General features: G+C 71.1%; 53 protein-coding genes (1 of these 53 running past the window's edge). 26 read left to right on the forward strand and 27 right to left on the reverse strand.

Annotation, left to right across the window (positions count from 1 at the left end; genetic code table 11):
* From ACFQVC_RS24020 to ACFQVC_RS24035, 4 genes are all read left to right on the forward strand, one after another.
* Nucleotides 1-770: biotin/lipoyl-containing protein (locus ACFQVC_RS24020; RefSeq protein WP_381833966.1), on the forward strand; the 770-nt coding region annotated here is incomplete at its 5' end.
* Between the two features lie 128 nt (nt 771-898).
* Nucleotides 899-1,270: a hypothetical protein gene (locus ACFQVC_RS24025; protein WP_381833969.1), complete on the forward strand. Its 372-nt coding sequence runs from the start codon at nt 899-901 to the stop codon at nt 1,268-1,270.
* A gap of 6 nt (nt 1,271-1,276) precedes the next feature.
* Nucleotides 1,277-2,284 (forward strand): hypothetical protein, encoded by a 1,008-nt coding sequence (locus ACFQVC_RS24030; protein WP_381833972.1) that lies wholly within the window; start codon nt 1,277-1,279, stop codon nt 2,282-2,284.
* Nucleotides 2,285-2,349: 65 nt separating this feature from the next.
* Nucleotides 2,350-2,928 carry a TetR/AcrR family transcriptional regulator gene (locus tag ACFQVC_RS24035; RefSeq protein ID WP_381833975.1) on the forward strand — a complete coding sequence of 193 codons (579 nt, stop codon included), beginning with the start codon at nt 2,350-2,352 and terminating at the stop codon, nt 2,926-2,928.
* 117 nt (nt 2,929-3,045) lie between these two features.
* On the opposite strand, the gene ACFQVC_RS24040 is transcribed toward ACFQVC_RS24035, so the two are convergent.
* Nucleotides 3,046-4,023, reverse strand: coding sequence for a DeoR/GlpR family DNA-binding transcription regulator (locus ACFQVC_RS24040; RefSeq protein WP_381833978.1), 978 nt, complete (start codon nt 4,021-4,023; stop codon nt 3,046-3,048).
* A gap of 198 nt (nt 4,024-4,221) precedes the next feature.
* Nucleotides 4,222-5,670: an NAD(P)H-quinone dehydrogenase gene (locus ACFQVC_RS24045; RefSeq protein WP_381833981.1), complete on the reverse strand. Its 1,449-nt coding sequence runs from the start codon at nt 5,668-5,670 to the stop codon at nt 4,222-4,224.
* Nucleotides 5,671-5,786: 116 nt separating this feature from the next.
* Between ACFQVC_RS24045 and ACFQVC_RS24050 the strand changes: the two genes are divergently transcribed.
* The 8 genes from ACFQVC_RS24050 (at nt 5,787) to ACFQVC_RS24085 (ending at nt 14,888) form a co-directional block, all read left to right on the forward strand.
* On the forward strand, nt 5,787-6,224 hold the full coding sequence (locus tag ACFQVC_RS24050) for a gamma-glutamylcyclotransferase family protein (RefSeq protein WP_381833984.1): 438 nt from the start codon (nt 5,787-5,789) through the stop codon (nt 6,222-6,224).
* A gap of 339 nt (nt 6,225-6,563) precedes the next feature.
* Nucleotides 6,564-7,376 (forward strand): purine-nucleoside phosphorylase, encoded by an 813-nt coding sequence (locus tag ACFQVC_RS24055; RefSeq protein ID WP_381833987.1) that lies wholly within the window; start codon nt 6,564-6,566, stop codon nt 7,374-7,376.
* A gap of 88 nt (nt 7,377-7,464) precedes the next feature.
* Nucleotides 7,465-9,111, forward strand: coding sequence for a phospho-sugar mutase (locus ACFQVC_RS24060; protein ID WP_381833990.1), 1,647 nt, complete (start codon nt 7,465-7,467; stop codon nt 9,109-9,111).
* A 198-nt stretch (nt 9,112-9,309) separates the two neighbouring features.
* Nucleotides 9,310-10,548 carry a hypothetical protein gene (locus tag ACFQVC_RS24065; protein WP_381834718.1) on the forward strand — a complete coding sequence of 413 codons (1,239 nt, stop codon included), beginning with the start codon at nt 9,310-9,312 and terminating at the stop codon, nt 10,546-10,548.
* Between the two features lie 173 nt (nt 10,549-10,721).
* Nucleotides 10,722-11,390: a PH domain-containing protein gene (locus tag ACFQVC_RS24070; RefSeq protein WP_381833993.1), complete on the forward strand. Its 669-nt coding sequence runs from the start codon at nt 10,722-10,724 to the stop codon at nt 11,388-11,390.
* Nucleotides 11,391-11,591: 201 nt separating this feature from the next.
* Nucleotides 11,592-12,542: a deoxyribose-phosphate aldolase gene (gene deoC / locus ACFQVC_RS24075; protein WP_381833996.1), complete on the forward strand. Its 951-nt coding sequence runs from the start codon at nt 11,592-11,594 to the stop codon at nt 12,540-12,542.
* A gap of 5 nt (nt 12,543-12,547) precedes the next feature.
* Entirely contained in the window at nt 12,548-13,993 is a 1,446-nt protein-coding gene (locus ACFQVC_RS24080) for an aldehyde dehydrogenase family protein (protein ID WP_381833999.1), read from the forward strand.
* Entirely contained in the window at nt 13,986-14,888 is a 903-nt protein-coding gene (locus ACFQVC_RS24085; protein WP_381834002.1) for an aldehyde dehydrogenase family protein, read from the forward strand. Before ACFQVC_RS24080 ends, ACFQVC_RS24085 begins: the two co-directional genes overlap by 8 nt.
* A gap of 127 nt (nt 14,889-15,015) precedes the next feature.
* On the opposite strand, the gene ACFQVC_RS24090 is transcribed toward ACFQVC_RS24085, so the two are convergent.
* Nucleotides 15,016-15,441, reverse strand: a complete 426-nt coding sequence (locus tag ACFQVC_RS24090; RefSeq protein WP_381834005.1) for a hypothetical protein — start codon at nt 15,439-15,441, stop codon at nt 15,016-15,018.
* Nucleotides 15,442-15,605: 164 nt separating this feature from the next.
* On the opposite strand from ACFQVC_RS24090, the gene ACFQVC_RS24095 reads away from it, so the two are divergent.
* Complete coding sequence (locus ACFQVC_RS24095) at nt 15,606-16,289, forward strand: uridine kinase family protein (RefSeq protein WP_381834008.1); 684 nt, start codon at nt 15,606-15,608, stop codon at nt 16,287-16,289.
* 257 nt (nt 16,290-16,546) lie between these two features.
* Here ACFQVC_RS24095 and ACFQVC_RS24100 read toward each other — a convergent pair whose 3' ends face one another.
* Nucleotides 16,547-17,296, reverse strand: a complete 750-nt coding sequence (locus tag ACFQVC_RS24100; protein ID WP_381834011.1) for a SigE family RNA polymerase sigma factor — start codon at nt 17,294-17,296, stop codon at nt 16,547-16,549.
* A 227-nt stretch (nt 17,297-17,523) separates the two neighbouring features.
* Between ACFQVC_RS24100 and afsQ1 the strand changes: the two genes are divergently transcribed.
* The 5 genes from afsQ1 (at nt 17,524) to ACFQVC_RS24125 (ending at nt 21,529) form a co-directional block, all read left to right on the forward strand.
* Nucleotides 17,524-18,201: a two-component system response regulator AfsQ1 gene (gene afsQ1, locus ACFQVC_RS24105; protein WP_381834720.1), complete on the forward strand. Its 678-nt coding sequence runs from the start codon at nt 17,524-17,526 to the stop codon at nt 18,199-18,201.
* Between the two features lie 5 nt (nt 18,202-18,206).
* The gene (locus tag ACFQVC_RS24110; RefSeq protein WP_381834014.1) at nt 18,207-19,832 is read left to right on the forward strand and encodes an ATP-binding protein; all 1,626 of its coding nucleotides are present in this window, start codon (nt 18,207-18,209) and stop codon (nt 19,830-19,832) included.
* Nucleotides 19,829-20,596, forward strand: coding sequence for a hypothetical protein (locus ACFQVC_RS24115; RefSeq protein WP_381834018.1), 768 nt, complete (start codon nt 19,829-19,831; stop codon nt 20,594-20,596). Before ACFQVC_RS24110 ends, ACFQVC_RS24115 begins: the two co-directional genes overlap by 4 nt.
* 84 nt (nt 20,597-20,680) lie before the next feature.
* Nucleotides 20,681-21,232, forward strand: a complete 552-nt coding sequence (locus ACFQVC_RS24120; protein WP_381834019.1) for a VanZ family protein — start codon at nt 20,681-20,683, stop codon at nt 21,230-21,232.
* Between the two features lie 90 nt (nt 21,233-21,322).
* Nucleotides 21,323-21,529, forward strand: coding sequence for a PspC domain-containing protein (locus ACFQVC_RS24125; RefSeq protein WP_381834022.1), 207 nt, complete (start codon nt 21,323-21,325; stop codon nt 21,527-21,529).
* 154 nt (nt 21,530-21,683) lie between these two features.
* On the opposite strand, the gene ACFQVC_RS24130 is transcribed toward ACFQVC_RS24125, so the two are convergent.
* Together ACFQVC_RS24130 and ACFQVC_RS24135 are read right to left on the reverse strand one after the other, a co-directional pair.
* Nucleotides 21,684-22,064, reverse strand: a complete 381-nt coding sequence (locus ACFQVC_RS24130) for an ATP-binding protein (RefSeq protein WP_381834024.1) — start codon at nt 22,062-22,064, stop codon at nt 21,684-21,686.
* Nucleotides 22,065-22,208: 144 nt separating this feature from the next.
* On the reverse strand, nt 22,209-23,354 hold the full coding sequence (locus ACFQVC_RS24135) for an adenosine deaminase (protein ID WP_381834027.1): 1,146 nt from the start codon (nt 23,352-23,354) through the stop codon (nt 22,209-22,211).
* 137 nt (nt 23,355-23,491) lie between these two features.
* Between ACFQVC_RS24135 and ACFQVC_RS24140 the strand changes: the two genes are divergently transcribed.
* Complete coding sequence (locus ACFQVC_RS24140; RefSeq protein ID WP_381834030.1) at nt 23,492-24,250, forward strand: alpha/beta hydrolase; 759 nt, start codon at nt 23,492-23,494, stop codon at nt 24,248-24,250.
* Between the two features lie 99 nt (nt 24,251-24,349).
* On the opposite strand, the gene ACFQVC_RS24145 is transcribed toward ACFQVC_RS24140, so the two are convergent.
* The gene (locus ACFQVC_RS24145) at nt 24,350-25,444 is read right to left on the reverse strand and encodes a LysR family transcriptional regulator (RefSeq protein WP_381834033.1); all 1,095 of its coding nucleotides are present in this window, start codon (nt 25,442-25,444) and stop codon (nt 24,350-24,352) included.
* A 62-nt stretch (nt 25,445-25,506) separates the two neighbouring features.
* On the opposite strand from ACFQVC_RS24145, the gene ACFQVC_RS24150 reads away from it, so the two are divergent.
* The 3 genes from ACFQVC_RS24150 (at nt 25,507) to ACFQVC_RS24160 (ending at nt 28,779) form a co-directional block, all read left to right on the forward strand.
* Nucleotides 25,507-26,808, forward strand: a complete 1,302-nt coding sequence (locus ACFQVC_RS24150) for an MFS transporter (RefSeq protein ID WP_381834036.1) — start codon at nt 25,507-25,509, stop codon at nt 26,806-26,808.
* Between the two features lie 120 nt (nt 26,809-26,928).
* Nucleotides 26,929-27,624, forward strand: a complete 696-nt coding sequence (locus ACFQVC_RS24155; protein WP_381834039.1) for a L,D-transpeptidase family protein — start codon at nt 26,929-26,931, stop codon at nt 27,622-27,624.
* Nucleotides 27,625-27,780: 156 nt separating this feature from the next.
* Nucleotides 27,781-28,779, forward strand: a complete 999-nt coding sequence (locus ACFQVC_RS24160) for a sigma-70 family RNA polymerase sigma factor (RefSeq protein ID WP_381834042.1) — start codon at nt 27,781-27,783, stop codon at nt 28,777-28,779.
* Here the strand turns inward: ACFQVC_RS24160 and ACFQVC_RS24165 are convergent.
* From ACFQVC_RS24165 to ACFQVC_RS24225, 13 genes are all read right to left on the reverse strand, one after another.
* On the reverse strand, nt 28,681-29,031 hold the full coding sequence (locus ACFQVC_RS24165) for an STAS domain-containing protein (RefSeq protein WP_381834045.1): 351 nt from the start codon (nt 29,029-29,031) through the stop codon (nt 28,681-28,683). The genes ACFQVC_RS24160 and ACFQVC_RS24165 overlap by 99 nt on opposite strands.
* Nucleotides 29,032-29,171: 140 nt before the next feature.
* On the reverse strand, nt 29,172-30,449 hold the full coding sequence (locus tag ACFQVC_RS24170; protein ID WP_381834048.1) for a thymidine phosphorylase: 1,278 nt from the start codon (nt 30,447-30,449) through the stop codon (nt 29,172-29,174).
* 204 nt (nt 30,450-30,653) lie between these two features.
* Nucleotides 30,654-31,055: a cytidine deaminase gene (locus ACFQVC_RS24175; protein ID WP_381834051.1), complete on the reverse strand. Its 402-nt coding sequence runs from the start codon at nt 31,053-31,055 to the stop codon at nt 30,654-30,656.
* Complete coding sequence (locus tag ACFQVC_RS24180; RefSeq protein WP_381834054.1) at nt 31,052-32,335, reverse strand: ABC transporter permease; 1,284 nt, start codon at nt 32,333-32,335, stop codon at nt 31,052-31,054. Before ACFQVC_RS24180 ends, ACFQVC_RS24175 begins: the two co-directional genes overlap by 4 nt.
* Nucleotides 32,332-33,465, reverse strand: a complete 1,134-nt coding sequence (locus ACFQVC_RS24185; protein WP_381834057.1) for an ABC transporter permease — start codon at nt 33,463-33,465, stop codon at nt 32,332-32,334. Before ACFQVC_RS24185 ends, ACFQVC_RS24180 begins: the two co-directional genes overlap by 4 nt.
* The gene (locus ACFQVC_RS24190; RefSeq protein ID WP_381834722.1) at nt 33,462-35,099 is read right to left on the reverse strand and encodes an ABC transporter ATP-binding protein; all 1,638 of its coding nucleotides are present in this window, start codon (nt 35,097-35,099) and stop codon (nt 33,462-33,464) included. The genes ACFQVC_RS24185 and ACFQVC_RS24190 overlap by 4 nt, the downstream gene beginning before the upstream one ends.
* Before the next feature lie 255 nt (nt 35,100-35,354).
* The gene (locus ACFQVC_RS24195) at nt 35,355-36,401 is read right to left on the reverse strand and encodes a BMP family lipoprotein (protein WP_381834060.1); all 1,047 of its coding nucleotides are present in this window, start codon (nt 36,399-36,401) and stop codon (nt 35,355-35,357) included.
* A 257-nt stretch (nt 36,402-36,658) separates the two neighbouring features.
* On the reverse strand, nt 36,659-37,681 hold the full coding sequence (locus ACFQVC_RS24200; protein WP_381834724.1) for a BMP family lipoprotein: 1,023 nt from the start codon (nt 37,679-37,681) through the stop codon (nt 36,659-36,661).
* Between the two features lie 275 nt (nt 37,682-37,956).
* Nucleotides 37,957-39,204 carry an amidohydrolase gene (locus tag ACFQVC_RS24205; RefSeq protein WP_381834726.1) on the reverse strand — a complete coding sequence of 416 codons (1,248 nt, stop codon included), beginning with the start codon at nt 39,202-39,204 and terminating at the stop codon, nt 37,957-37,959.
* A 329-nt stretch (nt 39,205-39,533) separates the two neighbouring features.
* Nucleotides 39,534-40,769: a hypothetical protein gene (locus ACFQVC_RS24210; RefSeq protein WP_381834062.1), complete on the reverse strand. Its 1,236-nt coding sequence runs from the start codon at nt 40,767-40,769 to the stop codon at nt 39,534-39,536.
* 17 nt (nt 40,770-40,786) lie between these two features.
* Nucleotides 40,787-41,710 (reverse strand): N-acetylneuraminate synthase family protein, encoded by a 924-nt coding sequence (locus tag ACFQVC_RS24215; RefSeq protein WP_381834065.1) that lies wholly within the window; start codon nt 41,708-41,710, stop codon nt 40,787-40,789.
* 13 nt (nt 41,711-41,723) lie between these two features.
* On the reverse strand, nt 41,724-43,079 hold the full coding sequence (locus ACFQVC_RS24220) for a cytidylyltransferase domain-containing protein (protein WP_381834068.1): 1,356 nt from the start codon (nt 43,077-43,079) through the stop codon (nt 41,724-41,726).
* A gap of 80 nt (nt 43,080-43,159) precedes the next feature.
* On the reverse strand, nt 43,160-44,518 hold the full coding sequence (locus tag ACFQVC_RS24225) for a DUF6716 putative glycosyltransferase (RefSeq protein WP_381834071.1): 1,359 nt from the start codon (nt 44,516-44,518) through the stop codon (nt 43,160-43,162).
* A gap of 187 nt (nt 44,519-44,705) precedes the next feature.
* Between ACFQVC_RS24225 and ACFQVC_RS24230 the strand changes: the two genes are divergently transcribed.
* Genes ACFQVC_RS24230 through ACFQVC_RS24240 form a run of 3 tightly spaced genes read left to right on the forward strand, consistent with a single transcriptional unit; the run spans nt 44,706 to nt 48,294 of the window.
* Complete coding sequence (locus ACFQVC_RS24230; RefSeq protein ID WP_381834074.1) at nt 44,706-45,692, forward strand: glycosyltransferase family 2 protein; 987 nt, start codon at nt 44,706-44,708, stop codon at nt 45,690-45,692.
* Entirely contained in the window at nt 45,692-47,092 is a 1,401-nt protein-coding gene (locus ACFQVC_RS24235; RefSeq protein WP_381834077.1) for an alpha-2,8-polysialyltransferase family protein, read from the forward strand. The genes ACFQVC_RS24230 and ACFQVC_RS24235 overlap by 1 nt, the downstream gene beginning before the upstream one ends.
* On the forward strand, nt 47,089-48,294 hold the full coding sequence (locus ACFQVC_RS24240) for an acyltransferase family protein (protein ID WP_381834080.1): 1,206 nt from the start codon (nt 47,089-47,091) through the stop codon (nt 48,292-48,294). Before ACFQVC_RS24235 ends, ACFQVC_RS24240 begins: the two co-directional genes overlap by 4 nt.
* Nucleotides 48,295-48,576: 282 nt before the next feature.
* Here ACFQVC_RS24240 and ACFQVC_RS24245 read toward each other — a convergent pair whose 3' ends face one another.
* Nucleotides 48,577-49,056 (reverse strand): Uma2 family endonuclease, encoded by a 480-nt coding sequence (locus ACFQVC_RS24245; protein ID WP_381834083.1) that lies wholly within the window; start codon nt 49,054-49,056, stop codon nt 48,577-48,579.
* Between the two features lie 226 nt (nt 49,057-49,282).
* Complete coding sequence (locus tag ACFQVC_RS24250; RefSeq protein WP_381834086.1) at nt 49,283-50,863, reverse strand: acyl-CoA mutase large subunit family protein; 1,581 nt, start codon at nt 50,861-50,863, stop codon at nt 49,283-49,285.
* A 96-nt stretch (nt 50,864-50,959) separates the two neighbouring features.
* Between ACFQVC_RS24250 and ACFQVC_RS24255 the strand changes: the two genes are divergently transcribed.
* Nucleotides 50,960-51,868, forward strand: coding sequence for a L,D-transpeptidase family protein (locus tag ACFQVC_RS24255; RefSeq protein ID WP_381834089.1), 909 nt, complete (start codon nt 50,960-50,962; stop codon nt 51,866-51,868).
* A 188-nt stretch (nt 51,869-52,056) separates the two neighbouring features.
* Here the strand turns inward: ACFQVC_RS24255 and ACFQVC_RS24260 are convergent, their stop codons facing one another.
* The 5 genes from ACFQVC_RS24260 to ACFQVC_RS24280 all read right to left on the reverse strand — a co-directional run.
* Nucleotides 52,057-53,205 carry a hypothetical protein gene (locus tag ACFQVC_RS24260; RefSeq protein WP_381834092.1) on the reverse strand — a complete coding sequence of 383 codons (1,149 nt, stop codon included), beginning with the start codon at nt 53,203-53,205 and terminating at the stop codon, nt 52,057-52,059.
* Nucleotides 53,205-53,870, reverse strand: a complete 666-nt coding sequence (locus tag ACFQVC_RS24265) for an RNA polymerase sigma factor (RefSeq protein ID WP_381834728.1) — start codon at nt 53,868-53,870, stop codon at nt 53,205-53,207. The genes ACFQVC_RS24260 and ACFQVC_RS24265 overlap by 1 nt, the downstream gene beginning before the upstream one ends.
* A gap of 302 nt (nt 53,871-54,172) precedes the next feature.
* A complete protein-coding gene (locus ACFQVC_RS24270; RefSeq protein WP_381834095.1) occupies nt 54,173-54,976 on the reverse strand; it encodes a hypothetical protein in 804 nt (267 codons plus the stop codon).
* Nucleotides 54,973-55,602, reverse strand: a complete 630-nt coding sequence (locus ACFQVC_RS24275; RefSeq protein WP_381834098.1) for an RNA polymerase sigma factor — start codon at nt 55,600-55,602, stop codon at nt 54,973-54,975. The genes ACFQVC_RS24270 and ACFQVC_RS24275 overlap by 4 nt, the downstream gene beginning before the upstream one ends.
* A gap of 108 nt (nt 55,603-55,710) precedes the next feature.
* Nucleotides 55,711-56,219: the 3' portion of a hypothetical protein gene (locus tag ACFQVC_RS24280; protein WP_381834101.1), read on the reverse strand. Its footprint extends 343 nt past the window's final position; only the last 509 of its 852 coding nucleotides appear in the window; its start codon lies beyond the right edge, outside the window; the stop codon is at nt 55,711-55,713.

The following is a 56,219-nucleotide window of genomic DNA, read 5'->3' on the forward strand; positions in this document are numbered from 1 at the left end:
GGATCAACGGTGAGGACCCGGGCCGTGGCTTCCTGCCCGCGCCGGGCACCGTCACCCTCTTCGACCCGCCCTCGGGCCCCGGCGTCCGCCTGGACGCGGGCGTCGAGTCGGGCTCGGTCATCGGCCCGGCCTGGGACTCGCTGCTCGCCAAGCTGATCGTGACCGGCGCCACCCGTCAGCAGGCCCTGCAGCGCGCCGCCCGCGCGCTCGCCGAGTTCAAGGTCGAGGGCATGGCCACCGCCATCCCCTTCCACCAGGCCGTCGTCGTCGATGAGGCGTTCGGGCCCGAACTGACCGGCTCCGCAGACCCGTTCAAGGTCCACACCCGCTGGATCGAGACCGAGTTCGTCAACGACATCAAGCCGTTCGCGGCCACCCCCTCGGAGACGGAAGAGGACGAGGCGGGGCGCGAGACGGTCGTCGTCGAGGTCGGCGGCAAGCGCCTTGAGGTCTCCCTGCCGTCCTCGCTCGGCATGTCCCTGGCGCGTACCGGCCTTGCGGCGGGCGCCAAGCCCAAGCGCCGGGCCGCGAAGAAGTCGGGCCCCGCCGCCTCCGGCGACACCCTGGCTTCTCCCATGCAGGGCACGATCGTCAAGGTCGCCGTCGAAGAGGGCCAGGAAGTCGCGGAAGGCGACCTGGTCGTCGTGCTCGAAGCGATGAAGATGGAGCAGCCGCTCAACGCCCACAAGGCCGGCACCATCAAGGGACTCACCGCCGAAGTCGGTGCCTCCCTGACCGCCGGCGCCGGCATCTGCGACATCAAGGACTGACGTTTCGTACGTCTTCCGTCTGTACGGCCCTACGACGAGGGGCTCCCGGCATACACCGGGAGCCCCTCGTCGTATGAGCGCCCTATGCTGGCCCCGAATCGGCGGTGGGCACGGGGAGTTGGGGCGTCGTGGAGATCCGGGTCAGGGTGGTCGGCGACGACGCGTCCCCCGAAGCGCTGAGCTCGCTGCGCGCATGGCTGGAGGACGCGCGGCGGTGGCGGATCACGCCGGGTGACGATGCCTTCGAGCTGGTGGTCGAGCTGGCGGGCGGGCCCGGCGGGGGCCGTGAACTGACCGAGCTCGGTGCGCTCGTGGACTCCTGGCGGCGGACCCGGGCCGACGCGGTGGCGGCAGCGTTGAGCGGCCCCGAACCCGATGCGTACGGTGGCATCGCCCCCTTGGACAGCCACTCCTCCTCGGAGCCGGACGACGCCCACGCGACCGGCAACACCCCGCCGGGCCCCGTCATCGACCCCGGTGACGACTGGCCGAGGGAGTAGCCGTCCGTGGGAGATATCGCCAAGGGAGTACTGGGCGGCGGCTGGTCGCTGCTCGTCGGGTGGGTGCTGCCGTCCGCGATCAATCTGGCCGTGCTCTTCTTCGCCGTGGCGCCGAGTCTGCGCGGCCACTTCGATCTGGTCGACCAGGCCTGGCCCGCGTCGAAGGGCGACACGGGGCTGCTGCTCCTGATCGGCGCCGTCCTGCTCGGCCTGGTACTCAACGCCCTGCAGACGCTGCTCTACCGCTTCCTTGAGGGGTACGTGCTGTGGCCCGCGCGTGCCTACGAGCGTGGCTGCCGGGTGCAGCGCGCCCGCAGGCAGCGCATCGCGGACCGGCTCGCGCACCCGGGACCGCGGCTCTCGCCGATCCAACTGGGCGTACTCCAGGAGCGGTTGGACCGCTATCCGCACAGCCCCGACCAGATCGGCCCGACCCGCCTGGCCAACGCGATCCGCCGGTTCGAGGAGTACGGCCACGACCGCTACCGCCTGGACACCCAGGTGTTGTGGAACGAGTTGAACGGCTCGGCGCCCGCGCAGACGAGCCGGCAGGCGGAGACCTCCCGGACGAATGTCGACTTCTTCGTGGCGCTGCTCTACGGCCATGCCCCGGTGGCAGCGGCCGCCCTTGCCGCGCTGCCACTCGACCCGACCCGGGCCGGGCTCCTCGTCGTCACGGCCGTTCTGCTGGCCGCCCTGATCCCGCTGTGGTACCGCTCGGCGGTGGTGGCGACCGATGAATGGGCGGCTGCGGTAAGGGCGTTGGTGAATCTGGGCCGTAAGCCGCTGGCGGAGGCGCTCGGCCTCGAACTGCCGCAGGACCTGGGCCGTGAGCGGGAGATGTGGCAGCTGGTGACGCGGATGTCACGGCGGCCGTATCACCCGGCGGCCGATGAACTCCTCGGCCCGTTCCGGGTGTCCCCCGCCGAGCCGCGCTGCCCGCTGTCCGGCTCTCCCGCCGCACCTGTCACCCCGGCCGCACCGCCCGCACCGCGCCCCGGGGACGTACCGTGACCGGCTGATCCCGCACGGTGCGGATGGCATCCTGGAGGGAGACGAACTCAGGGAGGTCGGGAGCCATGACGACAAGCACCGGGCGGACACCGGCGCGTCCGATGCGTGCCGACGCCCGGCGTAACTACGACCGTCTGCTCACCGAGGCCCGTGCCGCGTTCGCCGCGCAGGGCACGGATGCGTCCCTGGAGGAGATCTCGCGCCGCGCGGGGGTGGGGATCGGCACGTTGTACCGCCATTTCCCCAATCGGCACGCGCTGTTGAGCGCGGTCTTCGAGGACGCGGTGAGGGCGCTGCTCGGGCGCTCCCGTGAACTGCTGGACGATCCGCAGCCCTGTGCGGCTCTTGTGGCGTGGCTGCGGGCGATCGTCACGCACGCGTGTGAGTACAGAGGCCTCTCCCGCGCCCTGCTCTCCTGCTCCCGTGACGAGAGTTCGGCCCTCGCGCGGTGCAGTACGCCACTGACCGAGGCGGGCCGCGCCCTTCTCGTACGGGCCCAAGAGGCTGGATCCGTACGCCCGGAGATTACGATCGGTGACCTCCTCCAGCTCACCAACGCGATCGCGCTCGCGGCAGAAGAGACCCCCGACGACCCCGAACTGGCCGACCGCCTCCTCACGCTGACGCTGAGAGGCCTGAGCTAGTCCGAAGGTGCGTGCGGGGGTGCGAGGTTCCGTGCGTTCCGGGCTTTCCTTGCGTTCCGGACATTCCATACACACCGGTTGTGCCGTGTGTTCCTCCGGGTGCGAGGTGCTGTGGGCTCACCTGCGCCGGAGGTCTGCCACCCGGGCCTGGGCCCGCTCGGCGCTGCCGGCGGACGACTCGGCCAGGGCACCCGCGCTTCTCAGCTGGGGCGCTCCCGGGCCGCCGTTCCTGCGCTGACCCGGGAGCGGTACGTCCCTGCGGCGGCCACGCCCCGAGGGGACGGAGGACTCTCCCCCGCCGCCGCCCGGCTCGGAGTTGCCCGCGACGGCGACCTGGACGCCCTGGTCGGCGAGGGCCTGGAGTTCCGTGGCGGCGCGGTCGTCCCCCGCGGGGGGCTGGTCCGTCACGAGTCTCGTGATGACGTCCGTGGGCACGGTCTGGAACATGGTGTCCGAACCGAGCTTCGTGTGATCGGCGAGGACCACGACTTCGGCGGCGGCCTGGACGAGGGCGCGGTCCACGGAGGCCGAGAGCATATTGGACGTGGAGAGCCCGCGCTCGGCGGTGAGACCGCTCCCGGAGAGAAAGGCACGGGAGACCCGCAGCCCCTGGAGGGACTGCTCCGCACCGCTTCCGACCAGGGCGTAGTTCGTGCCACGGAGGGTTCCGCCGGTCATCACGACTTCCACACGATTGGCATGGGCCAGCGCCTGGGCGACCAGGAGGGAGTTCGTGACGACGGTGAGGCCGGGTACCCGGGCGAGCCGGCGGGCCAGCTCCTGGGTCGTCGTACCCGCGCCGACCACGATGGCCTCGCCCTCTTCGACGAGGCTCGCGGCGAGATCGGCGATGGCCGTCTTCTCGGCGGTCGCGAGATGGGATTTCTGCGGAAAGCCGGACTCCCGCGTGAACCCGCCCGGCAGTACCGCACCGCCATGCCGGCGGTCTAGGAGTCCTTCCGCCTCCAGTGCCCGCACATCCCGCCGTACGGTCACTTCGGAGGTCTGGACTACGCGGGCGAGCTCACGGAGGGAAACCGCTCCGTTGGCGCGCACCATTTCGAGGATCAATTGGCGACGTTCTGCAGCGAACACGAAACTGACAGTAACCCCAACGACCGTCTGGTTTCAGCAGTTTGCGCCGAATAACAGAAGTTGTTCGCACGGTGGCATCGTTAGTGGTATACGCAGGCCCAGTCCCCCGGCATAGTCCGGGCGACTGGGCCTGATGTGCTGCGTGAGGTCTCAACTGCCCCTTGATCAGGGAGTTTTACCGTCCGGCGAGGTGGTGGTTCAGGCCTCTCCGGCCATCTTCCGCGTGTGCAGCTGCCGCGCCACTTCGGCGATCGAGCCGGACAGGGAGGGGTACACGGTGAACGCGTTCGCGATCTGTTCCACCGTCAGATTGTTGTCGACCGCGATCGAGATGGGATGGATCAGTTCCGAAGCGCGCGGCGCCACGACCACTCCGCCGACCACGATGCCGGTGCCGGGGCGGCAGAAGATCTTCACGAAGCCGTCCCTGATGCCCTGCATCTTGGCGCGCGGGTTGCGCAGGAGCGGCAGCTTCACGACCCGGGCGTCGATCTTGCCCGTGTCGACATCGGCCTGGCTGTAGCCGACGGTGGCGATCTCGGGGTCGGTGAAGACATTCGACGAGACCGTCTTCAGGTTCAGCGGCTGCACGGCGTCGCCGAGGAAGTGGTACATCGCGATCCGGCCCTGCATGGCGGCGACCGAGGCGAGCGCGAAGATGCCGGTGACGTCACCGGCCGCGTAGACGCCGGGGGCGCTGGTCCGCGAGACCTTGTCGGTCCAGATGTGGCCGGACTCCTTGACCTTGACCCCGGCCTCCTCCAGGCCCATGCCCTCGGAGTTCGGAATGGCGCCGACCGCCATCAGACAGTGCGAGCCGGTGATCACCCGGCCGTCCGCGAGGGTCACCTCGACCCGGTCGCCCACGCGCTTGGCGGAGGCGGCACGGGAGCGGGCCATCACGTTCATGCCGCGGCGCCGGAAGACGTCCTCGAGCACGGCGGCGGCGTCCGGATCCTCGCCGGGCAGGACCCGGTCGCGGGACGAGACGAGCGTGACCTTGGAGCCGAGGGCCTGGTAGGCACCGGCGAACTCGGCGCCGGTGACACCGGAGCCGACCACGATGAGTTCCTCGGGGAGCTCCTCCAGGTCGTACACCTGCGTCCAGTTGAGGATCCGCTCCCCGTCCGGAAGGGCGTCCGGGATCTCGCGCGGGTGACCGCCGGTGGCGATCAGGACGGCGTCCGCCGTGAGGGTCTCCTCGGTGCCGTCGGCGGCCCGGACGACGACCTTCCGCGAACCGTCCATGGCCTGCTGGCCCTCGAGGCGGCCGCGGCCGCGCAGGACCCGGGCCCCCGCACGTGTCACGGAGGCGGTGATGTCATGCGACTGGGCGAGTGCGAGCCGCTTCACCCGGCGGTTGACCTTGCCGAGGTCCACGCCGACGACGCGGGCCGCCTGGTCGATGTGCGGGGTGTCGTCCTCGACGATGATGCCGAGCTCTTCGTACGACGAGTCGAAGGTGGTCATCACCTCGGCCGTCGCGATCAGGGTCTTGGACGGTACGCAGTCGGTGAGCACCGACGCCCCGCCCAGACCGTCGCAATCGACGACGGTCACCTCCGCGCCGAGTTGAGCGGCCACCAGGGCCGCTTCATATCCGCCTGGTCCGCCACCGATGATCACGATCCGAGTCACGTACTCCATTGTCCCGCACGCTTCAAGAGGCTTCGCCCCGGGGGCTCCAGTCGGGGGGCCGGGGCCCTCCGGGCGGCTCCGGCGACCGCACGACCCCCGGCGGCCACTGCCGTACCCTCGATCCCATGTCGCTCTACGCCGCGTACGCCGGCAATCTCGACGCGCGGCTCATGTCCCGCCGCGCACCGCACTCGCCGCTGCGCGCCACCGGCTGGCTGAACGGCTGGCGGCTGACGTTCGGCGGGGAGCACATGGGCTGGGAGGGTGCGCTGGCCACGGTCGTGGAGGCCCCGCGCTCGCAGGTCTTCGTCGCGCTGTACGACATCGCGCCCATGGACGAGGAGTCCATGGACCGCTGGGAGGGCGTCGGCCTGGACATATACCGGCGCATGCGGATCCGGGTGGAGACCCTTGAGGGCGAGATGCCCGCATGGGTGTACGTCCTGAACGGATACGAGGGCGGCCTGCCCTCGGCCCGCTACCTGGGCGAACTGGCGGACGCCGCGGAGTCGGCGGGCGCACCGCACGACTACGTGATGAGCCTGCGCAAGCGTCCCTGCTGAGCGGCTGGGGGAAGTTGGTGCGGTTCGTCGTGCCCCGAAGGGGCGCGGGGCTGTATCGATATGCGGCTCCGCCGCGATGGGGGTCCCCCCTGATCGATATGCGGCTCCGCCGCGATGGGGGTCCCCCCTGCTCGAGCGGAGCCGAGAGCTTGGGGGAGCGACCAGCCACGACGCACCCGCAGGTGTCATACCGGACTTCCCGCGGAGCGCCTAGCAGGCGCTTGACGGCGCGGTGGCCGACAGCAAGGTCACTCTTGGCGGAACCTACAACGCAACGATCCCGACACTGTTGGCGGCAGCGTCTACGCGCGTAGGACTTCAACGGCTACCCTCATCCGCGTGAACGCATCTGTTACCCCCGCCGACCCGTACGCCGCCGCCGACGAAGCCGCCGCGCGGCTGCGCGAGATCACCGGCGCCGAGTCCCATGACGTCGCCCTGGTGATGGGCTCGGGCTGGGCCCCCGCCGTCGACGCGCTCGGCGAGCCCGAGGCCGAGTTCCCGGTCACCGATCTGCCCGGCTTCCCGCCCCCGGCCGTCGAGGGCCACGGCGGCAAGATCCGCTCGTACAAGATCGGTGACAAGCGCACCCTTGTCTTCCTCGGCCGCACCCACTTCTACGAGGGCCGCGGGGTCGCCGCCGTCGCACACGGTGTGCGCACGGCCGTGGCCGCGGGCTGCAAGACCATCGTCCTGACCAACGGCTGCGGCGGTCTGCGCGAGGGCATGCGCCCCGGCCAGCCGGTCCTGATCAGCGACCACATCAACATGACGGCCACGTCGCCGATCGTCGGCGCCAACTTCGTCGACCTCACCGACCTCTACTCGCCGCGGCTCCGCGCCCTGTGCAAGGAGATCGACGCCAGCCTCGAAGAGGGCGTCTACACGCAGTTCCCCGGCCCGCACTACGAGACCCCGGCCGAAATCCGTATGGCCCGCACCATCGGTGCCGACCTGGTGGGTATGTCCACCGTGCTCGAGGCCATCGCGGCCCGCGAGGCCGGTGCCGAGGTGCTCGGCATCTCCCTGGTCACCAACCTGGCCGCGGGTATGACCGGTGAGCCCCTCAACCACGAGGAGGTCCTCCAGGCCGGCCGCGACTCCGCCGCGCGGATGGGCGCCCTGCTCACGCAGGTGCTCGGCCGGATCTGAGCAGTCTGCCGCCGGCCTGCCGCAGCGAGCGCGCCGGCGGCGGGGGCGGCAGCGGTGACATACGCAGAGACGAAAGGCTGAGGCAGACGTGACAGACGCACAGGGCGCCGGACTGATCGACCGGGCCAGGGCCTGGCTGGCCGAGGACCCCGACCCGGAGACCCGCGAGGAACTGGCCAAGCTCATCGACGCGGAGGCGCTCGACGAACTGGCCGACCGCTTCGGCGGCACCCTGCAGTTCGGCACCGCGGGACTGCGCGGCGAGCTCGGCGCGGGCCCGATGCGCATGAACCGCTCCGTCGTCATCAGGGCGGCGGCGGGCCTGGCCGCGTATCTGAAGAAGAACGGCCAGGACGGCGGGCTCGTCGTCATCGGATACGACGCCCGGTACAAGTCCGCCGACTTCGCGCGCGACACCGCGGCCGTCATGACCGGCGCGGGACTGCGCGCCGCCGTGCTGCCCCGGCCGCTGCCCACGCCCGTACTGGCCTTCGCCATACGGCACTTGGGCGCCGTCGCGGGCGTCGAGGTCACCGCGAGCCACAACCCGCCCCGGGACAACGGCTACAAGGTCTACCTCGGCGACGGCTCGCAGATCGTGCCCCCGGCGGACACGGAGATCGCCGCCGAGATCGCGGCGGTGGCCGCACTCGCCGACGTACCGCGCCCCGAGGACGCCGGGGAGGTGCTCGGCGACGAGGTCCTGAACGCCTATCTGGCCCGCACGGACGCCGTGCTCGCAGCCGGCTCCCCGCGCACCGCCCGCACCGTCTACACACCGATGCACGGCGTCGGCAAGGACACCCTGCTCGCCGCCTTCGCCCGCGCGGGCTTCCCGGCGCCGGTGGTCGTGCCCGAACAGGCCGAGCCCGACCCGGACTTCCCGACGGTCGCCTTCCCCAACCCGGAGGAGCCGGGCGCGATGGACCTGTCCTTCGCGGCCGCCCGCGAGGCACGGCCCGACCTGGTCATCGCCAACGACCCGGACGCCGACCGCTGCGCCGTCGCCGTACCCGACGGCGGCGACTGGCGGATGCTGCGCGGCGACGAGGTGGGCGCGCTGCTCGCCGCCCATCTGGTGCGCCGTGGCGTCGGCGGGGTCTTCGCCGAGTCGATCGTGTCGTCCTCGCTGCTCGGCCGGATCGCCGAAGCCGCCGGGCTCGGCTACGAGGAGACGCTCACCGGCTTCAAGTGGATCGCCCGCGTGGACGGACTGCGGTACGGCTACGAGGAGGCGCTCGGCTACTGCGTCGACCCCGAGGGCGTACGCGACAAGGACGGCATCACCGCCGCGCTGCTCATCACCGAGCTGGCGTCGGAGCTGAAGGAGCAGGGCCGCACGCTCCTCGACCTCCTGGACGACCTGGCCGTCGAGCACGGTCTGCACGCCACCGACCAGCTGTCGGTGCGCGTGGACGACCTGTCCCTGATCGCCGCCGCGATGCGCAGGCTGCGCGAGCACCCGCCGACCGTGCTCGCGGGCCTGCCGGTGGTGCGGGCCGAGGACCTCACCCAGGGCACCGAGACGCTGCCGCCCACGGACGGCCTGCGCTACACGCTCGACGGGGCCCGCGTCATCGTCAGGCCCAGCGGCACCGAGCCCAAGCTGAAGTGCTACCTGGAGGTCGTCGTGCCCGTCGAAGGCGGCCCCGGCGGCCTGGGCGCGGCCCGCTCCCGGGCGACGGAACGCCTGACGGCCCTGAAGCGGGACTTCGCGGAGGCCGCGGGGATCTGAGGGTCCGTACCGCACTCGGACATGTGAAGGCCCGTACGGCACGCGTATACGTGAGGGGCGGCGGTCACCGTGAGGTGGCCGCCGCCCCTTGCGTGCCCCCGGACGAGTGATTCCCGCATGGCACTCGACGCAGCGGTGCGCGGCGCCGCCGGTCGCCCGAGGAAGGTTGACCGGTAGCGCACGACCGAGTCCCAGGAGCTGCCGCCCGTGTCCGCGACCACCGAGGCCCCCGAGCACGACCGGAGCCTCCCCGCTGCCCGACCGTCCCGTCGCTCCCGCCTCCGTCCCCGCCCCCAGGACGCGTTCCGCACAAGCCCGTCGGTGCCGCAACGCGTGCGCCGCTCGCTGCGCCGCGCCGCCCCGGCGATCGCCGCATACGTGGGCGTCCGCGTCATCGGCCTCGCCGTGCTCACCGTATGGGCGCACGCACAGGGCCACGGCGTCTGGCCGATCCTCGCCCACGCCTGGGACTCCAACTGGTACCTGGGCATCGCCGACCACGGCTACGCGCGCGAGCTCGGCACCACGTACGACTCCAACAACCTGGCCTTCTTCCCGCTCTACCCGGTCCTGGTGAAGGCCTTCGCCGCCGTCACGCCCGGCTCGCGCGCCACCGTCGGCCTGGTCATCGCCGTCGTCTGCTCCCTGTTCGCGGCCTGGGGCGTGTTCGCGGTCGGCGACCGGCTGCACGGCCGCAGGGCGGGCATCCTGCTCGCCGTGCTCTGGGGCGCGCTGCCCGTCGGCCTGGTCCAGTGGATGGGGTACACGGAGTCGCTGTTCACGGCCTGCGCCGCCTGGTCCCTGTACGCGGTGCTCACCGGCCGCTGGCTGTGGGCCGGTTCGCTCGCCGCGCTCAGCGGCCTCACCCGGCCCACGGGCATCGCCCTCGCCGCCGCGGTGTCGCTCGCGGCGCTGCTCGCCCTGCGCGGCCGCTTCTCCTGGCGGATGCTCGCCGGCGCGGCCCTCGCCCCGCTCGGCTGGCTCCTGTACGTCGGCTGGGTGGGCCATCGCGTCGGGCGCTGGGACGGGTACTTCGCCGTCCAGCAGCTGTGGCACAACGAACTCGACGGCGGCATCGAGACCCTGCGCATGCTGCGCAGCCTGTTCTTCTACGACTCGACGCCCGAACTGTTCCTGGTGATGGTCTCGTCGGTCCTGATCGGCTCGGTGCTGCTCTTCCTGCTGAGCGTCCGCGGCGGCCAGCCCCTGCCGCTCCTGGTCTTCACCGGGCTGCTGCTCCTGATCGTGCTCGGCAGCGGCGGCGTGTACTTCCCCCGGGCCCGCTTCCTCGTACCCGGCTTCCCGCTGCTGCTCCCCCTGGCCCTCCTGATCGCCCGCGCCCCACGCCGCTGGGCGCGGACCGCCGTGACGGCGGCGGTACTCGGGTCGGCGTACTGCGGCGCGTACATGGTGCTTGTGTGGCCGAGCGCGCCCTGAGGGCCCCGGTCACGGAACGGCGCGCCCCGCACGCCCGGTCACGGGCGCAGCTCGGGATCCTCGATCACCTGCGGCGACACGAGGAGCGCGGGGGCGCCCCGGGCCCACCAGGAGCACCCGCCTCCGAGTCCCCGGGTTACGGCCCGCCGCCGCCCTGGGGAACAATCGACCGCATGACAAGCCCCGACCCGCAGTCGCAGCCCGAACGGCGTCCCGACGAGGCCGAGGACGCGCCGAAGTACGCCGACCGCGTCTTCCGTTCGGCCTCCGGTATCGCCGGTGGTGTGCTGCTGCTCGCCCTCGCCGCCTGGCTCGGCGGCGACGCACTGGTGCGCGGCACCGGGCGCACCCCCTGGCTCGCGCTGGCCGGGCTGCTGTGCGCGGTGCCTCTGGTGATCGCCTACACCGTGCGGCCCGCCGTCTTCGCCAATGACGAGCGGCTGCGGGTCCGCAACCCCTTCCGCACGATCACGCTGCCCTGGGCCAGCGTCGAGGGCCTCAGGTCGGGGTACTCGAGCGAGGTCTTCGCGGGCGGCGGCGCGAAGTTCCAGCTGTGGGCGATCCCCGTCTCCCTGCGGGCCCGCAAGCGGGCGTCGCGGCGCCAGGCGCAGGCCGCTCTCGACGACCCGCACGGCCGCACCTCGGCCCTGCTGCCCAGCCGTAACCCCGCCCCCACCCGCGCCCCGGCCGACCAGGCGCTCGACGATCTGCGGGAACTCGCCGAGCTGCACGCGGACCATCCCCGTGCGCAGGGCGAGCCGACGGTGCGCTGGGCCTACGAGATCATCGCCCCGTGCGCGGCCGGCGCGGTCCTCCTGGTGATCCTGCTCGCCGTGATGTGACCGGGGCGGCCGGCGGCTCCGCACCGGCGGGCATCGATCACCGTCGTATCCCCGCCGGAGCCCCGCCGAATTCCCCCGTCGGATCCCCGTCGGATCACTGCCGCTTCCACCGGGCCCCGGCACCGTCAGATTCCGGCCCATCCGTCCCCGTACACCCCCTATACAAGCCGCTACGCGCGTAGATATGCTCGCCTGGTGACCATGCCCACCACTGCACCTGCATTCGCCGACGCCACCGCGTCCGACAGTGCGCTGCGCCGCTTCCTCCATGGGCTGCCCGGCGTGGACGCGGTCGGACTCGAGGCGCGCGCCGCCTCCCTCGGGACGCGCTCCATCAAGACGACGGCCAAGGCGTACGCCATCGATCTCGCCATCTCGATGATCGACCTGACGACCCTCGAAGGCGCCGACACCCCCGGCAAGGTCCGGGCGCTCGGCGCGAAGGCCGTGAACCCCGACCCGACCGACCGCACGACCCCGAGGACCGCCGCCGTCTGCGTCTATCCGGACATGGTGGCGGCCGCGAAGGAGGCCGTCGCCGGTTCGGGCGTCAAGGTCGCCTCCGTCGCCACCGCCTTCCCGGCCGGCCGGGCCGCGCTCGACGTGAAGCTGGCCGACGTCCGTGACGCCGTCGCCGCGGGCGCCGACGAGATCGACATGGTCATCGACCGCGGCGCCTTCCTCGCCGGCAAGTACCTGAAGGTGTACGAGGAGATCCGGGCCGTGAAGGAGGCCTGCGGTGCGCGGGCCAGGCTCAAAGTGATCTTCGAGACCGGCGAGTTGTCCACGTACGACAACATCCGCCGCGCGAGCTGGCTCGGCATGATCGCCGGGGCCGACTTCATCAAGACGTCGACCGGCAAGGTGGGGGTCAACGCCACCCCCGCCAACACGCTCCTGATGCTGGAGGCCGTGCGCGACTTCCGGCTGCAGACCGGGGTACAGATCGGGGTGAAGCCCGCCGGCGGCATCCGTACGTCGAAGGACGCCGTGAAGTTCCTCGTCCTCGTGAACGAGACCGCGGGCTCCGACTGGCTGGACAACCACTGGTTCCGCTTCGGCGCCTCCAGCCTGCTCAACGATCTGCTGATGCAGCGTCAGAAGCTCAGCACCGGCCGCTACTCCGGTCCCGACTACGTGACGGTGGACTGAGATCCATGACCATGAAGAACCAGACTTTCGAGTACGCACCGGCGCCCGAGTCGCGCTCGGTCGTCGATATCGCCCCGTCCTACGGCCTGTTCATCGACGGCGAGTTCACCGAGGCCGCGGACGGCAAGGTCTTCAAGACCGTCTCGCCCGCGACCGAAGAGGTGCTCTCCGAGGTCGCCCAGGCGGGCGCCGATGACGTGGACCGGGCGGTGCGGGCCGCGCGCAAGGCCTTCACGAAGTGGTCCGCGCTGCCGGGCGCCGAGCGCGCCAAGTATCTGTTCCGGATCGCCCGGATCATCCAGGAGCGCTCCCGCGAGCTCGCCGTGCTCGAAACCCTCGACAACGGCAAGCCGATCAAGGAGACCCGCGACGCCGACCTCCCCCTGGTCGCCGCGCACTTCTTCTACTACGCGGGCTGGGCCGACAAGCTCGACCACGCCGGATACGGCGCGAACCCGCGCCCCCTTGGCGTGGCCGGACAGGTCATCCCCTGGAACTTCCCGCTCCTGATGCTGGCCTGGAAGATCGCCCCGGCGCTCGCCACCGGCAACACCGTCGTCCTGAAGCCCGCCGAGACGACCCCGCTGTCCGCGCTGTTCTTCGCGGACATCTGCCGCCAGGCGGGACTGCCCAAGGGCGTCGTCAACATCCTTCCCGGATACGGCGACACGGGCGCCGCGATCGTCGCGCACGAGGACGTGAACAAGGTCGCGTTCACCGGTTCCACGGCCGTGGGCAAGGAGATCGCCCGCACCGTCGCCGGCACCGACAAGAAGCTCACCCTCGAACTCGGCGGCAAGGGCGCCAACATCGTCTTCGACGACGCGCCCCTCGACCAGGCCGTGGAGGGGATCGTCACCGGCATCTTCTTCAACCAGGGCCAGGTCTGCTGCGCGGGCTCCCGCCTCCTCGTCCAGGAGTCGGTCCAGGACGAGCTGCTCGACGCCCTCAAGCGGCGCCTTTCCACGCTGCGCCTGGGCGACCCGCTCGACAAGAACACCGACATCGGCGCCATCAACTCCGCCGAGCAGCTGGCCCGTATCACCGCACTCGCCGAGACCGGTGAGGCGGAGGGCGCCGAGCGCTGGTCCGCGCCCTGTGAACTCCCCTCGTCCGGCTACTGGTTCGCGCCGACGCTGTTCACCGGCGTCACCCAGGCACACACCGTGGCCCGTGACGAGATCTTCGGCCCGGTGCTCTCGGTGCTCACCTTCCGTACGCCCGAAGAGGCCGTCGCCAAGGCCAACAACACGCAGTACGGCCTGTCGGCGGGCATCTGGACCGAGAAGGGCTCGCGCATCCTCGCGGTCGCGGACCGGCTGCGCGCGGGCGTCGTCTGGGCCAATACGTTCAACAAGTTCGACCCGGCCTCGCCCTTCGGCGGCTACAAGGAGTCGGGCTTCGGCCGCGAGGGCGGCCGGCACGGTCTGGAGGCGTACCTCGATGTCTGAGCGCACTGAACAGCGACTGTCCGTCTTCAAGACCTACAAGCTGTACGTGGGCGGGAAGTTCCCGCGTTCCGAGAGCGGCCGGGTGTACGAGGTGACCGACTCAAAGGGCAACTGGCTGGCCAACGCCCCGCTTTCGTCGCGCAAGGACGCCCGTGACGCGGTCGTCGCCGCGCGCAAGGCCTTCGGCGGCTGGGCCGGCAAGACCGCCTATCTGCGCGGCCAGATCCTCTACCGCGTCGCGGAGATGCTGGAGGGCCGCCGCGAGCAGTTCGTCCGCGAAGTGGCCGAAGCGGAGGGCCTGTCCAAGGCGAAGGCCGCGGCGCAGGTGGACGCCGCGATCGACCGCTGGGTCTGGTACGCGGGCTGGACCGACAAGATCGCGCAGATCGCGGGCGGCGGGAATCCGGTCGCGGGCCCGTTCTTCAACCTCTCCTCGCCCGAGCCGACGGGTGTGGTGGCGGTGCTCGCCCCGCAGGAGTCGTCGTTCCTCGGCCTGGTGTCCGTGATCGCTCCGGTGATCGCCACCGGGAACACGGCGGTCGTCGTGGCGAGCGAGCGGGCACCGCTGCCCGCGCTCTCCCTCGGCGAGGTGCTCGCCACATCCGACCTGCCGGGCGGCGTGGTGAACGTCCTGTCCGGGCGTACGGCGGAGCTCGCGGCGCCCCTTGCCGCGCACCAGGACGTCAACGCGCTGGATCTGTGCGGGGCGGACGAGGTGCTCGCGAAGGAGCTGGAGGTCGCCGCGGCGGACAACCTGAAGCGGGTGCTCCGTCCACAGGCTGTGGACGCCGACTGGTCCGCAGACCCGGGGACTTCGCGTCTGACGCCGTTCCTGGAGACGAAGACGGTGTGGCATCCGACGGGGTCGCTCGGAGCTTCGGGGTCGTCCTACTGACCCCGCGCTGAGCCGGCGCTGAGCACGCGCCGAGCGGGCGCCAGCGAGGTCGCGGAGGACACCGGAAGGGGCGGGGCGGGGATTTCTTCCCCGCCCCGCCCCTTCCCGTAAGGCGTGCTGCCGGCCTTCAGCCCGGCAGCAGGCCCGTCGCCGTGCCTGCCACCGGCAGGTCCTTGAGGGAGCCTCCCTGGGCCAGCGGGCCCGTCACCGCGGAGGTGGAGACCGGCTTGAAGTCCGCGACCTGCGTGCCCACCGCGTTGTCGAGCGGGTCCACGCCCGTGCCCGCCAGCGGGTCGAGCTGCAGATGCTTCGCCGGCGCGAGGCCGCCCGCCGCCGAGCGGTGGATCGCCTGCTGCACGGCCTCGCCGGGCGTCGCCGCGTCGAAGTCGCCGATCGGCGTGGAGAGCCCGACCGACTGGGTCGCGGAGAGCGGCTGCGCGCTCGCCGTCGCCGCGCCGCCCGCGCCGAGGGCCGCGCCCGCCGCGGTGAGGGTGAGCCCGGCCCGCATCAGCGTGCGGTGCGCGGGCTGTCTGGGTGCTGCGTGTCGTGCCATGGGTAGCCACCTGTCAGGCCAGGTCGGGGACCTCGGATCCGTACTGCCGAAGGTTCCAAGATCCGTAATTGCGTGCACACGAAGCGTAGTTGAGATGTGACGCGGCTTCCAAAGGCCACCCCGTGGGGTCGCCTGCGCGGCGGAATGCCTCACACTGGTGTCCCGTGAGCGCCCATCCCCCGATACCGACGCGCGTCGTCCTGCTGACCGGCCCCTCGGGCGCCGGCAAGACGCGTCTCGCCGCCCTCTCGGGCCTTCCCGTGCTGCGTCTCGACGACTTCTACAAGGAGGGCGACGACCCGTCGCTCCCGGTCGTCGCGGGCGGCACCGACATCGACTGGGATTCCCCCGCCTCCTGGGACGCGGACATCGCCGTCGCCGCCATCGAGGAGCTGTGCCGTACGGGACGTACCCGCGTACCCGTCTACGACATCGCCAGCAGCGCCCGCGCCGGACAGGAGGGACTCGACATCGCGCGCACCCCGCTGTTCATCGCCGAGGGGATCTTCGCCGCCGACATCGTGGACCGGTGCCGTGACCTCGGCGTCCTGGCCGACGCGCTGTGTCTGCGCGGACGTCCGTCCACGACCTTCCGGCGGCGGCTGCTCCGCGATCTGAAGCAGGGACGCAAGTCGGTGCCGTTCCTGCTGCGCCGCGGCTGGCGCCTGATGCGTTCGGAGCGGGCGATCGTGGCCCGGCAGACCGCCCTCGGCGCGCACCCGTGCGGCAAGGAGGAAGCGCTCGGACGGCTCGCGGCGGCGGCCGCGGGACGGTGCGTGAAGGCGCGTGGCGCCTGGGGGAGTTCACCGGCCGGCGCGGCGCCCGGCTCCACGCCCGGGACGGCATAGGCGCCCGCCCAGTACTCGGCACAGGCACCCGCCCCGTATCCGGCACAGGCATCACCCCCGTACACACACGCACAGAAACAGGCGCCCGCCCCGTACCCGGACATGGCGACGGGACCGGTAAGACCCCCCGGCCTCCCGGTCCCGCTGCCTCTTTCCCCCGTGGGATCCCCCGTGATCCCCCGTTGTGACCCCCCTGGGCCTGCCCGCCGCCTCCCCCGAAGCGACGGCCCCCCTCAGCCTCCGGCCGGTCTGGGTGGCTATGCCACCAGCTCGCCGAAGGACTCCTCCTGGTCACGGCCGAAGCTGAGGACCTCGTCCTCGCGCAGCCGGCGCAGGGAGCGCCAGATGCTGGACTTCACCGTGCCGACACTGATGTCGAGAATGTCCGCGATCTCCGGGTCCGTACGGCCCTCGTAGTAGCGGAGCACGAGCATCGTCCGCTGCAGTTCGGGAAGGCGGGCCAGGGCCTGCCAGAGAACCGCGCGCAGCTCCGTGCCGCGCATCGCGTCCGTGTCGCCCGCCGTCTCCGGCAGCTCCTCGGTCGGGTACTCGTTCAGCTTGCGGCGCCGCCAGGCGCTGATGTGCAGATTGGTCATGGTGCGGCGGAGGTAGCCGCCCACCGCGGCCTTGTCGCTGATCCTGTCCCAGGCGCGGTACGTCGAGAAGAGGGCGCTCTGCAGCAGATCCTCGGCCTCGAAGCGGTCGCCGGTCAGGTGGTAGGCGGTGGCGTACAGGGAGGCGCGGCGCTCCTGGACGTAGGCGGTGAACTCCGCCTCCGAAACGGAGGTCCGCTCCCCCGTGGCCTCCCCGTACGCGGCTCCCCCGTTGTTGCCCCCGTGTGCGTCAACCACCGTCATGTACGCGGTGTGCTGACGCCCGGTGCCGCGAGCGCACCCCCGCCCGCTCACGGCACCGGACTTCTCGTGCTGGCCGGTGCTCCGCGCGGCGGTGAGGTCGTGCAGACGCGTGACAACTGCGCTTGAGCTGGTGCTGTGCAGCGTGTTCATCTCGCGCCCCCCGTCGTGGAAGTCCTGATCCAGCAGCCCCGTTCGGTGTGTCCCCGCTCGGTGCGTTCCGTGTGAGCAAAATCCTGCCCCGGGACTTTCATCGCGGTGTCCGCCGACTGTCACAGGGCTGTCACAGGGGCCCGCAGTCCGAGAGGTTGAGTGCGGGACATGTATGGGAGCGCTCCAACTGTCGAAACCCCACCGTGCCATGGGACAGAATGACCACCGTGCCTTCCCTGCTGCTGATCGAAGACGACGACGCCATCCGCACGGCCCTTGAGCTGTCGCTGACGCGCCAGGGGCATCGTGTGTCCACCGCCGCCACGGGCGAGGACGGTCTGAAGCTGCTGCGCGAGCAGCGGCCCGACCTGATCGTCCTTGATGTGATGCTGCCCGGCATCGACGGGTTCGAGGTGTGCCGGCGCATCCGGCGTACGGACCAGTTGCCGATCATCCTGCTCACCGCGCGCAACGACGACATCGACGTGGTGGTGGGCCTGGAGTCCGGCGCCGACGACTATGTGGTCAAGCCCGTGCAGGGGCGGGTGCTCGACGCCCGTATCCGGGCCGTGCTGCGGCGCGGTGAGCGCGAGGCCAATGACGCGGCGGTCTTCGGTTCGCTCGTCATCGACCGCTCGGCGATGACGGTCACCAAGGACGGCGAGGATCTGCAGCTCACCCCGACCGAGCTGCGGCTGCTCCTCGAACTCTCCCGCAGGCCGGGCCAGGCGCTCTCCCGCCAGCAGCTCCTGCGTCTGGTGTGGGAGCACGACTACCTCGGCGACTCACGGCTCGTGGACGCCTGTGTGCAGCGCCTGCGCGCGAAGGTCGAGGACGTGCCGTCGTCCCCGACCCTGATCCGTACCGTCCGTGGCGTCGGCTACCGCTTGGACACGCCTCAGTGACATCGGTGCGCAAGGGTCCCCGGCGGCTGTGGAGCAAAGCGCTGCTCGCCGGGCTGCGGTTCACGAGCCTCAGGCTGCGGCTCGTGGTCGTCTTCGCCCTGGTGGCGCTGACCGCGGCCGTCTCCGCGTCCGGGATCGCGTACTGGCTCAACCGCGAGGCCGTGCTCACCCGGACCCAGGACGCGGCGCTCAATGACTTCAAGGAGGCCATGCAGGACCGCGTGGCCTCCCTGCCGCGCGACCCCACCAAGGACGAACTCGACCGCACCGCCCGCAACATGGCCCACGGCAGCCAGGGGTACAGCGTGCTCCTGATCGGTGAGAATCCGGACGGCAGGACCGTCGTCGGCAACTCCGAGCTGGACGCCTTCACCCTCGACGACGTGCCGGGGTCGCTGCGCAAGGCGGTCAACGAACCGCAGTCCGCGGACTCGCACGGCGACAGCGGCGGCGACGGTGACTACCACCTGTTCTGGCAGCGCAAGGTCGAAGACGGCACCCCTTACCTCGTGGGCGGTACACGGGTGATGGGCGGCGGCCCGACCGGTTACATGCTCAAGTCCCTGGAGCCGGAGGCCAAGGATCTCAACTCCCTTGCCTGGTCGCTCGGGATCGCCACCGGGCTCGCCCTGATCGGCGCCGCGCTGCTCGCGCAGGCCGCCGCGACGACGGTGCTCAAGCCGGTGCACCGGCTCGGGGTCGCCGCCCGCCGGCTCGGCGAGGGCAAGCTCGACACCCGCCTGCGGGTGTCCGGCACCGATGAACTGGCCGAACTGTCACGGACGTTCAACTCCACGGCCGCTTCCCTGGAGAAGAAGGTCGCGGACATGAGCGCCCGCGAGGAGTCCAGCCGCCGCTTCGTCGCCGATATGTCGCACGAGCTGCGTACGCCGCTCACCGCGATCACCGCCGTGACCGAGGTGCTCGAGGAGGAAGAGGACTCTCTCGATCCGATGATCGCGCCCGCGGTACGTCTGGTCGTCAGTGAGACCCGGCGCCTCAACGACCTGGTGGAGAATCTGATGGAGGTGACCCGCTTCGACGCGGGCACCGCCCGTCTCGTCCTCGACGACGTGGACATCGCCGACCAGATCACCGCCTGTATCGACGCCCGCGCCTGGCTGGACGCCGTCGACCTCGACGCCGAGCGCGGCATCACGGCCCGCCTTGACCCGCGCCGCCTGGACGTCATCCTGGCCAATCTGATCGGCAACGCCCTCAAGCACGGCGGTTCGCCGGTCCGGATCTCCGTGCGCGAGGACGGCCGGGATCTGGTGATCTCGGTACGCGACCACGGCTCCGGCATCCCCGAGGAGGTGCTGCCGCACGTCTTCGACCGCTTCTACAAGGCCAGCGCGTCCCGGCCGCGCTCCGAGGGCAGTGGCCTCGGCCTGTCCATCGCCCTGGAGAACGCCCATATCCACGGCGGCGAGATCACCGCCGCCAACTCCCCCGACGGCGGTGCGGTGTTCACGCTCCGGCTGCCGCACGACGCCTCGGACGTCCTGCCCGGGGACGACGACGAGGCGGACGCCGAGGCCTGTCCCGAGAAGCGCCGGGGCAAGGACAAGGGGCCCGGCGACTGCGACGGCGACGGGACGGCACAGCAGGCGAAGAAGGCGGACCGATGACGGCACGGCAGGTACGCGGGGAGCCCGCCCACGAACAGCGCGTACGCCTGCGCACGCGCGCGGTGGAGCCCGCTCAGAAACCGCACGCACGCGTACGCACGCGCGTGCCCAAGCCCGCTTCCGATTCCGGCCGTGTCCGGTCCTCCGCTTCCGGCCGTGTCCGCTCCCTGGCCGCGCTGACCGCCGTCCTCACCGTGGCCCTGGCCGGCTGCGGTATCCGGGCCACCGAGGTGCCCACGGACTTCGGGGCCGCGCCGTCGCGGGTGCCGTGTGTGACCACGGCGGCGGATGTCTCGACCCAGTCGCAGACGGGCATCCCCGAGCAGATCTTCCTGGTGTGCGGCTCTCAGCTGGTCCGGGTGGACCGCACGGTACGGCTGCCCTCGGGCGGCGGCGCGGGCGAAGCGTCCGACCGGGTGCGGGTGGCGCAGGCGCTGCTCGACGAGTTGCGGGAGCCGCCCACGGAGACCGAGGAGCAGTCCGGCTTCACCTCCGACGTGAAGGGCCGGCCGCAGGTGTCCGGGCCCCGCGCGGGCGACGTGAAGTCGGCGCTTCGCCTGAACACCCCGCCCGAGCGGATGTCCCCGTACGAGCTGGCGCAGATCGTCTGCACCTTCGCGCACAGCGTGGCCGCGGCCGACGACGGCGCCGTGGTGATGGGCGGGCCCGACGAGAACTCGCCGCTGCGGCGGTACGAGTGCACGGAGGAGCTCAGGGCTCGTCCCGGGACCGTTCCGGCACCCGCGGAGACGGTCGGTTCGTAACGCTCGTATGCGCTGGAGACGGCCGGTTCGTAACGGCTCACATCCTGCGGAACCGATCCTGCCTCAAGCCGCGTCTTGGGGGTCGTGCAGCGTCAAGGCCCGAGCGGCAGCAGTGCCGCAGTACGTTTCCGTGTGGCGGGAGCCCTCTTCCTCCTCGCGCATCTTCTGCTCGTCGCCTGGATCACGCTGCGTCCTCTCGACGTCCCCTGGGTGAGCGCGGCGAATCTCCAGCCCCTCGCCGGGATCAAGGCCGATCTGGCCCTCGGCCCCGAGGAGGCCTCCCGGCGGATCGGCGAGAAGCTGCTGCTGCTCGCTCCGCTCGGGGTGCTCCTGCCGCTGGCCGGCGGCCGCCTCTACGCCTCACCGCTGGCGTCCCTGGCCCGCACCGTGACCGCCGGCGCGATGATGTCGCTGGCCATCGAGCTGCTGCAGACCGGGGTCCCCGGTCAGGTGGTCGATGTGGACTCGCTGCTGCTCAACACCGCCGGAGTGGCCCTGGCCCATCTGGCCGTCGTACCGGCCGCCAGGGCCCGGCTCCGCCGGCGTGCGGCGCGCGGCCCGGTCCCGGTCCGCTCCCGGGAGGAGGCGTCTCAGGGGTCGACCCCGACGATTCCCAGGGTCGGGATCGCCCCCTAGTCCGACGTTCTGCCCCCTTCGTGACCGTAGATTCGAAGTATCGAAGGCACCGCACCGGATGCCTCACCGACGGTTCGCGAAGGAGCCACCATGACCGCCCTTTCCCGCCCCCAGGACGGACGGATGATCGGCGGAGTGTGCGCAGCGCTGGCACGGCGCTTCGGCACCTCCGCGACCACGATGCGCGTGATCTTCGTGGCGTCCTGTCTGCTGCCGGGCCCGCAGTTCCTGATCTACCTCGCGATGTGGGCGCTGCTGCCCTCCGAGAAGAAGGTCACCGCGAACAACGCCTGGTGACCGGTGCGTACGCGACACGGCGACGGCGTACGCGGGAAGCGCGCACGCGGACGCGGACGCAGGAATCACGTACGCAATGTGAGCAAAGCACAGCGGCGGGGTGCACACCGGAAACCGGTGTGCACCCCGCCGTTCGCCGTCCTGTGGTGCCGGGTCAGCCGACGGGCAGGCCCGAGACCGGCAGGCCGCCGACCGGCAGACCGCCCTTGCCGCCGCCGACGGGCAGGCCGCCGAGCAGCCCGGAGACCGGGTCGCCGCTGTCGGCGGGCAGCACCGCGGGGGCGGCCTGCTCGACGGTGGGCTTGGCGGTGGACAGGCCGCTCGCGAGCGCGTTCTGGCCGGCGGACAGGGACTCGGCGCCGCCCGCGGGCAGCGTCTTCGCGGCCTGCTCGACCGGAAGCATGGAGGTCACGGTGCCGACGGTCTCGGCGGCGTCCGGCACGGCCGGCATGGCCGATGCGCTGCCGGCACCGGCGGCGGCGAAAGCGGCACCGAGGGCGGCGACACCGAGGGACTTGGCGGCAGACTGCTTCATGGTGAATACGTCCTTGCGACGGGGTTCTTGAGCGGTCCCGCAAGCTATCCACGCCGCGAGCGCACCCGCAAACACCGAAACGCACGCAGAAGCGGCCGGGAATCGATCTTCCCGGCCGCCCATTTCCTTCCCGGTGTTGCCCGCTCAGTCGACAGAACCGCTGGTCGAAGCGGTCTGCTGGAACAGCCACTCGGATTTCAGCTCGGCATAGCCGGGCTTGATCACGTCGTTGATCATGGCGAGGCGTTCATCGAAAGGAATGAACGCTGATTTCATCGCATTGACTGTGAACCACTGCATGTCGTCGAGCGTGTATCCGAAGGCGCCGATGAGGTGCTCGAATTCGCGGGTCATGCTGGTGCCGGACATCAGCCGGTTGTCGGTGTTCACCGTGGCCCTGAAGTGCAGGCGGCGCAGCAGACCGATCGGGTGCTCGTCGTACGAAGTGGCGGCGCCCGTCTGCAGATTGGACGTCGGGCACATCTCGAGCGGGATGCGCTTGTCGCGTACGTACGAGGCGAGGCGGCCGAGCTTCACCGAGCCGTCGTCGGCGACCTGGATGTCGTCGATGATGCGCACGCCGTGGCCGAGCCGGTCGGCGCCGCACCACTGCAGGGCCTGCCAGATCGAGGGCAGCCCGAAGGCCTCGCCCGCGTGGATCGTGAAGTGGTTGTTCTCGCGCTTCAGATACTCGAAGGCGTCGAGGTGGCGGGTGGGAGGGAAGCCGGCCTCCGCGCCCGCGATGTCGAAGCCCACCACGCCCAAGTCGCGGTAGCGGTTGGCGAGTTCGGCGATCTCCAGGGCGCGGGCCGCGTGCCGCATCGCGGTGAGCAGGGCGCCCACCCGGATGCGGTGGCCGTTCGCCTTCGCGCGGCGCTCGCCCTCCCTGAAGCCTTCGTTGACGGCCTCGACGACCTCTTCGAGGGTGAGGCCCTGCTCCAGGTGCTGCTCGGGTGCGTACCGGATCTCGGCGTACACGACGCCGTCCTCGGCGAGGTCCTCGGCGCACTCGGCCGCGACCCGGAAGAGGGCTTCCTTGGTCTGCATGACGGCGCAGGTGTGCGAGAAGGTCTCGAGGTAGCGGGGCAGCGAACCGGAGTCGGCGGCCTCGCGGAACCAGGTGCCGAGCTTGTCCGCCTCGGTCTCGGGCAGCGCCTCGTAACCCACTTCACGGGCGAGTTCGATGATCGTGCCGGGGCGCAGGCCGCCGTCGAGATGGTCGTGGAGCAGCACCTTGGGGGCCCGTCGGATCTGCTCCGGGGCGGGTGCGGGAATGGTCTGGCTCGTCATTTCCGCACTCTAACGCCTACGCGCGTAGATGTCTGCGGGATCACCTGCCTTCGATACGGAAAGGTGACTGCGGTCGATACGTAACAGTGACCCGTGCGCCGGGTTCCGTACACCTGGGCTTCTGAGAGTGTTCTGTCATGGCTCAGCAAGCGATGCCGGTACGTGGCGCCCGACTTGGCCGGCTCATCGGCACGGAGACCTCGGCGGTCAGCGGTGTGGTGCTGCTGCTCCCCGGCGGTGAGGAGGTCTCGGTCCGGCGGCCCTCGCCCCTCGCCGCCGCGGCCGTGCGGACCCTGGGGCGCAAACTGGTGCGGGCCGGGCGCGAGCACGGCCTGGTCGCGCATGTCGTGCACTATCGCGGGCGCGGCTGGAACGGGCCCGACGCGCTGCTCGCCCGGGATGCCACCTGGGCCGCCGACGAGGTCGTACGACGCTACGGCGACGTCCCGGTCTGCCTCGCGGGCCTCGACATGGGCGGCCGCGCCGCACTGCACGCGGGCGGGCACGCGGCCGTCAACTCCGTTCTGGCGCTTGCCCCTTGGCTGCCCGAGGACGATATGGCGGTGCCGCCGGAACCGGTGAAGCAGCTGAGCGGCCGGCGGGTGCTCATCGTGCACGGCACGAATGACGAACGGACCGATCCCGAGCTGTCGTTCCGGTTCGCGGAGCGGGTGAAGAAGGCGAACCGGGACACGTGCCGGTTCGAGGTGCACTCGGATGGGCACGGGCTGCATCAGCACCGGGGCGAAGTGGCGGCCCTTGCGGCGGACTTCGTGCTCGGCGCGCTGTTCGGGAGGGTGTTCTCCCGGCCCCTGGCCGACGCTTTCGCGGCTCCGCCGCCCATTGGGCTGCGGATGCCGTTGGCATCGGGGTTCGGGCGGTCGCTGCGGCAGTGAGGGTTCCGGGCCACCTCTAGGGGCGCCCCCAGAAGGGCTGATTGATCGGCTCCCCGAAGGCCTGGTGATCGGCTCCCCGAAGGGCCGGTGATCGGCTCCCTACGCCAGCAGCCGGCCCCGTCGCGTCAGCAGGAACCGCTTGAAGGATGCCACCGGCGGGGTGTCCGGACGGTCCGCGAGCCAGGCGACGCCGATCTCGCGGACCGCGCGCGGCGCCGTCACCGTGAGTTCCGCAACTCCCGGCCGCGCGAAGGCCGGTGGCGGCAGGAGGGCGACGCCGAGGCCCGCCGCGACCAGGCCGCGCAGGGTCTCCGCCTCCTCCCCCTCGAAGGCGACCCGGGGCCGGAATCCGGCCTGGGCGCACAGGTCGTCCGTGATCCGCCGCAGGCCGTACGCCGGTTCAAGGGTCACGAAGGCCTCCTCCGCGGCCTCCGCCAGGCGGATGCGCTTACGGCCGGCGAGCCGGTGGTCCTCGGGCACCACAAGGCGAAGCCGCTGCTCGTCGAGACGGCGCGTGACCAGGTCGGGGGCGTCGGGGACCGGCGAGGTCAGACACAGATCGAGCTCGCCCGCCCGCATCCGCTCCAGCATCCACTCGCCGTAGTTCTGCACGAGGGAGAAGCGGACCCGCGGGTGGTCGACACGGAAGGCGCGGATGAGTTCGGGGACCGTCTCCGAGCCCATCGTGTGCAGAAAGCCGAAGGCGACCTTGCCCGCCGCCGGGTCCGCGTCCGCGCGTACCGCCTCCGCCGCCCGCTCCACCTCGCCGAGCGCCCGCTCCACCGAGGCGAGGAACGTACGGCCCGCGGGTGTGAGCGAGAGCGCGCGGCCGTGCCGGGCGAACAGGTCGACGCCCAGATCCCGTTCGAGCCTGACCAGGGCCCGGGACAGCGTCGACTGCGGCACCTGCATCTCCTGCGCGGCACGCGTGACGTGCTCGGTGCGCGCCACCCCGGCGAAGTACGCGAGCCGCGGGGCGAGCAGCGCGGGCCAGGAGTCGGCGGCGAGATCGGGAGCCGGGGCGGGGTCGGGCGAGGGCGAGAGTGTGGGCGTGTGAGCGGGCGCCTGTGGTGGCGCGGACGCGGGCGTGGGCTCGGCGGTGGTCTTCGCGGTCGCCTTCTTGGCCGTCTTCGCGATGTCTTCTGCGTAACTGTTCTGCGACAGCCGAGGCCGTGAGCTGCTCTCATGCACCATGGGATGGATTATGGCCGTTTCATGCATTGGACGCATCAGACGTACGTCCCTACTTTCGACGTATGCCACCTGCCAGTAGCGGGGCGTCCGCCCACCACGCGGGCGCCCTGACCTCAGCGTCCCCCTCGACGACCGACACCTCCGCGGCCGAGACCCGGCTCACGCCCGGTGGCCCCGGCTACCGCCGGATGAGCTTCGCGCTGTTCACCGCGGGCCTGGCCACCTTCGCGCTCCTCTACTCCACGCAGGCCCTCCTGCCGGCGATCTCCGGCGACTTCGGCGTCAGCGCCGACACGGCCAGCTGGACGGTGTCGGCCGCCACCGGCGCGCTCGCGCTGTTCGTGCTGCCGCTGAGCGCGCTCTCCGAACGGTTCGGACGCCGGACCCTGATGACCGTCTCCCTGACGGTCGCCGTACTCGTGGGACTGCTCGTACCGTTCGCGCCCGACCTGGGGTGGCTCGTGGCGCTGCGCGCCGTGCAGGGCGCGGCACTCGCGGGTCTGCCCGCCTCCGCGATGGCGTATCTCGCCGAAGAGGTCAGGCCCAAGGCGCTGATCGCCGCGATCGGCCTGTTCGTCGCCGGCAACTCCATCGGCGGCATGAGCGGCCGGGTCCTGACCGGCTGGGTCGCCCAGGCCTGGGGCTGGCGCGCGGCGCTCGCCGCGGTCGGTCTGATGGCCCTGGTGTGCGCCCTCACCTTCCGGCTCCTGCTCCCCAAGGCCCGGCATTTCCGGGCGCGTTCGCTGCGTCCGCGCGACCTGGCGCGGACCGTGCGCGGGCATCTGTCCAACCCGCTGCTCTGCCGTCTGTACGCGATCGGCGCGCTGTTCATGACCGTCTTCGGCGCCGTCTACACGGTGATCGGCTACCGGCTCGTGGAGGCCCCGTTCTCGCTGCCGCAGGGCATCGTCGGCTCGATCTTCCTGGTCTATCTCGTGGGTACGGTGTCGTCCGCCGCCGCGGGCAAGCTGGTCGGCAGGCTCGGGCGGCGCGGTGCGCTGTATCTGGCCGTGGGCACGACCGCGGCGGGCCTGCTGCTCTCCCTGACGGACACCCTCGCCGCCGTACTGCTCGGGCTCGTCCTGATCACCGCGGGCTTCTTCGCGGGGCACGCCGTGGCCTCCTCGTCGGTGAGCCGCACCGCCACCGAGGGCCGGGCCCAGGCCTCCGCCCTGTACCAGTCCGCGTACTACCTGGGCAGTAGCGCGGGCGGCACCCTGGGCGCCGTCGCCTTCCACGCGGTGGGCTGGCCCGGCACGGTGCTGCTCGGACTGCTCGCGGTCCTCGGGGTCGTCTCGGTCACCCTGTACGGCTCGCACGCCGCGCGCGTGGAGCGGCGGGTGCTGGTGGCGGCCCGCGGCTGAACCGAGCCCTGTTGGTGCCCGCCTCAATTCGCTGACTTCCAGCGCCATTTCCGTACAACTACGCCGATGTCCCGCCTGTCCAACGAGCAGGAATTCCCTGCGCTCGGAAGGAAGACGGCCATGCGGAACCTCGGCCGAAGAACGGCTGTCACGGCTGGAATCGCCTCTCTGGTGGTGCCGTTGACGGTCATCGCGACCAGCACGACGGCGAGCGCCGCCTCGTGCACGACACGGACCGGGCCGCATCAGCGCCAGGTCGAGAAGTTCCTCGGGCTCACCGTGGACGGAAAGCAGTCGCCGTCCGACTGCACGGCGATACGCGCCTTCCAGCGCAAGCACCTCATCAAGCCCGACATCGGCTACGCGGGACCCGTCACCTGGGGCGTGATGGACCTGATGAACAAGCAGAAGGCGGTCGGCAAGCAGCCCAACAAAGCCGGCAAGTGCCCGGTGAACAAAGGGCGGATCGCCTGTGTGAACCTCACGCTCCAGATCAGCTGGATACAGGACGGCAAGAAGCTGGTGTACGGCCCGGTGCCGGTGCGCACGGGACGCAACGGCGCGGAGACCCGCACCGGCGCCAAGAAGATCTACCACCGCAACATCAAGCACTGGTCGACGATCTACAAGGTGTGGATGCCGTACTCGCAGTTCTTCGACGGCGGGCAGGCCTTCCACTCGGTCGACAAGAGCGTCTGGTCTCCGCCGGGTTCGGGCGGGTGCGTGAACATGCGCAAGAGCGAGGCGAAGGCGTACTGGAGCCTGCTGAAGAAGGGCGACGACGTGTACGTGTACGGGCGCAAGCCCGGCACGTGAGGGTGCCGGGACAGAGGAGGGCGCGGCCCCGCACCCTCCGCCGCCGCCCGCCCTGTCAAGGCCCGTGCATGGGTTTTCGCAGCTCACAGGCGATTGTCAGTGGGGTCCTGTAGCTTCCGAAGTGCTGGTACCGACCGGGCTACAGGGGTGACCCCGATGAGTGATCTTGCAGCGCCGCACGACGACCTCAGTCTCGACGCCGGGATGCAGAAGTACCGCACGGAGCTGACGGGATACTGCTACCGCATGCTCGGCTCCGGCTTCGAGGCCGAGGACGCCGTGCAGGACACATTCGTGCGCGCCTGGAAGGCGTACGACCGCTTCGAGGGCCGCTCGTCCCTGCGGTCCTGGCTCTACCGCATCGCGACGAACGTCTGCCTGGACATGCTGAACGCCGGCAACAAGCGGGCCCGTCCCATGGACCTCACCGACCAGGGCTTCCAGGCCACGGCGGTGCTCAATGAGCGCGCGGAGGTCACCTGGCTCGAGCCCGTACCGGACGGCCGGGTGCTGCCGTCATCGGCGGACCCGGCCCAGACCGCGCTCGCCCGCGAGTCGGTGCGGCTCGCGTTCGTCGCGGCCCTGCAGCATCTGCCCGCCAAGCAGCGGGCCGTGCTCATCCTGCGCGAGGTCCTCGCCTGGAAGGCCAGCGAAGTCGCCGAGCTCCTGGGCACCACGGTCGCCTCGGTGAACAGCGCCCTGCAGCGCGCCCGCGCCACCATCGACGAACACGGCCTGCGCGAGTCGGACGCCGCCGACCCGCTCGACGACGACCAGCGGGAGCTCCTCGACCGCTATGTCGCCGCTTTCGAGGGGTACGACATGGAGGCGCTCGCATCCCTCCTGCACGAGGACGCGGTGCTCTCCATGCCGCCCTTCGACCTGTGGCTCAAGGGAATCCCGGACATCATCGCCTGGCACTCGCAGCAGGGCTGCGGCTGCGAGGGCTCCCGGCTCATCCCGACCGTGGCCAACGGCATGCCCGCCTTCGGCCAGTACCGCCCGGACCCGGAGGGCGGCGGGTTCACCCCGTGGGCCCTTCAGGTCATGGAGATCTCAGGGGGGAAGATCGTCGGCCTCAACTCGTTCCTGGACACGGACCGCTGGTTCCCCCTCTTCGATCTCCCCGAGCGTCTCGACCAGGCCGACCAATAGCAGCAGCCGGCACAGATCGGGGCTCGGATCGCGGATCCGCAGCCGGGCCCCGGCTCTGCGGGCGGTCAGACGCAGCCGCGCGAGGGCTTCCACCGCGCCCAGATCCGCGGTGGTGAGCGCGCTCGCGTCGCAGATCAGCTCGGTGGCCGAGGTGCGTTCCAGGCAGTCCCGCACCTGCTCGCACAGGCGCGGGACGGAGGCCCGGTCGACCTTGGCGCCGAGGGCGACGACGACGGGTTCGATGGTATTCACACAGGGTGGACCTGTGCAGCGGCCGGAACTCATCGCCGTAGCGGCATCCAGATGCTTCCGGACGCGTATCCGGGTGCCTCGGCCTTGCTTGCTTGCGTGCTCGCTCGCTCGCTCACTTACGGGCCTGCCCGCCCGCTCGCTTACGCGATGCGGTCCAGGACGATCGGGTCCGGTGTGAAGTCCGTGCCCTCGGCAGCGATGTCGTACGCCGACGCCAGGGACTCCAGGGCGTAGCCGAACCGGTCCGGGGTGTCCGTGTGCAGGGTGAGCAGGGGCTGGCCCTCGGTCACCTTGTCGCCGGGCTTGGCGTGCAGTTCGACGCCGGCTCCGGCCTGCACCGGGTCCTCCTTGCGGGCCCGGCCCGCGCCGAGGCGCCAGGCGGCGACGCCCACGTCGTAGGCGTCGAGACGGGTCAGCACACCGCTCGACGGGGCCGTGACGACCTGCTGCTCGCGGGAGGTGGGCAGGGCCGCGTCCGGGTCGCCGCCCTGGGCCGCGATCATCCGGCGCCATACGTCCATCGCGGAGCCGTCCGCGAGCGCCTTCGCCGGGTCGGCGTCCTTCAGGCCCGCGGCGTCCAGCATCTCCCGGGCCAGGGCGAGGGTCAGCTCGACGACATCGGCCGGGCCACCGCCCGCCAACACCTCGACAGACTCCCGGACTTCGAGGGCGTTGCCCGCGGTCAGGCCGAGCGGGGTGGCCATGTCGGTGAGCAGGGCGACGGTGCGGACGCCGTGGTCGGTGCCCAACCCGACCATCGTCTCGGCCAGTTCACGGGCGTCGCCGATGTTCTTCATGAAGGCACCCGAACCGACCTTCACGTCCAGGACGAGGGAGCCGGTGCCTTCGGCGATCTTCTTGCTCATGATCGACGAGGCGATCAGCGGGATCGCCTCCACCGTGCCGGTGACATCCCGCAGGGCGTAGAGCTTCTTGTCGGCGGGGGCGAGGCCGTCGCCCGCCGCGCAGATCACGGCTCCGGTGGTGTCGAGCACGTTCAGCATCTCCTCGTTGGAAAGGAGCGCGCGCCAGCCCGGGATCGACTCCAGCTTGTCGAGGGTGCCGCCGGTGTGGCCGAGGCCGCGGCCGCTGAGCTGCGGCACGGCGGCGCCGCAGGCCGCGACGAGGGGCGCGAGGGGCAGGGTGATCTTGTCGCCCACGCCGCCGGTGGAGTGCTTGTCCGCCGTGGGGCGGGTGAGCGCGGAGAAGTCCATCCGCTCACCGGAGTTGATCATCGCGGCGGTCCAGCGGGCGATTTCGGCACGGTTCATGCCGTTGAGGAGGATCGCCATCGCCAGGGCGGACATCTGCTCGTCGGCGACCTCGCCGCGGGTGTAGGCGTCGATGACCCAGTCGATCTGGTCGGGGGTCAGCGGGTGGTGGTCGCGCTTGGTGCGGATGACGCTGATGACGTCCATGTGCGGTGGATTCCTTTCGGTGGGTGTTTCTTCCCCTGTCCCGCCCCTTCCCGTAACTGGGGCTCCGCCCCGGACCCCGTGTCCTCAATCTCCCCCAGCTACCGCCGGGAGGTGCCCCCGGACGGGCTGAAATTTCAGCCCGTCCGGCGATTGAGGACATCTTTGAGGCCGTCCGCGGGACTTTCGGGAAGGGACGGGGAGGGGTTAATGAAGGTTCTGCGGGCCGAACGCGTCGGGCAGCAGCTCTGCCAGCGGACGCACTCCGCGGGCCGTGTCCAACAGCAGCCCCGCGCCGCCGAATTCGTACAGGAGCTGGCGGCAGCGGCCGCACGGCATCAGCAGCTCACCACGGCCGTCCACGCAGGTGAAATGGGTCAGCCGCCCTCCCCCGGACAGCTGAAGGGCCGACACGAGGCCGCACTCCGCGCACAGCCCCAGGCCGTACGACGCGTTCTCCACATTGCAGCCGGTGATGATCCGGCCGTCGTCGGCCAGGGCCGCCGCGCCGACCGGGAAGCCCGAATAGGGGGCGTACGCACGGGACATGGCGTCGCGTGCGGCCGCGCGCAGGGCTTCCCAGTCGACGTCGGCGAGAGCCTGGGTCACGTGCCTTGTCCCTTCCGGTACGGCTTGCCATTCGCCTTCGGCATCCGCAGGCGCTGCGCGGACAGCGAGAGGACGAGCAGGGTGACCACGTAGGGGGTGGCCGTGACGACCTGGGTCGGGACCTCGCTGGTGAGCGCATACCAAGCAAACACCAGGGCGGAGACGGCCAGGGCGATCACCGCGCCGACGTACTTCTTGCGGACAAGGAGCCAGACCGCGCCGATCAGGACCAGGATCGCGATCAGCAGCAGCAGCGCGTGCACGTTCTCCGTACCGCCGCGCAGCTTGAGGCTGTCGGTGTAGCCGAACAGGCCCGCGCCGAGGGCGAGTCCGCCGGGCATCCAGTTGCCGAAGATCATCGCGGCGAGACCGATATAGCCGCGGCCGCCGGTCTGGCCCTCCAGGTAGAAGGGGTTGGCGACGATGGAGAGGAACGCTCCGCCGAGGCCCGCCAGGCCGCCGGAGATGATGACCGCCAGGTACTTGTACTTGTAGACGTTCACGCCGAGGGACTCGGCCGCGATCGGGCTCTCGCCGCAGGAGCGCAGGCGCAGACCGAACGACGTACGCCAGAGCACCCACCAGCTGAACGGGACGAGCGCCAGGGCGACCAGGGTCAGCGGCGACATATTGGTGATCAGGCCGCCGAGCAGACCCGCGACATCGCTGATCAGGAACCAGCCCTTGTCGTTGAGGTCGGCGAGGCCGTCGGCGAGACCCGGCACGGAGAAGGACCCCAGGGACTCCACCGGCGGGGACTGCTTCGACGTGCCCTGCGGCACCCCCTCGAAGGCGAACGCCGATACGTAGCGAGTGGCGCCCAGGGCCAGGATGTTGATGGCCACGCCGGAGACGATGTGGTTGACGTTGAACGTGACCGTCACGATCGCGTGCAGCAGGCCGCCGAGCGCACCGCCCGCGATCCCGGCGAGCACACCGACCCACGGGCCCCACTGGTAGCCGGCCCAGGCGCCGAACCAGGTGCCGAGGATCAGCATGCCCTCGAGGCCGATGTTGATGACGCCCGCGCGCTCGGCCCACAGACCGCCGAGACCGGCCATGCCGATCGGCACGGCGAGCTTGAGCGCGGTGGACATCTGGCTGACGTTGGTGATGCCGTCGGCTCCGGTGATCATGCGGACCACGGAGGTGAGGGCGAGCACACCCGCGATGATCAGCAGGACCACGGGGAGCGTGAGCCGGCGGCGGCCCGGCGCGGGCGGCGATGCGGGCTTCTTGTCCAGGACGGTAGCCGTGCGCTGCGAACGCTGCGAATTCATCGGGCTGCCACCTCCTTCTCGGAGTTGTTGTTGGAGGAGGAGGCGCCGACGACATGGCCCGCGGCAAGTTCCTCACCGACCCGCTGCTGCTGGCGGCGCAGACCCCAGCGGCGTACCGCCTCGTACGACACGACGACCGCGATCACGATCAGGCCCTGCATGATGACGGCGATCTCGGTGTCGTAGCCGCGGTAGTCGAGCTCGGCGGAGGCCTTGTCGAGGAAGGCCCAGAGCAGCGCGGCGAAGGCGATGCCCACCGGGCCGCCGCGGCCGAGGAGCGCGATACCGATGGCGGTGAAGCCGAGCGAGGTCGGGAACGACAGGCTGTACGTGTGGGTGTCGTTGAGCAGCGTCGGCAGACCCGCGAGGCCGGCGATGGCACCGGACAGCAGCATGGCGGTGAGCACCATGCGCTTGGCGTTGACACCGCTGGCCGCGGCGGCCGACTCGGAGGCGCCGGTGGCGCGCAGGTCGAAGCCGAAGCGGGTGCGGTTGAGGACCACCCAGTAGGCGATGCCGAGGACGACGGCGACGAAGACGAAGCCGTAGACCTCGCCTGCCGCGCCGAGGTTCAGGGAGGGGAACCAGCCCGACTCGTGCATCTCGCCGGTGGTCTTGTTGTTGCCCTGCTGCACACCGAAGAGCGAGGGCAGTGTGAAGTAGCCGATCACCGAGGTGGCGATGGCGTTGAGCATGATCGTCGCGACCACCTCGCTGACGCCGCGGGTGACCTTGAGGAGGCCCGCGATCCCGGCCCAGAAGGCGCCGGTGAGCGCGGCGACCAGGATCAGCAGCGGCAGCTGCAGGGCGGCCGGGAGCGCGACCTTGGCGCCGACCACGGCGGTCACCATGGCGGCGAGCCGGTACTGGCCCTCGACACCGATGTTGAACAGGTTCATCCGGAAGCCGATGGCCACCGCGAGCGCCGCGATGTAGTAACCGGCCGCCGAGTTGACGATCAGGACCTGGATGTCGGAGAACGTCCCCTGCTCCAGCATGATCGCGTAGGGCTCGAACGGGTTCTTGCCCGAGGCGAGCAGCACGACCGAGGTCAGGGCCACGGCGACGACGAGTGCGATGGCCGGTCCGGCCAGCGCGAGGAGCACCCGCTCCTTGTCGAACTTCTTCATCGGGCCTCGTCCTCCGGGGCGTTCTCTTCGGCCGGTGCCGGGCCCTCGTCCTGTACGGGGGCGTCGTCGCCGGATTCCTCGTGCTCCAGGTGGCCGGAGGCCGCGCCCGTTTCCTCGTGCTCCAGGTGGCCGGAGGCCGCGCCCGTCATCGCCGAGCCCAGCTCCTCCGGCGTGATCGCGGCCGGGTCGGCGTCCGCGACGAGCCGGCCGCGGTAGATCACGCGCAGAGTGTCGGAGAGTCCGATCAGCTCGTCCAGGTCGGCGGAGATGAGCAGCACGGCCAGGCCCTCACGGCGGGCCTCACGGATCTGGTCCCAGATCTGCGCCTGCGCGCCGACGTCCACACCGCGGGTGGGGTGGGCGGCGATCAGGAAGCGCGGCTTGTGGCTCATCTCGCGGCCGACGATCAGCTTCTGCTGGTTGCCGCCGGACAGCGAGGCGGCGGTGACGTCGATACCGGGCGTGCGGACGTCGTACTCCTCGACGATCCGCCGGGTGTCCTCCTGGGCCGACTTGGGGTCGAGCCAGATGCCCTTGCTGCTGGGGCGCTCGGTGACATGGCCGAGGATGCGGTTCTCCCACAGCGGGGATTCCAGAAGCAGGCCGTGGCGGTGGCGGTCCTCGGGGATGTACCCGACGCCCTGCTCGCGGCGCCTGCGCGTGGGCCAGGCAGTGATGTCCTCAAGGCCGTCACCGGCCAGGCGCACGGTCCCGGAGTCGGCCTGCTTGAGGCCGATGAGCGCGTCGATCAGCTCGGTCTGGCCGTTGCCCTCGACGCCCGCGAGGCCGAGGACTTCGCCCTCGTGGATGGTGAAGGAGATGTCGTCGAGCAGGGCCCGGCCGCCCTCGCCGAGCAGCTTGAGGCCCTTGACCTCGATCACCGGACGGTCGGTGACGGTGGACTCGGCGGTCTCGGGCGTGGGCAGTTCGCTGCCGACCATCAGCTCGGCGAGCTGCTTGGTGGAGGTCTCCGCAGGGACGACCGTGCCGACGGTGGTGCCGCGGCGGATGACCGTGATCTCGTCGGCGACGGAGAGGACCTCGCCCAGCTTGTGCGAGATGAAGATGACGCTCAGGCCCTCGGCCTTGAGTTCCCGCAGGTTGTCGAAGAGCGCGTCGACCTCCTGCGGCACGAGCACCGCTGTCGGCTCGTCGAGGATCAGGGTGGTGGCGCCGCGGTAGAGGACCTTGAGGATCTCCACGCGCTGCCGGTCGGCGACGCCGAGGTTCTCGACCAGGGTGTCGGGGCGTACGCCGAGGCCGTAACGCCCGGATATCTCAAGGATCTTGGCGCGTGCCCCGGCGCCGATGCCGTGCAGCTTCTCGCTGCCGAGGACGACGTTCTCCAGGACGGTGAGGTTGTCCGCGAGCATGAAGTGCTGGTGCACCATGCCGATGCCGCGGGCGATGGCGTCGCCGGGCGAGGAGAACGCGACCTGCTGTCCGTCGACGGCGATGGTGCCCTCGTCCGGCTTCTGCATGCCGTAGAGGATCTTCATCAACGTGGACTTGCCGGCGCCGTTCTCACCGCAGAGGGCATGCACGGTGCCCTTGCGGACGGCGAAGCGGATGTCGTGGTTGGCGACCACGCCGGGGAAGCGCTTGGTGATGCCGGTGAGTTCTACGGCATGCAGCGCGGCCGATTTCGGTGGACTGCTGCTGGACGTGGCGATGGCGCACTCTCCTGGGAAAGGGGGCCATCTACACGCGTAGCGCCCCTACTGCGGTCAGTCGACTGGCGAACGGGGCGCGAGGAGACAGGTCAGTCGCCTGCGCGACGGCCTCATACTCCCCGCACCCCGTTCCGTGCCGGTGTCCCTCTTGTTACGGCTTGTCCTGGACGTGGCTACGGCTTGTCCCGGACTCTGTTACGGCGGTCCCGGACCTTGTTACGGCTTGTCCTGGACCTTGATCTTGCCGCTGACGATGCCCTCGCGGGCCTTCTTCACGGCGTCCTGGATCTCGCTGTTCTTGGCGAACTCGGGGTTGGACTCGGACAGGGCCACCTCACCGGACTTCAGGTCGCCCCTGACGACACCGGTGGTGGGCTTGCCATCCTGCACCGACTTGGCGAGGTTGAACACGGCCTTGGCGACGTCCTTGGTCGCGGAGGTCAGGATGTGGCTCTTGTACGCGGCGAGCGGCTTCTGCTCGTACTGGTCGGAGTCGACGCCGATGGCCCACTTCTTCGCCTTGGCGGCGGCCTCGATGACGCCCTGACCGGACAGGCCCGAGGCGTGGTAGACGACGTCGGCGCCCTTCTCGATCTGCGCCTCGGCGGCGGCCTTGCCCTTGTCGGGGCTGGTGAAGCCGCCCTCTTCCGCGGTCTCAGTGAGGTACTGGCGCTCGACCTTGACCTTCGGGTCGGTGTCCTTGACGCCCTGCGCGAAGCCGGCCTCGAACTTGTGGATCAGCGGGACGTCCACACCGCCGACGAAGCCGACGTGCTTGGTCTTGGTGGCCTTGGCGGCGGCGACACCGGCGAGGTAGGAGGCCTCCTGCTCGCTGAAGACCAGGGCCGCGACGTTCTTCGCCTTGATGGTGGCGTCGTCGACGATGCCGAAGGTGACCTTGGGGTACTTCGCGGCGGCTTCCTTCACCGCGGGGGCGTAGGCGTAGCCCACACCCACCACCGGGTTGTAGCCCTGCTTCGCCATGGAGACCAGGCGCTGCGTCTTGTCCGCGTCGGACTCGCCGTCCTTGGGCTCGATGGCCTCGCCCTTGTAGCCGAACTCCTTCTCGGCCTGGTGCATACCGGCCGTGGCGGCGTCGTTGAAGGACTGGTCGCCCTGTCCGCCGACGTCGTAGGCGATACCGACGCCCTTGGACTTGCCGTCACCCGCGGCATCGCTTGAAGTGCCGCCACAGGCGGAGACGGAGAGGGCGAGGGCGGCGGACGCCACGCCTGCGACCGCTATTCGGGAAACCCGGCGCATGTGAAGTGCTCCTTCGTACAAGCGCCGAAACGGAGGGGTTCGACGCTGACTCCGCCGCAGATTAACGCGCGTAGACCTCCCGGAAAACCCCTTCTGCCCAAGCCGTTATCGGGCTGTGTCGAAGGGGCGATGCGGGGCGGCACGGGGTGATGGGGGCGATGGGGCGGCTTGCGGTACGCAAAGGGGCGGGCACCCCCGTGAGGTGCCCGCCCCTGGTCCGGCTACGGCTTGGTCGCCACCGTGACCTTGCCGTTCGGCTACGGCTTGGTCGCCACCGTGACCTTGCCGTCGATGATGTCCTTCTTGGCCTTCTCCACGGCCGCCGAAAGACCCTCGATCTCGCCGTACTTGGGGTTGGAGTCGGTGACGCCGACGCCGCCCTCCTTCAGCGAGAAGCGCTGCTCGCCGCTGAGCGGCTTGCCGTCCTCGACCGACTTGGCCAGGGCGTGGACAGCGCCGCCGACGTCCTTGGTGGCGGAGGTCAGGATGTAGTCCTTGTGGGCCGCGAGCGCCTTGTGCTCATACTGGTCGGAATCGACACCGATCGCCCATTTCTTGGCCTTGGCGGCGGCCTCGACCACGCCCTGACCCGAGAGCCCCGCGGCCTGGTAGATCACATCGGCACCCCGCTCCAGCTGCGACTCCGCCGCGGCCTTGCCCTTGTCAGGGCTGTTGAAGCCGCCCTCCTCCGGCGTCTCGGTCAGATACTGCTTGACGACCTTGACCTTCGGGTCGGTGTCCTTCACGCCCTGCGCGAAGCCGGCCTCGAACTTGTGGATCAGCGGAATGTCCACACCGCCGACGAAGCCGACGGTCTTGGACTTGCTGGCCTTGGCGGCCGCGACCCCGGCGAGATAGGAGCCCTGCTCCTCGTTGAAGACCAGAGCGGCGACGTTCTTCGCCTTCACGGTGGCGTCGTCGACGATGCCGAAGGTGGTGTCGGGGTAGGCCGCGGCGGCCTCCTTGGTGGCGTTGGCGTAGATGAAGCCGATCCCCACCACCGGGTTGTAGCCCTGCTTGGCCAGCTGCTTGAGGCGCTGCACCTTGTCGGCGTCGGACTCGCCGTCCTTGGGCTCCACGGCGGTGCCCTTGTAGCCGAACTCCTTACGGGCCTTCTCCAGGCCCGCGTAGGCGGCGTCGTTGAAGGACTGGTCGCCCTTGCCGCCGATGTCGAAGGCGATGGCCATGCCCTTGTCGCCCTTGCCGTCCTTGCCGCCCGACCCGCCCGAGCTGGTCTCGCCGCAGGCGGTGGCGGCGAGGGCGAGCGCGGCGACGGCCACGGCGGCGCGGGTGAAACGAGGCGTACGGCCGGCCTGCGGCGCACGGCCGGCCTGCGGCGCACGGCCGGCCTGCGGCGCACGGCCGGCCTGCGGCGCACGGCTGAAGCGAGGTATTCGACGCAATGGAAGCAACCCCTTCATCTCCCCAAAGCGCCGCTGTCGGCGCCGATTTGGGCGCACCGTAACGCGCGTAGAAGAGGAGAGGAACGGTGTTTCGCCGGGCCGTTACCGATTCGTGCCGCCAGTCGGCCTCGCGCCGGTGGGTCCGCGGGCGGTCAGGCGGGCCCGGCGGGCCGCGCCCCGGCGTCCAACAGGGCCGCCGCCGTGAAGAGTTCGACGCCGACGGTGATCGCGTGCTCGTCCGCGTCGAAGTCGCCCTGATGCAGGTCACGCACGGTGTGCTCGCCGGGGGTGCGCACCCCGAGCCTGGCCATGGCGCCCGGCACGCGCTCCAGGTACCAGGAGAAGTCCTCGCCGCCCAGGCTCTGCTCGGTGTCCTCGATGGCGTACGAGCCGCGCCGCACCGTCATGGCGTCGTGCAACAGGTCGGTGACCAGCGGGTCGTTGACGACGGGCGGCACTCCGCGGATGTAGTTGATCTCGGACTTGGCGCGGTGGAGCTCGGCGATCTCCTGGATCGCGCCGTGCACCAGGTCGGGCGCCTGCCGCCAGGCCTTCAGGTCCAGGCAGCGGACGGTGCCGGAGAGCTCGGCGTGCTGCGGGATGACATTGCAGGCGTGGCCCGCTTCGATACGTCCCCAGGTCACCGCGAGGCCGGAGCGGGCGTCGACGCGGCGGGCCACGAGGGCCGGCACGTCGCTGACGACCTTGGCGGCGGCGGTCACGAGGTCCGTGGTGAGGTGCGGGCGCGCGGTGTGCCCGCCGGGCCCGTCGAGTGCGACTTCGAGCCGGTCGCAGGCGGAGGTGATGGGGCCGTGCCGCAGACCGATCCGGCCGGCGTCGACGCGCGGGTCGCAGTGCACGCCGATGATCTTTCCGACGCCGTCGAGCACCCCGGACTCGATGGCGTCCGGTGCGCCTCCGGGCAGCACTTCCTCCGCGGGCTGGAAGATCAGCCGTACGGCCTGCGGGAGTTGGCCCTTGCGGGCGAGCTCGGCGAGGACGATACCGGCACCGAGGACGACGGTGGTGTGGATGTCGTGGCCGCAGGCGTGCGCACGGTCGGGCACGGTCGAGCGATACGGAACGCCGGATTTCGTATCCGGGATGGGCAGGGCGTCGATGTCGGCGCGCAGCGCCAGCATGGGATGCAGTGCGCTGGGGGTGCCGATGTCACATACGAGTCCGGTGCCGGTGTCGAGCACCCGCGGCGCGAGCCCCGCCTGCTCCAGCCGGGCCTTGAGCGCCGCCGTCGTGCGGAACTCCTGATTCCCCAGCTCAGGGTGCATGTGCAAGTCGCGCCGGAAGCCGATGAGTTCGGCACGCAGCCCCTCGGGCAGCGCACCGGCCAAGGCTTCCGCGGGCGCGGACTCGGTTTCTGACGCTTCGGACTCGCAGGACATCAGTTGGTTCACCCTTTGAAGGGTAGGGCGAGCCAGGGCCCAACTGACCCACGATCAACAAAAGTTCAGCCAGATTGACGTAAGAAAATCGGCCGTAGTGCGCATGGGCGGCTGGTACCGCGGGTATGAACTCTGGTTCGCTCCAGAGGGGCTCTGGTATGGCTCAGGTTTGCTCGGGGAGAGGGCTCGGGTCAGCTTCGGGTCAGCTTCGGGTCAGCTCCAGAAGCGGGCCCGGGCACCCACTCCCATGAAACCCCTGCACGCGTACCCAGCCCTCACGCCCCACTCACCCACGACTCACCACACGGCGTCGGCCGAGACGGTCCCCCTCACACCACCCGAACCGAGTCCAGCCGCTGCACCCCCCGCGCCGACCCCGTCACCCCCGACAAGAAGCCCTCCGCGCGCGGGGACGCGCCGTCTGTGAGCCAGGTGGGGTCGATGTCGCAGACCGCCACCTCCACGCCCGTGCCCTCCAGGGCGAGCGGGAGGGTGTGGACGACGGTGGACGGGAAGCTGAGGATCTTGCGGCCGATCGGGCCTCTGCGGGCGATGAGTTCGAGGGGGAGGTCCGGGCGGACGATCTCCAGGCCCGTGGTGGCGGAGAGGCGGTGGAGCTTGTCCGTGCTCTCGCGGCGGTGGGCGAAGTAGCGGGTGGCGCCGTGGGTGCGGGCCAGGTGGGTGACGGCTGAGAGGTAGCTGTCGGGGTCCACCACGCCGGTTTCGACCAGGGAGGTGCCCACCAGGTCGGCGCCCTTGGTGATGCGCGGCGGGCCGAAGCGGCTGCGGGTCCAGGCGAAGGAGTTGTCCGTGAGCGCGATGCCCTCCGGGGCCTGTACCGGCATGGAGGAGAAGACCTCGATCGTGCGGGTGCCGCCGGGGGTCAGGCGGCGGCGGGCCGAGGCCGAGAACGGGGCGAAGGCGAGGTCGCGCGGGCCCGGGCGGCCGCCGCGGCGGTGCCACCGCACCAGGCGTTCGCCGCGCGCGAGTTGGGAGATGAACTCCATCGTCGCCGTGCCGTCGTCCACGACCACCAGGTCACGGGCCCGGGTGATGGTGAGCAGGAGCTGGACGTAGCGCGAGAAGGGGTCGCCGATGACGATGCGGTCCGCCCGGCGAAGGAGCCGGGTCAGGGAGCCGATCGTCTGCACAGGGGCCGTCGCGCCGCCTCGCGCCTCCTCCCAGCGCACCACGTACCCCTCGTCGCGCGCCAGTTCCGCCACCCGGCGCAACTGCCCGCGCGACATGGGGTCCAGGGGCGACAGGACGATGATCGTGAGAGGGCCCGACGGCGCGGCCGCCGCGCGCTGCGGGAGCGCGGGGCCGGGCTGCGGCGGTACCTCCGTCAGGAGCCGCGCGGAGCGGAGCCCGTCCGCGTGGGCCCATTCCAGGACGTTGAGGAGCTGTACCGGGCTCTCGACGAAGGCGAGGGTCCGGTGGGCGCCCCGGCCCGCGGGCGCGAGGTCGCCCGCGGGTCCGGAGGGGCGCCGGCGGCCCGGGATACGGGGGCCGGGAGCAGGCGCCCCCGTCTCCCGGGGGGCGCCGGCGGCCCCGTGTGTGGACATCACCGTGAAGGGCCTGTTCAGACCGCGACCGGCTCGCGGTCCGCGGCGTCGGCGACCACGCCGGGCACGCGGCGCAGCTTCTTCATCGGGCCGAGCTCCGACTCGTAGACCTTCTTGACGCCGTCGCCGAGGGAGGCCTCGATGGTGCGGATGTCACGGACGAGGCGGGTCAGGCCCTGCGGCTCGACCGACGCGGCCTGGTCCGAGCCCCACATGGCGCGGTCGAGCGTGATGTGGCGCTCGACGAAGGTGGCGCCGAGCGCGACCGCGGCGAGGGTGGTCTGCAGGCCGGTCTCGTGGCCCGAGTAGCCGATCGGGACGTTCGGGTACTCCTGCTGCAGGGTGTTGATGACGCGGAGGTTCAGCTCCTCGGCCTTCGCCGGGTACGTCGAAGTGGCGTGGCAGAGAAGGATGTTGTCCGAGCCGAGCACCTCCACCGCGTGGCGGATCTGGCGCGGGGTCGACATACCCGTGGAGAGGATGATCGTGCGGCCCGTCGCGCGCAGCGAGCGGAGCAGCTCGTCGTCCGTGAGCGAGGCGGAGGCGACCTTGTGCGCGGGGATGTCGAACTTCTCCAGGAAGGCGACGGCCTCGGTGTCCCACGGGGAGGCGAACCAGTCGATGCCACGCTTCTTGCAGTGGTCCGAGATGGCCTGGTATTCCGACTCGCCGAACTCGACGCGGTGGCGGTAGTCGATGTAGGTCATCCGGCCCCAGGGGGTGTCGCGCTCGATGTCCCACTGGTCGCGCGGGGTGCAGATCTCCGGGGTGCGCTTCTGGAACTTGACCGCGTCGCAGCCGGCCTCGGCGGCCACGTCGATCAGCGCGAAGGCGTTCTCGAGGTCGCCGTTGTGGTTGATGCCGATCTCGCCCGTGATGTAGACGGGGCGGCCGGGGCCGGCGGTCTTGTTGCCGAGGGTGCGGAGTCGGGACGTAGACATGGCTGGTGGTTCCTTAACTGTTGAGGGAATCGAGAGAGGGGCCGAGGATCCAGCTGGCGATCTCTCGGATCGCGCCTTCGCCACCGGGGACGGTGGTGACGGCGCGTGCGGCGCCGCGCACGACGTCGTGGGCGCTCGCGACCGCCACGGGCCAGCCGACGAGGCCGAAGCACGGGAGGTCGTTGACGTCGTTGCCGACGTAGAGCACGCGCTCAGGCGCGATGCCCTGCTCCTCGCACCACTGCTTGAGTGCGAGGTCCTTGCGGTCGATGCCGTGCAGGACCGGGATCTTGAGCTTCCTGGCCCGCGCGGCGACGACCGGGTTCTGTTCCGTGGACAGGATCAGCAGCGGCATGCCCGACTTGCGCAGGGCCGCGATGCCGAGTCCGTCGCCGCGGTGCACGGCGACGACCTCCCGTCCTTCGGAGTCGATCAGCACCCTGTCGTCGGTCTGGGTGCCGTCGAAGTCGATGACGATCGCGTCCACGTCGGACGCGGTCGGGAGCTCCTCGCGGTCGAGGAGCGGGGCGAGCGCACGCGCGCGGGCCAGGTCGTGCGGGTCGTCGACCTCGAGGACCCTCGCGGGGTCGGTGCGGACGAGTTCCGTACGGCCGAAGAAGCGGTGCTTGTGCTCGCGGAAGCCGGTCGCGTCCATGGCGTACGCGGCGCCGGTCTCCAGGAGGTCCTGGGGGCGGTCCTGGCGGCGCGGCCGGAAGGACTTGTCGTGGTTGACGCCGTAGCCGGCGCTGTCCTTGCCGGTCCTGGCCTCGGCCACCACGGTGGTGGCGCCGCCTTCGGCCGCGGTGCGCTGGGCGCCGATACCGACCGCCGCGCCGCCGTCCGCCGCCTCCGACGCGTCCGCCGTGTCCATCTCGTCCGCGCTGTCGCGCCACACGAAGCCGTGGAAGGGCGCCACCGTGAGCGCGGTCTCGGCGCCGCCGCCGGCGACCGCGGCGGCCACCCCGTCGACGTCCTCGCGGGTCAGGAAGGGGCTGGTGCACTGCACGAGCAGGACGACGTCCACGCGGGCGCCGTGCAGCGCCTCGTGGGCGTCCATGGCGTGCAGCACAGCGGCCTCGGACGTGGCCGTGTCACCGGCGATGGCGGCGGGGCGCAGGACGACCTCGGCGCCGGCCTCGCGGGCCACCGCGGCGATCGCCTGGTCGTCGGTGGAGACCACGACGTCGGTGACATGGCGGGCCGAGCGGCACTCGCGCACGGCGCGGGCCACCAGCGGCACGCCCGCGACGGGGGCGAGGTTCTTGGCGGGTACGCCCTTGGAGCCGCCGCGTGCGGGGATCACGGCGAGGACGCGGCGCACTGGGTCGGCGCCTTGGCCCTGTTCCGGGTGGCTCACCGGGTGGCTCATGGGCAGCTCTCCTTGAGGGGCTGGGGCTGGAAGTGGGGTACGGGGGGCCACGGCTCGCCCGGCCGCCGGGGTCGGGGCGCTCACAGCTCGCCCATCCGCCGGATCACCGGGGCGACCCGCTGCACGCCGTGCCGGTACGCGCCGCGCGCGGCCTGGCGCACGACCTGCCGCACCGGTCCGGGCTGCCTGGCCGCCGCGGGGGCGCCGGGCAGCGGCGCCCCGTCGGGTCCGAGGTGGTGGCGGGCGAGGATGCCGGGGACGTAGCCGGGCGCGGTCGTGGGTGTGTAGTACGGGGCCAGGGGCGGGAGTTCGGACTTCCGCAGCGCGGCGACGCGGGCGCGGGCCTCGTCGTAGGCCCGCTCGTACGCGCCGTCGGCGGCGACGCCCTGCCGGGCCAGCCAGTTCTCGTCCGGGTCCGGGACGTGCCCGGCGTCCAGCCGGTCCCAGGAGGCGAGGCAGCCGGAGCCGATGAAGTGGTGGTTGCCGAGCGCCTCGCGGACACCGAGGTCGGTGAGCACGGCGGTGGGGATACGGCGGTGCAGGGATTCCAGGGCTGCGGTCGACGACACCGTCACGAGGAGGTCGGTACGGTCCAGGACCTCGCCCATGTGCCCGTAGACGAGACGGCAGTTGGGCGGCAGCTCGGCCTTCTGGGCGAGCTTCTGGTACGGGAACTCCTCCAGGTGCGTGGTGTGTTCACCCGGCTTGGAGCGCAGCTTGATCAGGACCTCGCGGTCCGGGTGGCGGCGGGCGTGCTCGGCCATCCGCCGGAGCAGATACGCCCGGTCGGTCCGGCTCTCCGGTACGGAGGGCTGGGCCGCGAAGACCACGGTGTACGGGTGGTCGGGCCGGTGCGGGTCGTCGGGCCGGTACGGGGCGCCGCCGAGGAACGGCAGCGCGCACTCCACGACCGCGTCGGCCGTGGCGCCCACCCCCTCGTACACGGAGCGGAAACGCTCCGCGTCCTGGCGGGAGTTGGCGAGGACGAGATCCGCGCCGTGCCGCAGGAGCAGACCGTCGGCGAGCTTCTCGTAGACGACACCGACATAGCCGGTGACGACGACGGGGCGCTGCGGCCGGTCCTGCCAGACGCGGGCGAGTCCGTGCAGGAGGGCCTGCACCGCTCCCCCGACCAGGGCGAGTACGACGATGTCGTAGCCGGCGTCCTCGCCACCGCCCTCACCGGCGCGCTCCATGGCGTGCAGGAACTCGACGGCGGTGACCTCGCGCAGCGAGTCCGCACGCACACCGACCTCTTCGAGCTGGCGGGGAGTGGGGGTCGCCCGGCCGCGGAGCAGATAGCCGTCCAGCTGAAAATCCGACGACCCCTCGGCTACTACGTCCGAAACGAGGCGGTTCGCGGTGAGCGAGCCCCATTTCCACCGGGTGTCGGAATCCGCGAGTACGGCAACCCGCTGCTTCTTCCTCGTACTTGGCACGTCGCAGACGCTAGGAAGGCATTCGGAGCCGCGGCCCAACCACACCGCAACAAACGGTTAACAGCAGATCGACGAATGACGAACTGGCCCGGGAATTGGGCTGGTTAACCAATCCGCCATGCTTCGTTCACCCGCCATCTCTCTTGGAGTCAAGACGAATGGCGCTCCGACACCTAACGTCACCCGCGTGGTTAAGCTCTCCGTCATCGTGCCGTTCTACAACGTGCAGCAATACGCGCCCGACACCCTGAGATCACTCAGGGCAAACGCGCGCGCCGACTTCGAATTCATTCTCGTCGACGACTGTTCGCGAGACGGGACACCGGAGATTCTGCAGCGCGCCGAGCGCGAGCTCTCCGATGTCGCACAGGTCAGATATGTCCGGCATGAGGTGAATGGTGGTCTGGCCACCGCGCGGAACACCGGGCTCGACGCGGCCAGCGGTGAGTACCTCACCTTCCTGGACGGCGACGACTGGCTCGCCCCCGGCTACTACGAGCAACTCCTCGGCTCTATCGAGGAGTTGGGCTGCGACTTCGTGCGCACGGACCATGTCCAGTGCACCGCGCGGGCGCGCAGCGTGCATCGCGTGCCGTACGGCAGGCGGGGTGTGCTGCTCGATCCGCGCACGGCGATCCTGCCCGCGGACCGCTCCACCTCCGTCGACTACGCCTTCGCCTGGGCCGGTATGTACCACCGCCGGCTCGTCGAAAAGGGGATTCTGCACTTCACCGACGGGCTGCGCACCGCGGAGGACCGGCCCTGGATCTGGCGGCTGCACCGCGAGGCCGAATCCTTCGCTGTGCTCGGTCACTTGGGCGTCTACTATCGGCGCGGCGTCGCCTCATCGCTGACCCAGATCGGGGATGTCAGGCAGCTCGATTTCATTCGGGCGTTCGACCAGGTGGTACGGGAAACCGCACAGGACCGGGACGCCGCGCAATTGCTGCCGAAGGCGGTGCGCACCTACTGCGCGATTATTTCCCACCACTTGGGATCCATCGAAAGGTTCGAACCACCCGTGGCCCGAAAGCTGCGCTCGCTGAGCGCCGCGGCATTGAAGCGAATGCCGCAGGACGTACTCGACGACGCGCTCGACTCCATGGACGTCAAGCGCGCCACCCGGCTGCGCCGGCTGCGCCGCCGCCCCGTCACGGCGGAGGTGGCCGCGTAATGGCCCCGCAGAACCCGGACGCACAGAACCCGGACGCGCGGAACCCCGCCGCTCAGGGCGGCGCGCGCAGGACGACGCAGATCTTCTTCGCCTCCACCCTCTACGGCGCCGCCACCCTCGCCGCCGCCCTGGACTCCGACTGCTTCGGGCCCGCGGACCGGCGCCTGCTGCTCGTCGGCAACAACGCCGCCAACCCGGAGACCACCCCGGCCCTCGACACGATGCCCGGGTTCGAGCGGCTGCGTGAGCGCTTCGACGGGGTGCTCTCCTGGAACGAGGCCATCTCCCCTTTCCACCCGGGCGGCTGGTCCCCGCGGTCCGACGACATCCCGCTGTGGGAGCGCTATCTGCGGCTGCTGTGGGACCTCGGCGACGACAGCGTCCGCCTTGCCGTCGAGTCGATCCAGGTCAACCCGGCCCTCGCGCTCGCGCAGATCTTCACCGGCGCCCCCGTCGACGTCTACGCCGACGGCCTGATGAGCTATGGACCCACCCGCAGCAAGATCGACCCGCTGGTCGGCACCCGGATCGACCGTCTGCTCCACCTGGACCTCGTGCCGGGCCTCACACCGCTGCTCCTCACCGAGTTCGGCGTCGCCCCCGAGATCGTCCCCACCGACGCCTTCACCAAGGTGCTCGCCGAACTGTCCGACGCCCACCCGCAGTTGGCGGTTCCGGACGGACGGCCCGCGCTGCTGCTCGGCCAGTACATGTCGGCGCTCGACATCCTCACCGCCGAGGAGGAGGAGCGGCTGCACATCCGGATGCTCAAGGGCGCCCTCGAACTCGGCCACACCCGCGTCGTGTTCAAGCCGCACCCCACGGCGCCCGCCCGCTGGTCGCGCCTCCTGGAGCAGGAGGCCGAGAAGCTCGGCGCCGAACTGACCGTCCTGGACGAGCCGGTGCTCGCCGAGGTCCTCTACCAGCGGATGCAGCCCGCCCTCGTCGTCGGCTGCTTCTCGACGGCACTGCTCACCGCGTCCGCGCTCTACGGCCTTCCGGTCGCGCGCACCGGCACGGATCTGCTCCTGGAACGCCTCACGCCGTACCAGAACAGCAATCGCGTCCCGGTCACGATCGTCGACGCCACCGTGCCCGATCTGCAGGACAAGGCAGCGGTTGAGGCACAGCACCAGGAGACACCCGAACTCGGCTCTCTCATCAAGGCCGTCGGGTTCGCGATGCAACCGCAGATCTATCCGGAGCTGCGGCCGGCCGCCGAGTCCTATCTCTCGCGCCGGCTGACCGCCCACACCTGGCGTTACTTCAAGCGCCGACGGCTCACCTCGCTCGCCCTGCCCGGCGCCATTCCCTCACAGCTCGGGTTCATCCCGCGCAACGCGACGGTGCGGCGCGTGGCCCGCCGGGCCCGGGCGTTCAAACGGGCAGCCCTCGGATGAGCGCGCCCCCGAGCACCCTCCCTCCCCCGGCCACGGTCACCGCGGACAGCACCAGCGGCACCGGAAGTGCCCGCGGCACCGTCAAAGCGGCCCCACGCGGCTCCCGCCTCCGGGCCCTGGACGGGCTGCGCCTGATAGCGGCCCTGATGGTCGCCGCGTATCACTACGGCGGCCGTGACGGCGAGATCTCCGAGGCCTGGGGCGGCTCGCCGAGCCTGCAGTTCCCCACCGCCCACGAGTGGTTCGCGTACGGCTGTCTCGGCGTCCAGATCTTCTTCGTGATCAGCGGCTTCGTGATCTGTATGAGCGGCTGGGTCCCGCCCGCCGCCCGCCACCGCCCTTCGCAGGACCGCGCTTCGCGCGGGCAGTCACACTTGCGCTCCTTCTTCGCCTCCCGTGCCTCGCGTCTGCTGCCCTCCTACTGGGTGGCGATCGTCCTGGTGACCCTGGTCTTCGCGCTGCCGCCGGTGACCTACGCGGCCGTCTCGCCCAGCGACGCCCTGGTGAACCTGACGATGCTGCAGCAGCCGCTCGGCGTGGACCGGGTGCTCGGTGTCTGCTGGACGCTCTGGGCGGAGCTGCGCTTCTACGCCCTGTTCGCCCTGTGCATCGTCCTGCCGGGCGCCAACCGGCAGCGGGTGGTGCTGTTCTGCGCGGTGTGGACGCTGACGGCGGCCATCGCGGAGGGGGCGAACGAGCCCCTCCTCGACCTGGTCCTGATGCCGGAGTACGCCCCGTACTTCATCGGCGGCATCGGCCTGTACCTGGTGCACCGCGACCGCCGTGACATCACGGCGTGGGGCATCGTGGCGGTCAGCTATCTGATCGGCCAGCACTACGCGGTGGACCGCCTGTGGCACGCGCCGGACCCGGAGTTCTTCTCGTTCCGCTCCTCGGCCGTGATCATCGGCATCGTCACCCTCGGCTATGTCGCGGTGGCGGCCATCGCCCTCGGCGCCCTGCACCGCGTCAACTGGCGCTGGCTGACCACCGCCGGTGCGCTCACGTACCCCTTCTACCTGGTCCACGAACACCTGGGCTGGGTCTCGGTGGGCGCCCTGCACCAGGGGCTCGGACTGCCGTCGTACGCGACGTTCGCCCTCACGATCGCGGCGATGCTGCTCCTGGCGTGGCTCCTCAACCGCTACGTCGAGAAGTGGATGACTCCGCTGATCCGCAGAAGGCTGACGGGGCAGGGGTGAGGCGGCGGCCGAACGGCCGCCACGCCGCACAGGTCAGCACCGCCATCACGGCGGCCGAGAACCAGAAGGGCCCCGCGATACCGAAGCGGGCCGCGACCGGGCCGCCGATCAGGGCGCCCAGGGCGTTGCCGCCGGCGGCGAACATCATGAGGACGCTCTGCACCCGCCCGTGTCGCCCCACCCGTCTCCCCATCCGGGGGAGGCTACCCGGGTGAGGCGCTAGCGGTTCAAGGGGGCGGGTGCTCGGCGCATCAAGGGGTCAGGTCCCGCCGTATCAAGGGGTCAGGACTCACCGTCGAGCAGGATGTCCACGTCGAGGTCGAGGGTGACGCCCACGGACTCGGGAACGGGCACGGCCTGCCCTCGCTTGAACCGCTCCGGCTTCGGATACGCACCGTCGACCGGGTCGCGGTACAGCAGGACCTCGTCGTGCTTGCGGTCCACCACCAGGTAGACGGGAACACCGGCCTGGGCGTAACACTCGACCTTGGTGTTGAGGTCGTCGGCCCAGTTCGAGGACGTCACCTCCAGGACCAGGCGGAAGACGTTCGGGGCGTAGCAGTTCTTCTGGACCAAGGCGTCCCGGAAGTCCTCCTCGACCACGGCGAAGTCCGGAACCGCGTAATCGTCGGCCCGCGTGGTCAGCCAGAGGCCGACGCCTTGGACGTACTCAAGACCGGCCGCCTCGATCCCGGCCCGGTCGAATGCCCTGCCCAGCTTCGTCAACGACAGCGCATGCGAGCCGTCAGCCGGTGGTGTCACAGTGAGCCTCCCCTGGAGAATCTCCACGCGGTGCCCGGGCAACGCGTACCAGAGGTGTTCGGCAGCTTCCGCAACCGTCATCTCGCGCTCCATCACAGCCACAGCACCCTCCCTTCGGGGATCACTCTGGTTCGAGAGTATCCGCCGCCGCAGACCTACGGCATGGGATCACTCGTTCGAGCGGTTCGGGAGCGTACGGGCCTCGGACGCCCCCGGTCGGCCGCCTCTAGAAGGTGCCGCTCGGCACGTACGTCCCCCACACCTCCCGCAGCGCGTCGCAGACCTCGCCGACGGTGGCACGCGCGCGCAGGGCGTCCTTCATCGGGTACAGCACGTTCGCCTCTCCCGCCGCCGCCTCGCGCAGCGCCGCAAGGGCCGCGTCCACCGCGCCCTGGTCCCGCTCGGCCCTGAGCCGGGCGAGCCGCTCGACCTGCTGCGCCTCGATGGCGGGGTCGACGCGCAGGGGCTCGTAGGGCTCCTCCTCGTCCAGCTGGAAACGGTTCACCCCGACCACGACCCGCTCGCCCGCGTCGGTCTCCTGGGCGATGCGGTAGGCGCTGCGCTCGATCTCGCCCTTCTGGAAGCCCTGCTCGATGGCGTTGACGGCGCCGCCCAACTCCTCGATGCGGCCCATCAGTTCATTGACCGCCTCCTCCATGTCGTCGGTCATCCGCTCCACCGCGTACGAACCGGCGAAGGGGTCCACGGTGGCCGTCACATCGGTCTCGTGGGCCAGGACCTGCTGGGTGCGCAGGGCGAGCCGGGCGGCCTTGTCGGTGGGCAGGGCGATGGCCTCGTCGAAGGAGTTGGTGTGCAGCGACTGGGTGCCGCCGAGGACCGCGCCGAGGCCCTGGACGGCCACCCGCACCAGGTTCAGCTCGGGCTGCTGGGCGGTCAGCTGCACCCCGGCCGTCTGCGTGTGGAAGCGCAGCATCAGGGACTTGGGATGCCGCGCGCCGAACTCCTCCCGCATCACCCGGGCCCAAATACGGCGCGCGGCACGGAACTTGGCGACCTCCTCCAGGATCGTGGTGCGCGCCACGAAGAAGAACGAGAGCCGGGGCGCGAAGTCGTCCACGTCCATACCGGCGGCGATGGCGGTACGGACGTACTCGATGCCGTCGGCGAGCGTGAAGGCGATCTCCTGCGCGGGCGAGGCCCCCGCCTCCGCCATGTGGTAGCCGGAGATCGAGATGGTGTTCCACTTCGGCATCTCGGCGTTGCAGTACTGGAAGATGTCCGCGGTCAGACGCAGCGAGGGCTTGGGCGGGAAGATGTAGGTGCCCCGCGCGATGTACTCCTTGAGCACGTCGTTCTGCACGGTGCCGGTCAACTGCGCGGCGGTGACGCCCTGTTCCTCGGCCACCAGCTGGTAGAGCAGCAGGAGCAGCGCCGCCGGTGCGTTGATGGTCATCGACGTCGACACCTGGCCGAGCGGGATGCCGTCGAACAGCACCCGCATGTCGTCCACCGAGTCGATCGCGACGCCGACCTTGCCGACCTCGCCGTGCGCCAGCTGCGCATCGCTGTCGTGGCCCATCTGGGTGGGCAGGTCGAAGGCGACCGAAAGGCCCGTCGAGCCGCCGGCGATCAGCTGCCGGTAGCGGGCGTTGGACTCGGCGGCGGTGCCGAACCCGGCGTACTGCCGCATCGTCCACGGCCGCCCCGTGTACATCGAGGGATACACACCCCGGGTGAAGGGGTACTCGCCGGGTTCGCCGAGGCGTGCCGCCGGATCCCAGCCCGTCAGGGCGTCCGGGCCGTACACCGGCTCGATGGGCAGTCCCGACTCGGACTCACGCGCCATGGTCCTCCGCCTCCTGTGCAGACCTTGTGAGCGGTTCGCAACCAATCATGCGCGGGAACCATCTGAAGGGGTACGCGACGACAGCGGGGGGATGCGATGCGTCGGACTTTTGGCATACGAGGGGCGGCCGGCATCCGGCGGGCCGTCGGCATCCGCCGTGTGCCCGGCACACGGCGGGCCCTGGTGGCGGCCGCCGCCGTGGTCCTGGCCGCGGGGTGCACGGTGCAGGCGACCGGCACGGGTCCGGCGCGACAGCCGGCGCAGCAGCCGGGCAAGGGGGCCGGGGAGTCCGCGGGCGAGGGCGCGGGGAAGTCGCCGTCACCGGACGGCAAGCCGTCATCCGGCGCCTCCTCCAACCCGTCGTCCAACGCCGGTGCGCTGGTCCTGATGCCCGGCGAGAAGGGCACGAAGGTACGCGAGCTGCAGGCGCGGCTGCGGCAGATCGGCTGGTTCCCGCAGTACCCGAACGGCCGGTACGACGACACCACCGTCAAGGCGGTCAAGGGCTTCCAGGGCAAGCGCGGCCTGCCCCGCACGGGCGAGACGGACACCGGCACGTGGCAGCGGCTGCTCGGGATGACGGGCAAGCCGGGCTACTTCGACCTGTACGCGGGCGGCGACCAGCCGCCCGCGAAGCCGGACGCACGGTGTCTGACGGGCCGGGTGCTCTGCATCAGCAAGAAGAGCCGCACGCTGAGCTGGATGGTGGACGGCAAGCGCGTATCGACCGTGGACGTGCGGTTCGGCTCGCAGTACACACCCACACGCGAGGGCGTCTTCAGCGTCTACTGGAAGTCGCGGCACCATGTCTCGACGCTCTACGACACCCCCATGCCGTACGCGATGTTCTTCAGCGGCGGCCAGGCGGTGCACTACTCGTCGGACTTCGCGGCCCGCGGCTACTCGGGCACGTCGCACGGCTGCGTGAACGTACGGGACGAGGGGAAGATCGCGGCCCTCTTCGGGCAGGTGCGCAAGGGCGACAAGGTCGTCGTGTACTGGTGAGTTGACCCGGTGCGTTGACCCGGTGAGGGGCAGGGGTGGGACCGGGGGAACGTGTCCCACCCCCGCCATTGCGCTGAAGCCGTGGGTACGGGGGGAACCCCGGCTCGCGCGCGGCCGATGACCAGTCGGCTCACTTATTACTGCGCCCGGGTCCGGAAAAGTGTCACACCCCGCGGATCACGGAGTGATCACGGATTACCGGCATCGCCCGAAGACTCGCCGGACGGGGTCGCCGAGACCGTGGAAGTGGGGGTCGCGGTCGCCGTGGCCGTGGCTGTGGGCACGGGGGTGGGAGCGGCCTGCGACGGGGCCACCGCGCCGTTCCCCTCGTGGTGGTTGCCGCCGCCCCTGTGGCCGCCGCCGTCCCCGTCACCGGAGCCTTCGCCGTCGTCCTCGCCACCGCCGCCCGAGCCGGAGCCCGAACCGGATCCGCCGCCCGAGCCCGATCCCCCGTCACCGGCCGCGGCGCCGCTCTCGTCCGCGGCGAGGACCTTGCTGCAGAACTGCCGGACGCCTTCGGGGCCCTTGGCGGCCGCCTCGATCCGGCGCTTCTTCTCGGGGTCCATCGGCTTGCCGTCGAGATAGTCGCGGCAGCCCGTGACGACCCGCGCGTACCACTCCTTGCGCCGGTCGGCGTCGTCGTCGCTCGGCGCGGTCGGCCGTCCCGCGGCGTTGCCCGTCGTCGGCGCTTCGCTGCCGCCCGCCGAGGGGTGGCCGCCGCCGGGCCGCGTGTGACTGCTGCCGTCGGGGGTCTCGGAGCCGGAGCCCGAGACGCCGGGCGCCGACGAGGAGGATCCGGGCGAGGACGAAAGCAGCGGGTCGGGAGGTGTGGGCACCGCGGACACGGAGGTGCCGGGGGCGGGGTTGTCGTCTCCGCCGAACGGCGTGGGGATCACTCCGGCACCGGCCATGGCGACACCGCCGAGCGCACAGGCCGCGAGCGCGGCGGCCAGGCCGTACCGCACGGGTCTGCCCCAGCGGATACGGGTGCGGCCGCCGCTGCCGCCGCGCCCGATGCGTACGGAGCCGCTGTCGCTGAGCGGAGTGCGTCCGGATGCCGGGCCGCCCGGCACGGCCGCCGCACTGTCTACACGCGTGGCGTCCGCTGCGCGAGCCGCCCGGAAAGCGGCCAACGCGGCCTCTTCACCGGGGAGTTCACCGTTTGCCAAGGTGTTGGCCGCCGGGTCGCCGGGGTGCGCGCCACGGACCGTGCCGAGGGCGTCGGAGAGCCGCTCGGCCTGGGCACGGGCATGATCGTCGACGGCGTCCAGGGGCTCGCCGCGAAGCAAACGCTCCGCTGCGTCCCCATCAAGCCACTTGTACCGCTCGTCGGCCATCACATGTCCTTCTGCGTCCGCGAACGCGAATCCGTCACACCCGCCGATGACATGGGCGCACGCGCGGCGCTGCCACGCCCTGGCTGCGCGGGGACCGCGCCGAGGCCGTCGGCGGCATCGGCACCGAGCAGTTCGGCGAGCCGCTTCAGGCCACGGTGGGCGGCGGTGCGCACGGCTCCGGGGCGTTTGCCGAGAGTCTGAGCGGCGCTCTTCGCATCGAGGCCGACGACGACACGGAGCACCACGGCCTCGGCCTGGTCCTGCGGCAGTTGGGAGATCAGGGCGAGGGTGTCGCCGGTGGCGAGTGCCTCCATCGCCTCGTCCGCGGTGTCCGCATCGCCCGGCTTGCCGGTGAGTTCGCTCTCGTCGCCGCCGATCGAGGGGCGGCGGCCGCGCATCCGTATGTGATCGAGCGCCCGGTTACGGGCGATCCGCGCGGCCCAGCCGCGGAACCGGTCGGCGTCGCCGTCGAAACGGTCGAGGTCACGGGCGATCTGCAGCCACGCCTCGGACGCGACGTCCTCGGCGTCCGGCTCACCCACCAGCGTTCTGATATAGCCGAGCAGCCGCGGGTGCACGGCGCGGTACACAGTACGGAACGCGGTCTCGTCCCCGTTCTGTGCCGCAAGCACCGCGGTGGTCAGCTCCGCGTCGTCCCCCAACAACTCCCTCATCCTGCCCGTGTCGCAGCCCAGCAGGAACCAGACGCTACGGCGTGAACGGGGGCCACGTCCATGTTTGTACAACCTGCAACTACAGCGTGACGCAGAGCGGTGTGACACAAAACGCATGCGCGGCGCTGAAAGGAGTACGGGCCTGTGCGGCCCGTGCCGTGCGACGGCCGGGGCCTCTCCTGTGGGGGGTGGCGGCCCCGGCCGATCGCTGGCCCTCGGGCTCCATGGTTCAACAGGCTCTACGGGCTCCACGGAGTCAATGGGTTCTACGGGCTCCACGGAGTCAATGGGTTCTACGGGACGCGGCGTCGCGTATCGCAGTACGCCGCCACGTCACCGGCACCCTCGCCCGCCGCCTCGTCCGTGAGCCGCCGCAACGCCTCCGCGTCGAGCGCGCCGCCGCGGCCGTCGACCTTCTCGTACGCCTCGCACAGCACGCGTACCTCCTGAGTGGGGCGTACGGGTGCGGGGCGGCGCGCGCCGGGTGTGGCCTCGGGCTCACGCGCGGCGGAGGCCGTGGGCCCGGCGGAAGCGGACGGGGTGACCGCCGGTTCGGGCACAGGCCCGGTACGCGTCGGTGTGGGCGTGGGCGCGGCCGGAGCCGAACTCGCCCTTCCGGGGCGGGAGTCGGCCGGCGCACCGGGATCTTCGTCGGGCCCCCCGATCCCGGCCACCGCGACCCCGCCGAGCGCGAGCCCGCCGAGCAGCGCACCGATCGCCGCCCGCACGGCGGACCCACGGCGCCCACGCACCCTCGCGGGCCGCCAGTCGTCGCGGCGCCGGGTACGGGCGGCACCGGCATTCAAGGCGCCGGAGTCGCGGGCGGCGCGGTAGGCGGCCAGGGCTTGCGGGTCGATGTCCCCACGGGGGGCGGGGCGGCCCGCGGCCGCGAGGAGGGCGTCGAGGGCCGGGGAGTTCCCCGGCTCGTGGAGCCCGTCCGGCCCTCCGGACCAGGTGGGCCCGTCCGGCCCTCCGGACCAGGTGGGCCCGTCCGGCCCTCCGGACCAGGTGGGCCCGTCCGGTGCGCCGGGTCGGTCATCGGGTCGTTCGTCGGGGCGTTCGTCGGGGCCGCCGTCTGGGCGTTCGTCGGTGTTCATCGCGCATCACCCAGCGTCCGGGGCCCGTCATCCGTCACATCGCCGGCTGCGCCGCCGGCCGCGGGGCCGTTCGCGAGGCCCGGTTCGAGCTGTCGCGCGAGGCGTTTGAGCCCCCGGTGGGCCGCCGTGCGTACCGCGCCGGGGCGTTTGCCGAGGACACGGGCCGCGGCCGGGCCGTCGAGGCCGACCACGACGCGCAGGAGCACCGCTTCGGCCTGGTCGCGCGGCAGCCCCGCGATCAGTTCCAGAGCACGTTCCGTGGAGAGGGACTCGATGGCCTGGGCCGAGGTGTCGCGCCCGTCGGGGAGTTCGAGGACGTCCTGCTCCATGGCCGAGGTACGGGGCCGCACCTTCTGGCGCCGCAGATGGTCGAGCGCCCGGTGCCGCGCGATGGTCGCGGTCCAGCCGCGAAAGCCCGCGCCGTCGCCACGGAACCGGCCGAGGTCCCGGGCGATCTCCAGCCAGGCGTCGGCGGCCACGTCCTCCGCCTCGTCGCCCACGAGTCCGCGCAGGTAACCGAGCAGGCCGGGCTGCACAAGGCGGTACGCGTCCGCGAAGGCACGCTCGTCACCGTCCTGCGCCCGCGCGACCGCCGCACCGAGCTCTTCGTCGAACGCCCGCCCCACGCTTTCCTCTTCGCACCGCCGACAGCACCGCACACCGTGCCCGCGCCCCCACGGGTTACTGCGCCCCGGCGCACGGAATCGTCACAGCGGACCGGTCACAGCGAGCCGTCACACCTCGAGGAGGCCGCCCCCGCCGCGCAGGACGAGTTCCTGTTCCCGGGGCGGGGGCCCGGCCAGGACCTTCGTGCCGTAGCCGCTGAAGCCGATCTCCAGCGAGCGGCCCTGCTGCTCACCAGTGATCGCGACGAGAGACGGCTTGCCGGACGCCGCCACGTACAGCGTCTCCTCGCCCGCCGCGCCGCGCGGCCCGGTCACCGGCACGACGCGCTGACCGTCGCGGGTGACGGCGGGCCGCCGCCGCACCTCGCCGGAGCGCACAGGACGCGCGCCGGGCAGCGTCGACTGGGCCTTGTCCAGATCGCACATGCCGTCCGAGAACGCGGCGGTCCGCGGCAGCCGCAGATACTTGCCGCTGGCCATCGCCGTACGCTCCCGCACCCTGGCCGCGATCTCGGGGCCGCGCCGCTCGGCCTCCGCGCGGACCTCGGCGAGCGCCCGTTCCGAGTACCGGAGCCACATCCGCCCGTCGGCGAGCACGATGACGTCGCCGCGCTTCA

The organism is Streptomyces monticola (genome assembly GCF_042665355.1).
Classification (GTDB): domain Bacteria; phylum Actinomycetota; class Actinomycetes; order Streptomycetales; family Streptomycetaceae; genus Streptomyces; species Streptomyces monticola.

Bases quoted from the DNA above. Each gene is read 5' to 3' on its own strand.
- ACFQVC_RS24195 (WP_381834060.1), bottom strand. From the start codon at position 36,401: ATGCGCCGGGTTTCCCGAATAGCGGTCGCAGGCGTGGCGTCCGCCGCC.
- ACFQVC_RS24090 (WP_381834005.1), bottom strand. From the start codon at position 15,441: ATGGCACGACACGCAGCACCCAGACAGCCCGCGCACCGCACGCTGATG.
- ACFQVC_RS24235 (WP_381834077.1), top strand. From the start codon at position 45,692: ATGGCCCCGCAGAACCCGGACGCACAGAACCCGGACGCGCGGAACCCC.
- ACFQVC_RS24185 (WP_381834057.1), bottom strand. From the start codon at position 33,465: ATGAAGAAGTTCGACAAGGAGCGGGTGCTCCTCGCGCTGGCCGGACCG.
- ACFQVC_RS24125 (WP_381834022.1), top strand. From the start codon at position 21,323: ATGACCGCCCTTTCCCGCCCCCAGGACGGACGGATGATCGGCGGAGTG.
- ACFQVC_RS24155 (WP_381834039.1), top strand. From the start codon at position 26,929: ATGCGGAACCTCGGCCGAAGAACGGCTGTCACGGCTGGAATCGCCTCT.
- ACFQVC_RS24180 (WP_381834054.1), bottom strand. From the start codon at position 32,335: ATGAATTCGCAGCGTTCGCAGCGCACGGCTACCGTCCTGGACAAGAAG.
- ACFQVC_RS24045 (WP_381833981.1), bottom strand. From the start codon at position 5,670: ATGGAGTACGTGACTCGGATCGTGATCATCGGTGGCGGACCAGGCGGA.
- ACFQVC_RS24085 (WP_381834002.1), top strand. From the start codon at position 13,986: ATGTCTGAGCGCACTGAACAGCGACTGTCCGTCTTCAAGACCTACAAG.
- ACFQVC_RS24035 (WP_381833975.1), top strand. From the start codon at position 2,350: ATGACGACAAGCACCGGGCGGACACCGGCGCGTCCGATGCGTGCCGAC.
- ACFQVC_RS24160 (WP_381834042.1), top strand. From the start codon at position 27,781: ATGAGTGATCTTGCAGCGCCGCACGACGACCTCAGTCTCGACGCCGGG.
- ACFQVC_RS24260 (WP_381834092.1), bottom strand. From the start codon at position 53,205: ATGGCCGACGAGCGGTACAAGTGGCTTGATGGGGACGCAGCGGAGCGT.
- ACFQVC_RS24145 (WP_381834033.1), bottom strand. From the start codon at position 25,444: ATGGTGCATGAGAGCAGCTCACGGCCTCGGCTGTCGCAGAACAGTTAC.
- ACFQVC_RS24220 (WP_381834068.1), bottom strand. From the start codon at position 43,079: ATGAGCCACCCGGTGAGCCACCCGGAACAGGGCCAAGGCGCCGACCCA.
- ACFQVC_RS24150 (WP_381834036.1), top strand. From the start codon at position 25,507: ATGCCACCTGCCAGTAGCGGGGCGTCCGCCCACCACGCGGGCGCCCTG.
- ACFQVC_RS24210 (WP_381834062.1), bottom strand. From the start codon at position 40,769: ATGTCCACACACGGGGCCGCCGGCGCCCCCCGGGAGACGGGGGCGCCT.
- ACFQVC_RS24270 (WP_381834095.1), bottom strand. From the start codon at position 54,976: ATGAACACCGACGAACGCCCAGACGGCGGCCCCGACGAACGCCCCGAC.
- ACFQVC_RS24135 (WP_381834027.1), bottom strand. From the start codon at position 23,354: ATGACGAGCCAGACCATTCCCGCACCCGCCCCGGAGCAGATCCGACGG.
- ACFQVC_RS24140 (WP_381834030.1), top strand. From the start codon at position 23,492: ATGGCTCAGCAAGCGATGCCGGTACGTGGCGCCCGACTTGGCCGGCTC.
- ACFQVC_RS24205 (WP_381834726.1), bottom strand. From the start codon at position 39,204: ATGTCCTGCGAGTCCGAAGCGTCAGAAACCGAGTCCGCGCCCGCGGAA.
- deoC (WP_381833996.1), top strand. From the start codon at position 11,592: ATGCCCACCACTGCACCTGCATTCGCCGACGCCACCGCGTCCGACAGT.
- ACFQVC_RS24115 (WP_381834018.1), top strand. From the start codon at position 19,829: ATGACGGCACGGCAGGTACGCGGGGAGCCCGCCCACGAACAGCGCGTA.
- ACFQVC_RS24100 (WP_381834011.1), bottom strand. From the start codon at position 17,296: ATGAACACGCTGCACAGCACCAGCTCAAGCGCAGTTGTCACGCGTCTG.
- ACFQVC_RS24050 (WP_381833984.1), top strand. From the start codon at position 5,787: ATGTCGCTCTACGCCGCGTACGCCGGCAATCTCGACGCGCGGCTCATG.
- ACFQVC_RS24130 (WP_381834024.1), bottom strand. From the start codon at position 22,064: ATGAAGCAGTCTGCCGCCAAGTCCCTCGGTGTCGCCGCCCTCGGTGCC.
- ACFQVC_RS24240 (WP_381834080.1), top strand. From the start codon at position 47,089: ATGAGCGCGCCCCCGAGCACCCTCCCTCCCCCGGCCACGGTCACCGCG.
- ACFQVC_RS24170 (WP_381834048.1), bottom strand. From the start codon at position 30,449: ATGGACGTCATCAGCGTCATCCGCACCAAGCGCGACCACCACCCGCTG.
- ACFQVC_RS24070 (WP_381833993.1), top strand. From the start codon at position 10,722: ATGACAAGCCCCGACCCGCAGTCGCAGCCCGAACGGCGTCCCGACGAG.
- ACFQVC_RS24080 (WP_381833999.1), top strand. From the start codon at position 12,548: ATGACCATGAAGAACCAGACTTTCGAGTACGCACCGGCGCCCGAGTCG.
- ACFQVC_RS24255 (WP_381834089.1), top strand. From the start codon at position 50,960: ATGCGTCGGACTTTTGGCATACGAGGGGCGGCCGGCATCCGGCGGGCC.
- ACFQVC_RS24250 (WP_381834086.1), bottom strand. From the start codon at position 50,863: ATGGCGCGTGAGTCCGAGTCGGGACTGCCCATCGAGCCGGTGTACGGC.
- ACFQVC_RS24215 (WP_381834065.1), bottom strand. From the start codon at position 41,710: ATGTCTACGTCCCGACTCCGCACCCTCGGCAACAAGACCGCCGGCCCC.